At 55.5% G+C, this 51095-nt stretch carries 42 protein-coding genes (1 of these 42 cut by a window edge); 15 read left to right on the top strand and 27 right to left on the bottom strand.

Annotated elements, in window-relative coordinates; all coding sequences use genetic code 11:
• From BM258_RS14580 to uxaC, 9 genes are all read right to left on the bottom strand, one after another.
• On the bottom strand, nucleotides 1-826 hold an 826-nt coding region (locus BM258_RS14580; protein ID WP_455423302.1), incomplete at its 3' end, for a mannitol dehydrogenase family protein.
• Nucleotides 827-884: 58 nt separating this feature from the next.
• Nucleotides 885-2420, bottom strand: coding sequence for a UxaA family hydrolase (locus BM258_RS14575; protein ID WP_090073485.1), 1536 nt, complete (start codon nucleotides 2418-2420; stop codon nucleotides 885-887).
• Nucleotides 2417-3601: a mannonate dehydratase gene (gene uxuA / locus BM258_RS14570; RefSeq protein WP_090073483.1), complete on the bottom strand. Its 1185-nt coding sequence runs from the start codon at nucleotides 3599-3601 to the stop codon at nucleotides 2417-2419. Before uxuA ends, BM258_RS14575 begins: the two co-directional genes overlap by 4 nt.
• A 355-nt stretch (nucleotides 3602-3956) precedes the next feature.
• Nucleotides 3957-4781: a 5-dehydro-4-deoxy-D-glucuronate isomerase gene (kduI, locus tag BM258_RS14565; RefSeq protein WP_090073481.1), complete on the bottom strand. Its 825-nt coding sequence runs from the start codon at nucleotides 4779-4781 to the stop codon at nucleotides 3957-3959.
• Between the two features lie 116 nt (nucleotides 4782-4897).
• Nucleotides 4898-5215, bottom strand: a complete 318-nt coding sequence (locus BM258_RS14560) for a cupin domain-containing protein (RefSeq protein WP_090073479.1) — start codon at nucleotides 5213-5215, stop codon at nucleotides 4898-4900.
• A 9-nt stretch (nucleotides 5216-5224) separates the two neighbouring features.
• Nucleotides 5225-6505, bottom strand: a complete 1281-nt coding sequence (locus BM258_RS14555; RefSeq protein ID WP_090073477.1) for a TRAP transporter large permease — start codon at nucleotides 6503-6505, stop codon at nucleotides 5225-5227.
• Nucleotides 6506-6509: 4 nt separating this feature from the next.
• The gene (locus BM258_RS14550) at nucleotides 6510-6968 is read right to left on the bottom strand and encodes a TRAP transporter small permease (RefSeq protein ID WP_244544707.1); all 459 of its coding nucleotides are present in this window, start codon (nucleotides 6966-6968) and stop codon (nucleotides 6510-6512) included.
• A gap of 118 nt (nucleotides 6969-7086) precedes the next feature.
• Nucleotides 7087-8019 carry a TRAP transporter substrate-binding protein gene (locus tag BM258_RS14545; protein WP_244544712.1) on the bottom strand — a complete coding sequence of 311 codons (933 nt, stop codon included), beginning with the start codon at nucleotides 8017-8019 and terminating at the stop codon, nucleotides 7087-7089.
• A 71-nt stretch (nucleotides 8020-8090) separates the two neighbouring features.
• Nucleotides 8091-9491: a glucuronate isomerase gene (gene uxaC, locus BM258_RS14540; RefSeq protein WP_090073471.1), complete on the bottom strand. Its 1401-nt coding sequence runs from the start codon at nucleotides 9489-9491 to the stop codon at nucleotides 8091-8093.
• A gap of 116 nt (nucleotides 9492-9607) precedes the next feature.
• Here uxaC and BM258_RS14535 point away from each other — a divergent pair, with 116 nt between their 5' ends.
• A complete protein-coding gene (locus BM258_RS14535) occupies nucleotides 9608-10309 on the top strand; it encodes a GntR family transcriptional regulator (RefSeq protein ID WP_090073469.1) in 702 nt (233 codons plus the stop codon).
• 356 nt (nucleotides 10310-10665) lie between these two features.
• On the opposite strand, the gene BM258_RS14530 is transcribed toward BM258_RS14535, so the two are convergent.
• The 6 genes from BM258_RS14530 to BM258_RS14505 form a co-directional block, all read right to left on the bottom strand.
• Entirely contained in the window at nucleotides 10666-11445 is a 780-nt protein-coding gene (locus BM258_RS14530; RefSeq protein ID WP_090073467.1) for a LamB/YcsF family protein, read from the bottom strand.
• Nucleotides 11446-11517: 72 nt separating this feature from the next.
• The gene (locus BM258_RS14525) at nucleotides 11518-12093 is read right to left on the bottom strand and encodes a copper chaperone PCu(A)C (RefSeq protein WP_175528080.1); all 576 of its coding nucleotides are present in this window, start codon (nucleotides 12091-12093) and stop codon (nucleotides 11518-11520) included.
• Between the two features lie 149 nt (nucleotides 12094-12242).
• Nucleotides 12243-13577, bottom strand: coding sequence for an ABC transporter permease (locus BM258_RS14520; RefSeq protein ID WP_090073463.1), 1335 nt, complete (start codon nucleotides 13575-13577; stop codon nucleotides 12243-12245).
• Nucleotides 13570-14256 (bottom strand): ABC transporter ATP-binding protein, encoded by a 687-nt coding sequence (locus tag BM258_RS14515; protein ID WP_090073461.1) that lies wholly within the window; start codon nucleotides 14254-14256, stop codon nucleotides 13570-13572. Before BM258_RS14515 ends, BM258_RS14520 begins: the two co-directional genes overlap by 8 nt.
• 4 nt (nucleotides 14257-14260) lie before the next feature.
• Nucleotides 14261-14707 (bottom strand): twin-arginine translocation signal domain-containing protein, encoded by a 447-nt coding sequence (locus BM258_RS14510; protein ID WP_090073459.1) that lies wholly within the window; start codon nucleotides 14705-14707, stop codon nucleotides 14261-14263.
• Between the two features lie 151 nt (nucleotides 14708-14858).
• Complete coding sequence (locus BM258_RS14505) at nucleotides 14859-16334, bottom strand: alkaline phosphatase (RefSeq protein WP_090073457.1); 1476 nt, start codon at nucleotides 16332-16334, stop codon at nucleotides 14859-14861.
• Here BM258_RS14505 and BM258_RS14500 point away from each other — a divergent pair.
• Nucleotides 16333-16584 carry a hypothetical protein gene (locus BM258_RS14500; RefSeq protein ID WP_090073455.1) on the top strand — a complete coding sequence of 84 codons (252 nt, stop codon included), beginning with the start codon at nucleotides 16333-16335 and terminating at the stop codon, nucleotides 16582-16584. The two genes, BM258_RS14505 and BM258_RS14500, sit on opposite strands and share 2 nt — an antisense overlap.
• Nucleotides 16585-16773: 189 nt before the next feature.
• Nucleotides 16774-18834, top strand: a complete 2061-nt coding sequence (locus tag BM258_RS14495; RefSeq protein WP_090073454.1) for a methyl-accepting chemotaxis protein — start codon at nucleotides 16774-16776, stop codon at nucleotides 18832-18834.
• Between the two features lie 125 nt (nucleotides 18835-18959).
• Here the strand turns inward: BM258_RS14495 and BM258_RS14490 are convergent, their stop codons facing one another.
• Complete coding sequence (locus tag BM258_RS14490) at nucleotides 18960-19964, bottom strand: aldose epimerase family protein (protein WP_090073452.1); 1005 nt, start codon at nucleotides 19962-19964, stop codon at nucleotides 18960-18962.
• Between the two features lie 201 nt (nucleotides 19965-20165).
• The gene (locus BM258_RS14485) at nucleotides 20166-23561 is read right to left on the bottom strand and encodes an acyl-[ACP]--phospholipid O-acyltransferase (protein ID WP_090073450.1); all 3396 of its coding nucleotides are present in this window, start codon (nucleotides 23559-23561) and stop codon (nucleotides 20166-20168) included.
• 609 nt (nucleotides 23562-24170) lie between these two features.
• Here BM258_RS14485 and BM258_RS14480 point away from each other — a divergent pair.
• The 3 genes from BM258_RS14480 to xylA all read left to right on the top strand — a co-directional run bounded on the left by BM258_RS14480 (nucleotide 24171) and on the right by xylA (nucleotide 28342).
• Entirely contained in the window at nucleotides 24171-25409 is a 1239-nt protein-coding gene (locus BM258_RS14480; RefSeq protein WP_090073448.1) for an ROK family transcriptional regulator, read from the top strand.
• A gap of 177 nt (nucleotides 25410-25586) precedes the next feature.
• The gene (xylB, locus tag BM258_RS14475) at nucleotides 25587-27035 is read left to right on the top strand and encodes a xylulokinase (protein WP_090073446.1); all 1449 of its coding nucleotides are present in this window, start codon (nucleotides 25587-25589) and stop codon (nucleotides 27033-27035) included.
• Nucleotides 27035-28342 carry a xylose isomerase gene (gene xylA / locus BM258_RS14470; protein WP_090073444.1) on the top strand — a complete coding sequence of 436 codons (1308 nt, stop codon included), beginning with the start codon at nucleotides 27035-27037 and terminating at the stop codon, nucleotides 28340-28342. Before xylB ends, xylA begins: the two co-directional genes overlap by 1 nt.
• Before the next feature lie 183 nt (nucleotides 28343-28525).
• Here the strand turns inward: xylA and BM258_RS14465 are convergent, their stop codons facing one another.
• From BM258_RS14465 to BM258_RS14425, 9 genes are all read right to left on the bottom strand, one after another.
• Nucleotides 28526-29581 (bottom strand): ABC transporter ATP-binding protein, encoded by a 1056-nt coding sequence (locus tag BM258_RS14465; protein ID WP_090073442.1) that lies wholly within the window; start codon nucleotides 29579-29581, stop codon nucleotides 28526-28528.
• Between the two features lies 1 nt (nucleotide 29582).
• Nucleotides 29583-30842, bottom strand: a complete 1260-nt coding sequence (locus BM258_RS14460) for an MGH1-like glycoside hydrolase domain-containing protein (RefSeq protein ID WP_090073440.1) — start codon at nucleotides 30840-30842, stop codon at nucleotides 29583-29585.
• Between the two features lie 8 nt (nucleotides 30843-30850).
• Entirely contained in the window at nucleotides 30851-32050 is a 1200-nt protein-coding gene (locus BM258_RS14455; protein WP_090073438.1) for a carbohydrate ABC transporter permease, read from the bottom strand.
• On the bottom strand, nucleotides 32047-33336 hold the full coding sequence (locus tag BM258_RS14450; RefSeq protein ID WP_090073436.1) for a carbohydrate ABC transporter permease: 1290 nt from the start codon (nucleotides 33334-33336) through the stop codon (nucleotides 32047-32049). Before BM258_RS14450 ends, BM258_RS14455 begins: the two co-directional genes overlap by 4 nt.
• Before the next feature lie 70 nt (nucleotides 33337-33406).
• Nucleotides 33407-34771: an ABC transporter substrate-binding protein gene (locus BM258_RS14445; protein WP_175528079.1), complete on the bottom strand. Its 1365-nt coding sequence runs from the start codon at nucleotides 34769-34771 to the stop codon at nucleotides 33407-33409.
• Nucleotides 34772-34807: 36 nt separating this feature from the next.
• Complete coding sequence (locus tag BM258_RS14440) at nucleotides 34808-35884, bottom strand: LacI family DNA-binding transcriptional regulator (RefSeq protein WP_090073523.1); 1077 nt, start codon at nucleotides 35882-35884, stop codon at nucleotides 34808-34810.
• Between the two features lie 332 nt (nucleotides 35885-36216).
• Complete coding sequence (locus BM258_RS14435; RefSeq protein ID WP_090073521.1) at nucleotides 36217-39585, bottom strand: error-prone DNA polymerase; 3369 nt, start codon at nucleotides 39583-39585, stop codon at nucleotides 36217-36219.
• A 95-nt stretch (nucleotides 39586-39680) separates the two neighbouring features.
• On the bottom strand, nucleotides 39681-41387 hold the full coding sequence (locus BM258_RS14430; RefSeq protein WP_244544705.1) for a Y-family DNA polymerase: 1707 nt from the start codon (nucleotides 41385-41387) through the stop codon (nucleotides 39681-39683).
• On the bottom strand, nucleotides 41296-41964 hold the full coding sequence (locus tag BM258_RS14425) for an ImuA family protein (protein ID WP_090073431.1): 669 nt from the start codon (nucleotides 41962-41964) through the stop codon (nucleotides 41296-41298). The genes BM258_RS14430 and BM258_RS14425 overlap by 92 nt, the downstream gene beginning before the upstream one ends.
• A 220-nt stretch (nucleotides 41965-42184) precedes the next feature.
• On the opposite strand from BM258_RS14425, the gene BM258_RS24955 reads away from it, so the two are divergent.
• The 3 genes from BM258_RS24955 (at nucleotide 42185) to BM258_RS14415 (ending at nucleotide 44578) form a co-directional block, all read left to right on the top strand.
• Complete coding sequence (locus tag BM258_RS24955; RefSeq protein ID WP_280141774.1) at nucleotides 42185-42319, top strand: hypothetical protein; 135 nt, start codon at nucleotides 42185-42187, stop codon at nucleotides 42317-42319.
• A gap of 463 nt (nucleotides 42320-42782) precedes the next feature.
• On the top strand, nucleotides 42783-44078 hold the full coding sequence (locus tag BM258_RS14420) for a glycerate kinase type-2 family protein (RefSeq protein ID WP_210186755.1): 1296 nt from the start codon (nucleotides 42783-42785) through the stop codon (nucleotides 44076-44078).
• Entirely contained in the window at nucleotides 44075-44578 is a 504-nt protein-coding gene (locus tag BM258_RS14415; protein WP_090073427.1) for a YaiI/YqxD family protein, read from the top strand. Before BM258_RS14420 ends, BM258_RS14415 begins: the two co-directional genes overlap by 4 nt.
• Before the next feature lie 52 nt (nucleotides 44579-44630).
• On the opposite strand, the gene BM258_RS14410 is transcribed toward BM258_RS14415, so the two are convergent.
• Nucleotides 44631-45314 carry an RluA family pseudouridine synthase gene (locus BM258_RS14410; RefSeq protein ID WP_090073519.1) on the bottom strand — a complete coding sequence of 228 codons (684 nt, stop codon included), beginning with the start codon at nucleotides 45312-45314 and terminating at the stop codon, nucleotides 44631-44633.
• Nucleotides 45315-45858: 544 nt separating this feature from the next.
• Here BM258_RS14410 and BM258_RS14405 point away from each other — a divergent pair.
• The 6 genes from BM258_RS14405 to BM258_RS14380 form a co-directional block, all read left to right on the top strand.
• Entirely contained in the window at nucleotides 45859-46119 is a 261-nt protein-coding gene (locus BM258_RS14405) for a DUF4212 domain-containing protein (RefSeq protein WP_090073518.1), read from the top strand.
• Between the two features lie 20 nt (nucleotides 46120-46139).
• Entirely contained in the window at nucleotides 46140-47912 is a 1773-nt protein-coding gene (locus tag BM258_RS14400) for a sodium:solute symporter family protein (RefSeq protein WP_090073426.1), read from the top strand.
• Between the two features lie 118 nt (nucleotides 47913-48030).
• A complete protein-coding gene (locus BM258_RS14395; RefSeq protein WP_090073424.1) occupies nucleotides 48031-49872 on the top strand; it encodes a DUF294 nucleotidyltransferase-like domain-containing protein in 1842 nt (613 codons plus the stop codon).
• 161 nt (nucleotides 49873-50033) lie between these two features.
• Nucleotides 50034-50555, top strand: a complete 522-nt coding sequence (locus BM258_RS14390; protein ID WP_090073422.1) for a hypothetical protein — start codon at nucleotides 50034-50036, stop codon at nucleotides 50553-50555.
• A gap of 39 nt (nucleotides 50556-50594) precedes the next feature.
• Nucleotides 50595-50960, top strand: coding sequence for a response regulator transcription factor (locus BM258_RS14385; RefSeq protein ID WP_090073419.1), 366 nt, complete (start codon nucleotides 50595-50597; stop codon nucleotides 50958-50960).
• Nucleotides 50961-50977: 17 nt separating this feature from the next.
• Nucleotides 50978-51095, top strand: partial view of a 3'-5' exonuclease gene (locus BM258_RS14380; protein ID WP_090073417.1) — the start only. Its footprint extends 2042 nt past the window's final position; the window shows 118 of its 2160 coding nt (coding positions 1-118); it begins with the start codon at nucleotides 50978-50980; its stop codon lies off the right edge, out of view.

Here is a 51095-nt window from a genome sequence, read left to right as displayed (position 1 = left end):
CATTTGGCACGATCACCGTGCCCGCATCCTTCTCCGCCATCGGCAGGCAAAGATCAGGCTTGCCTTCGCGCTGTTCAATGACAAGGAAGTGGAACAGTTCGCCGGTTACCATCAGAGGATCAAGATAGCCCAGTTCCTTCTCGATATCGGCGGCTTCATCACGCGGATAGCCCGGCACGATGCGGTCAACCAGCGTGTTGAAGAAGGCATTCTTGCTTTCCAGCCAGCTCATGAAATCTGCACCCAGATCCCAGTCCTTGGCATGCTGATGCACGCATTTTTCCAGCTCATCGGCATTGTGGTCGATCAACTCGCACGGCAGGAAGTGGAAGCCCGGAGCATCGACGCCGCCGCATGTGTTGAAGCGTTCCAGCAGCAGACGGGTCACCTTGGCCGGATAGGAAGCCGGTGGCGTGTCCGTTGCCTTGCAATCGGCATTGTAAACGATGCCGGCTTCGGTGGTGTTGGAGACCACGGCCACAAAGTCGGTGTTACGAGCCAGCGCCAGAACCTCGTCCCACTGTTTGACAGCATTCAGTTCACGACGAACGGCTGAGATGAGGCGGGCATCAGACACAGCCTCTCCATCCGGGCCAACGCCACGGGAGAGAACCGTGTAAACACCATCGCTGTCATTGAGCGAAATCGGCACACCGCCATCAATCGGGCGGACAATGACGACGCCATAGTCGCTGCCGCAATCTTCGTTCATGCGATCGATTTTCCAATCCATGAAGGCTCTAAGGAAGTTGCCCTCACCAAACTGGATGATCCGTTCTGTCGGACGAGCCCGGCCTGCAAGATTGCTCTCATTCACGCGTTGCATTGAAGTCTTTCCTTTTCATAATCTTTATTCTGTATCCATGGGGTGGAGAGCAGATGCCTTACATCATCGCCCCGATTTGCCATGGTACAAATTCATATTCACCCAGCCCCAGACGCTCGGATTTTGTTTTCTCGCCTGACGCCACCGCGATGATATAGTCGAGCATTTCCGCGCCCTTCTCTTCCAGAGACACGCCTTTTGAGAGGACATCACCACAGTTGACATCCATGTCATCCGGCATGCTTTCGAACAGATGGTCGTTGGTGGCAACCTTGATGGTCGGAGCCGGTTTGGAACCGAAGGCAGAACCGCGACCGGTGGTGAAGACCACCATATGCGCACCACCGGCAATCTGACCGGTTGCACAGGCCGGGTCATAGCCCGGCGTATCCATATAGACGAAGCCCGGCTTGGTCATCTTCTCGGCATAATCATAAACGGCGGTCAGCGGCGTTGAGCCGGACTTGGCTGTCGCACCGAGGGATTTTTCCAGAATGGTGGTCAATCCGCCAGCCTTGTTGCCCGGGCTCGGGTTATTGTCGAGACTGCCATCATTGACATCGACATAATGTTCCCACCATTTGATCTGATTAATCAGTTTGTCGGCAATTTCCTTGCTCTCGGCCCGACGCAGAAGAAGCTGCTCGGCACCATAGATTTCCGGCGTTTCAGAAAGAATGGCCGTAGCCCCCAAGCCAGCCAGCATGTCGGCGGTTTTGCCCAGAGCCGGGTTGGCGGTGATGCCGGAAAAACCATCAGAGCCGCCACACTGCAACGCAATCTTCAACTCGGAAGCCGGGCATGGCTCACGTTTGACCTTATTCACCGCAGGCAACAGCTCACGCACCTTGGCCTTGATGGCTTCGATGGTCTTGCGGGTACCGCCCACTTCCTGAATGGCAAGGCTATGGAACTGTTCCATCACTTCGCCATTGTCGGCATCAAAGCGCGATTTCATACGCGCCATTTCCATCATTTCGCAGCCAAGCCCCACGAACACGGTGGCGCCCACATTGGGATGGGTCGCATAGCCCCAAAGCACACGTTCGAGCACCTCCATGCTCTTTGTGCCACTCATGCCACATCCGGTACTGTGGGTCAGCCCGACAATGCCGTCAACATTCTCATATTCATCGAGAATGCCCGAAGCAATCAGCTCCTGTGTGGCATGTTTGATAACCGTGGCCGAGCAGTTCACCGTTGCCAGCAAGGCGAGGAAATTGCGTGTTCCCACTTCGCCATTCTTGCGGCGATAGCCCATAAAGGTGCGCGGCTCCATGGTCGGTATGGCAGCCTTGGCCTTTTCCAGATCCAGCCCGACCTGATAGTCCTGCCCATGATCGGAAAAGGCAAGATTGTGGGAATGCACATGGTCACCGGCTGCGATATCCTGCGTTGCGCGGCCAATGACCTCGCCAAACTTGATAATCTCTTCGCCCTTCTTGTGATCCTTGCGCGCAAGTTTATGCCCGGGGAAAACATTGCTCGCCAGCGGCGCACCAAGACCCAGCGGATCATCGCCAGCCTTTGCGCCAGCCGGAAGGATCGCAATCGTATCCGCCGGATTGAGAATAATGGGTGCTGATTTACTCATGCAGAAGCCCTTTCATGAATTATACCGGCCATCAGGCCCCGGAGTTCAGCCAAGCCACGCATGCGCCCTATCAGGGGATAGCCCGGATGCGTGTCCCGATGATGATCATCAAGCAGCTCGTGTCCGTGATCTGGCCGGAAAACGATATCGGCATCGGCTCTGCCTTCTTCCTGGCGCCGATTTTCTTCATCAAGGAGATGTGCAACAAGCAGAGCCAAGTCGGTGTCGCCTCCCAGATGTGTGGCTTCCTCAAAGGAGCCGTCGGCAAATTTTCTGACATTGCGCAAATGGGCAAAATGGATCTTGTCGGCAAAGCGCTTTGCAATGGCCGGAACATCATTATCCGGATGCGCGCCAAGAGATCCCGAGCAGAGCGTCAGGCCATTGGCCCGGCTTTCATGCGCGGAGAGAACCCATGCAATGTCCTCTTGAGTGGAAACAATGCGCGGCAAGCCCAGAATATCCCGGGGCGGGTCATCCGGATGCACGGCGAAACTGAGACCGAGATCCTCGGCCGCAGGAATGATTTCATCAAGAAAACGCTTGTAATTGGCCCTCAGGCCATCCCGATCGATACCCGCATAGCCTTTCAAGGCTTCCTTGAGCTGCTTGATGGTGTAGCGATCATAAGCCCCGGGCAAACCGGCCATGACGGACGTCATCAGACGCTCCCGCTTGCTCTCATCAGACAAGGAAAACCAGACACGCCCGCGCTCCAACGCATCTTCGCAATAGTCTGTTTCGGCGCCTTCGCGCTCAAGCATATAGACCTCGAGCGCGGCCATGCGTGCCGCATCAAAGCGCAAACAGCTTCCGCCCCCATCGACAGGCGCCTTAAGGTCGGTGCGCGTCCAGTCCAGAAGGGGCATGAAATTATAACAGATGACCTTCACACCCTCGGCGGCCAGATTGGCCATCGACTGGCGATAGTTGGCAAAAAGTTGAGAGAGGTCCCCCTCTCCTTTCTTGATCCGCTCATGGATCGGCAAGCTTTCCACCACCGGCCAGCGAAATCCGGCCAGCTCGATGCTCTTGCGCATCTTAACGATGCTTTCCCGCGGCCAGACTTCGCCATAAGGGACTTCATAGAGGGCAGATACGATATCTGTGGCTCCAGTTTGCGCAATCTCGGACAAGGAGATGCGATCAAACGAGCCATACCAGCGCCAACCTTCTTTCATTTCAAGTTCCTGACTTAACCAAGGCCACGGCCGCCATCAGGCGGCTTGAAGGATTGAAAGAGCGCACCAAACGCTCCCTGTCGCCACCAAGGGGACAAGAACGCGTGCTTAAAACACTCTCGATTACAGTATCGGCACCACCCTGTTGGCAAACAAACCAGCGCCATAACCTATTGATGGAATTGTCGTTTCCAAACCAAATGGCACAACATGCTTACCATCTGCCCCATTCCGGCGGGAAAGATCTACACAAATGAAAGGCCTGCCGCATGCTTTCACCCAAATGGCTGTCTTTTCATTTGCATGGCGCTGGCCAGCGCACCGGCCAACTCCATTTCTTGAACAGTCCAGCGCTCTAGCGCAGATCTTCCATAGCAATGAAATCCATGTCGGTATAATCGACATTGTCTCCAGCCATCGCCCAGATGAAGGTATAGCTGCCAACGCCCGCACCGGCGTGAATGGACCATGGCGGAGACACAACCACATCTTCATTCTTCAGAACCATGTGACGCGTTTCATTGGGTTCACCCATGAAATGCATCACGCGGGTGCTCTCTTCCATGCCGAAATAGCAATAGGCTTCCATGCGACGATCATGCACGTGGGCTGGCATGGTGTTCCAGACGGAGCCCTGATGCAGCTTGGTGTAACCAAGAATCAGCTGACAGGATTCCATGACCAGCGGATGGATGAACTGATAGATCGTGCGCTCGTTGGAGGTTTCCGGTGCCCCCATATGCACGCTCTTGGCATCCTCGATCTTGATCAGTTTGGCTTCCAGCTCTTTGTGCGCCGGAGCGGAGGTGATGTAGAAACGGCCCTGACCGGCAAAGGTCACCGCGCCTGCCCCTTTGGGCAGATAGAGAACGTCACCATGATCCAGGCTGTAGTCGACGCCTGCGCAGGAAACACTGCCGCTATCCCCGATATTGACGATGCCCATTTCGCGGCGATCCAAAATGCTCGGCGTGCCGCATTCCTTGACCTCATCGAGCAGCAAAGACCCACCATTGGGCACAGCGCCCCCTACGATCATACGATCATAATGGGTATAGGTGAGGCGGATTTCGCCTTCGGAGAAAAGCCCTTCAGACAGAAAATTGTCTCTTAGAGCCTGAGTGTCCATACCCTTTGCATGGTCTGCATTGACGGCATGAACGGTTTTCACTGTAAGCATCAAACTATTCCTTGTTGTCTGGGCAAGGCACCGCAAGAGCGCAAAGCCCGGTCGTTCAAAGGGAAGCCTCTCCGGCAAACCAGGTCATAAAAAGCATGCTGGAGAAGCGATCTCGGTCAGAGAAAGTCGTCCCGGCGCGGGGTGAAACAGTCGATGAGCGTGCCCGGCTCAAGGCAAACACACCCGTGCGTCGCATCAGAAGGGATGACAAAGCTGTCACCAGGCCCGACTTCAAAGCTGTCCTCACCAATTGTGAAACGGAACCGTCCCTCTTTCACAAAGGTGGACTGGACATGGGGATGGTTGTGGAGGGCACCTTCTGCGCCCACCTCTTTGAATTGGAAAGCCACCACCATCAGTTCAGGACTATCCGCAAGCACCTGTCTCGGGGTCGCGGTATCTTCACCAACAACGGGAAATGACTTTACATACATTTTGCTCTCCTAGTGGAACAGGCTTGGTAGCCAGAGAGAAAGGAACGGGACATAGGTCACCAGCATCAACACGCCAAAGGCTGCGCCATAGAATGGCCAGATGGTGCGAATGACTTCCCAGACAGGGATCTTGCCCACCGCACAGCCGACAAACAGAACCGTACCAACCGGAGGTGTACACAGGCCGATACCAAGGTTAAGGATCAGGATCACGCCGAAATGGATCGGATCGACACCAAAGGCAGTGGCAACCGGAAGGAAGATCGGCGTGGTGATGACGATCAGCGGCGACATGTCCATGAAGGTACCCAGCATCAACAGCAGCAGGTTGATCAGCAGCAGAATGACAAGCGGGTTGTCAGAGATATGCTTGAGGGTTTCAACCAAATGGGCAGGAATGCGTAGATAGGCGAGCAGCCAGCCAAACGATGCAGCACAGCCAATCACCAGCAGCACCATTGCCGTGGTACGCACGGCAGATTTGCAGGTTTCAACAAACTCCCTGAAGCCCATGGTGCGATAGGCAAACACGGTGACCAGCACAGCATAAACCGCAGCGATGCACGAACTTTCCGAGGCAGTGAAGATACCGGAGCGGACGCCACCGAAGATGATTGCAATCAGCAGAATGCCCGGGAAGGCATTGATGAACATGCGACCAAGTGCGCCCCAACCGGCAAATGCCTCGGTCGGGTAACCCTTTTTCTTGGCCACAAAATAGGCTGTGATCATCAAACCAAGTGCCAAGAGCAAACCAGGCAGAATGCCTGCGGTAAACAGGTCTGCGATGGACAATTTGCCACCAGCGGAAATGGAATAGATGATGAGGTTATGGGACGGCGGCAACATCAGAGCGATCAAAGCCGCAAGCACGGTCACATTCACACCGTAAGAGACGTCATAGCCGCGTTTCTTCATCTGTGGCACCATGATGCCGCCAATCGCGGTCGCATCAGCTGCAGCTGACCCGGAGATACCACCAAACATCACGGACGCCAGAATATTCACCTGACCAAGACCGCCGCGTATGTGCCCCACCATGCCGCCAGCCAAATCGACCAGCCTTCGCGCAATATCGCCGCGCACCATGATTTCACCGGCAAAGATAAAGAAGGGAATTGCCATCAGCGCGAGCACGGAGACACCGGCAGTCAAACGCTGAAAAACCACGACGGGGGGAATGCCGAGATAGATAATGGTCGCAAAGGATGCGACACCAAGACAAAAAGCAACGGGCGTGCCGATAAGCAGCAACACCACGAAAGAGCCGAAAAGAATCCAGGTTTCCATCCAACTACTCCTCAATTTCCGTTTCGCCGAAGCGAGCAGTCGGAAGACCGGCAGCGCGGCGCGCAAGGCGCTCTAGCGAGAAAAGGACCACCAGAAAACCGCCAACAACAAGCGGCATGTAATCGATCGCACGAGGCAAGCCCAGCGTCGGAATCTTGATATGCCAGCCAGAGTTCATCAATTCTCCACCATACCAGACCATACCGGCACCAAACCCGATCACAACAAGATCGGAGAGCGTGAAGAAAACGGTTTTAACCTTGTCGGGGACAAAAATAAGCAGCACGTCAAAACTGAGGTGATTACCCTCGCGAATACCAACCGCCGCACCAAGAAAGATGAACCACGCCATCAACACGATGGACACCGGCTCGCTCCAGACGATGGAATCATTCAGCACGTAGCGCACGAAAACCTGAGCAGCAGTAAAGGCGGTCATCATGACCAGACCCAGGCTCGCCAACCAAAGTGCTCCAGTGGACAAGCTGCCCATTATGCTGGCTATTGTTTTAAGTTGATTTTGCACTTTATTCTCCGCGAAACAGCTCATGGCGCAAAGCGCCATGAGCCGTCATCAAGAGTTAGTCGGTTGCGCGAATGCGTTTTACGAGGTCTTTGAGTTTGTCAGAGGTGACATGTTTTTCGTAAACAGAATCCATGGCATCCATGAATGGCTGTTTGTCGATTTCGGTAATGACATTCACGCCAGCTTCACGAACTTTTTCCTCGGAAACCTTCTCACGAGCAGCCCAGAGCTCACGCATTTTCGGCGTAGAGTCTTTGGCAGCCTGTTTCACCAGAGCCTGATCTTCAGGGCTCAGTTTGTCCCAGGAGATCTTGGACATCACCAGAACTTCCGGCACGATCAGGTGCTGATCGAGGGTATAGTTCGGAGCCACTTCGAAATGGCCTGAAGATTCAAAGGAAGGCCAGTTATTTTCAGCACCGTCAATCACGCCGGTCTGGATGGAAGAGTAAACTTCACCATAAGCCAGAGGTGTTGCGTTGGCACCCAGAGCAGACATCATGTCGACGAAGATATCGGACTGCATGACGCGGATCTTCATACCTTTGAGATCATCAATGCTCTTGATCGGCTTGACGCTGTTATAGAAGCTGCGCGCGCCGCCATCATAATAGGTCAGACCAATAAAACCCTCAGATTCAAAGCCTTTCAGGATGTCTTCGCCAATCGGGCCATCAACAACGCGGTGCATGTGATCGACGCTCTTGAAGATATAAGGCAGGGAAACCACTTTGGTTTCTTCAACGATGTTGTTGAAAGGACCGGTTGATACGCGGTTCAGATCAATCACACCGAATTTGGTCTGCTCAATTGAATCTTTTTCCTCCCCCAGCTGAGCAGAATGGAAAACTTCAACACAGATGCGGCCGTCAGTACGCTCTTTGAGCAATTCGCCCATGTATTTTACGGCCTCAACAGTCGGATATCCATCAGGATGGGTATCGGAAGACTTGAGGGTAATTTCACAGGCAGATGCAGTTGCGATCATTGCAACGCTGGCAACCAGTGCAGTGGTCAAAGTCTTAAGCATTAGTTTGTTCCTCCATGAAGTAGCTCAATTCAGAGCTGATAGGCTTGCTTCACAAGCCGATAGGTAAGGTCAGCAGCGACCTCAGTAGCCTCGTCCTCACCGAGCCGCCCAGTCGCGACCAGTGTGGCGAGGAATGCACAGTCCACCCGGCGAGCCACATCGTGCCGTGCCGGGATTGAGCAGAATGCTCTTGTGTCATCATTGAAACCGACGGTGTTGTAGAAACCGGCTGTTTCTGTTGTCATCTCCCTAAACCGGCGCATCCCTTCGGGGCTGTCATGGAACCACCATGCAGGCCCGAGGCGAAGAGCCGGATAGACGCCAGCCAAGGGCGCCAACTCACGTGCATAGCTCGTTTCATCAAGCGTGAAGAGAATGATCTTGAGATCCCTCTCCATGCCGACTGCATCAAGCAGAGGCTTGAGCGCATGCACATAATCGGTCCGGGTCGGGATATCGAATCCCTTGTCCAGCCCGAAAGTCTCGAAGACAGGATTGGAATGGTTGCGGTTACTGCCTGGATGTATCTGCAACACCAACCCGTCTTCCAGGCTCATGCGAGCCATTTCGGTCAACATGTGACCACGGAAAGCATCAGCTTCCTCGGCTGAACACTCTCCTTTCAAAGCCTTCTGGAACAAAGCAGCCGCTTCCTCTTGCGGCAGATTTTCCGTGCGGGCGGTCAAATGGCCATGGTCAGATGATGTCGCCCCGAAGTCTTTGAAATATGCGCGACGAATGCGATGGGCTTCAAGATAGCCCTCCCAGTTCGTTGCGTCGACACCGGCGATTTCGCCGAATTTCTCGATATTCTCTATAAAGCCCTTATAATGCGGATCCACGACAGGATCCGGACGATAAGCGGTTACAACGCGGCCCTTCCAGCCGCTTTCCTTGATCGCGCGATGCCATTTCAGGTCATCCAGCGGCGATTCCGTCGTTGCAAGAGCCTCGATATTGAAGCGCTCATACAGGGCGCGAGGCAGAAACTCCGGTTTTTCAAGGCATTCGGCAATATGATCATAAGCGCGATCGGCATTTTCTTCATTTAGCCATTCGGTCCACCCGAACACGTCTTCGAAGGCATGACCAAGCCACATGCGCGACGGGGTCGCACGGAAAAGATAGGCATGTTTGGCAAAAATCCGCCAGATCTTTCGACCATTGGTTTCGGTCCAGCCGCCATCGATGCGCGGCACCCCGACATCCTCAAGCTTCACACCCTGCGAACAAAGCATCCTGAACACATAATGATCAGGGGTGATGAATAATTGGGCTGGGTTTGGAAAACGTTCATTCTTGGCGAACCAGCTCGGGTCCGTATGCCCATGCGGGCTGATGATCGGCAAGGACCGCACACCCTCGTAAAGAGAGCGGGCAATCGAACGGGTTTTATCTTCAATGGGAAAGAGTCTATCTGGATCCAACATGGCGAGCCTCCCTATTGTCGGCTTCAGGGGAAATCTCTAATCTCTGGTCAACTAATATACCAGTTTACCTTGCTTGTAAACTGATATGCCAGTAATATCCGGACACGGAGCATAAAATGACAAAAACAAATATTGACACAGTCCTGTCCCCCTTAAATCGCCTATCAGTCGCCGACTCTGTTTTCGACGAACTGCATAGGCAGATTCTGACTCTCGAACTTCAGCCCGGAGCCAAGATTTCGGAAGCGGATGTAGCCAAGGCTCTCGGCGTTTCCCGCCAACCAGTACGCGATGCCTTTTATCGTCTATCCAAACTCGGCTTTCTGTCCATGCGCCCGCAAGTCGCAACGACAGTTTCGCTGATTTCCAAGAAGTCGGTCCAGCAAGCCCGCTTTATCCGCTGTGCGCTGGAAACCAAAACCGTCATCACGGCATGCGAGAAGCTCTCGCAGGAAGATCTTGAGGCCCTGCGCGATCTTATTGAACAACAAAGGAAAACCGTCGTCGCTCGCGATGCAGAATTGTTCCATGCGCTCGACGATCAGTTCCATAAGGAGATCTGCGACCGCTGCGGCGTGGACTTTGCCTGGCAGCTCATCAAGGATAACAAGGCCCATATGGACCGGGTTCGTTTCCTGTCGCTGACCTTCGCAATTGACACAGCCTTCGCTGCACACAAGCGCATTCTGACCGCCATTGAATCCAATGATCCGGCGGCAGCGTCAAACGAGATAAACAAACATCTGGGCGAGATCTTGCTCATCATGCCGCGCATTCGTGAAGAGCATCCGGATTATTTCGCCACCGACGAAGAATGACGCAATACCCCTACACCTTTTGTAGGACGCAGTTTCCCATAGACTGGCATATCAGTTATCCCACCTCAAGCTCGCCAAGAGCGTTTCAACCCCGCCCAAAACACCACATACTGTGACAATAAGTCATACTTATTCAACAAACTATCCACCGACGATTACATCGAGCATCAGCATATCGTCGAAAGGCAGACCCGATCCGGCCCTCAATCGACGCCCCATCGCACTTCAGAAAAGGCACGAGATGCGTTAAATGCCATATCCTGGCTGCCTAAATAGGATGCACAAACAAAAAGGCAGGGCCTCCGGCCCTGCCCTATCTTTCCAAACATATCTCACGAGACATTCAGGAAGAGCGATTACCCTGCTTTCACTGTATCAACCATTGGCTTGATGTCGACGCCCGCAGCGGTCAAGGCGGCCCTCACCTTGCTGGCCATGGCCACGGCCTTGGCACTGTCCCCATGCACACAGATTGTGTCTATGGCAACGGGAATGCGCTTGCCACTAACGCTCTCAATCTCTCCGGACGTCACGAAGTCCACCATACGTCTTGCTGCTTCATCGGCATCTTCGATCATCGCCCCGGCCTTCTTGCGGGAGACAAGCATACCGTCATCCTCATAGGCTCGATCGGCAAAAATCTCGCGCGCCACGCAGAGCCCTAGGCTTTCGGCTGCCCTTTCCATGGCACTGCCCGGCAACGCAACATAGATCATCTGCGGATCGACGGCCCTCACGGCCCGCGCCGTTGCCAGCGCGAGATCATAATCCACGGCGGCCATATTATTGAGAGCCCCATGAGCCTTGAAGTGACCAACGCGGATACCAAGCGCGGTGGCCATACCTTGAATGGCGCCAATCTGATAGATCATCTGCTTTTCGATATCTTCGGGTCTATCCCCCTGTATCGGCCGACGGCCAAATCCCCAGAGATCATTAAAACCCGGATGAGCTCCCACGCCGACGCCATTCTCCTTTGCCAGCCGCAAGGTTTCGTGCATCACCAGAGCATCGCCCCCGTGAAATCCGCAAGCTACGTTGGCGGAGCTGACGATGGACAGCATCGAAGCATCATCACCAATTTCATAAGCCCCGAAGCTTTCTCCCATATCGGAGTTCAGATCAACAACAGCCATATAAGCACCCTCAATTGATTGATTCTGTTCATTAGGGGCAAAATAACCCCGGCGCTTCCAGCCGTCGATGTCTTATTTGTGAATATGGCCAGCATGGCTGTGATGCATGGCACTCTCTGCTTCGACATTCACAGACACATGCATTTCGCCAACATCAAACAGCAAATGCAGCTCGATCACGTCCCCTTTATGCAAATCCTCATCGATCCGGCCAAGACGCAAGGCAAGAGATTTTGGGGCAAGCACCATTGTCTGGCCCGCCTCGATCGGCATTTGAGGAAGAGGCACATAGACATCCTTTCCATCCTGCATGGTGAAGCCGACCAGTTCAACGGACTGCGCATGATCAAATTCGCCGCCCTTGAACAGGATTGTTTGATCGGACTCGTTCTCAAGCGATACGAAAACCAGCGCATCATCCCCTTTGCTGCTGGCCCGCGTCCAGGCGTGCACTGACCGCATACCATGAAGCTCACTCACATGCTCGCTATGCTCCCCTTCCTCGTGATGATGCTCATCATGTCCGGACTTTTCATGATCTTGGTCATGCCCGGCTTGCTGAGCAGAGGCAGGGTTCATACTGACAGGCAGCATCATCATGGGCGCCGAGAAGGCAAGTAAAAGGGCTAGAACAGTTCGCTTTCCCATTGGGTTCTCCATATAGATAGAAGATAGAAACGATATAACGTTACCTTCGCTAGAAAAATAGAAATCCAAACGAACACGCCAGTCCGATTGGCATAGCTTTTCGGCGGCAATCGTGGGGCAAACCACATCATCACCGCTGCAAAACAACCTTATCCGCGCAAATCTGCCACCACAGGTCTTCGCAGCGCCAGAAAAGCCGGGATCATGGCAAGACAAACCGTCAAACTGACAAAGGCAGCCACCAGATGGAATTCCGGCCAGCTCAGGATCACCTCGACAAGAATATTGGTTCTGGCGCTGACAATGCCAGAAATGACACGTGTCGTCGCGAAGCCCAGAAGGACACCCAAAGCAGAGCCAGCCAGAATGAGTACGGCGGCAAAACTCCAGACAATCGAAAACAGAAAGCGGCGTGGCGCACCAATAGCCCGCAGCAATGCCAACCGGCGTGAGAAGAGCTTGGTCAGAATGACGAGCCCGGTCAAAACACCCGCAGTCACGAGAATCTGGGTCACAACTGCCATCACCGACATCACCTCACGCACATTTCCCAAGACGCTATGGAGCTGAGAAAGAACCGCGCCGGGGAAATAGGCCATGCTGTCCTTGTTGGTGAAGGCATTCTTGAGCGCATAATTTGCCCAAAGCTGTTTGGCATGAACCAGAATGGAGGGCGTTCCGGGGAATGTTGCCGGATCAAATGGAGGGCCAAGCGCAGACGGCTCATCCAACCCGTGGCCGTTGCCAAGGCCATGCACCATCCAGACCGCCTCAACCGGCACCAGAATGGCCTGATCCCACGGACTCCCGGTCTTTTCCATGCGACCGGTCACCACAAATTCTGATCCTTCATGCGCCTCGGCATCGGCGCCATCGCCATGCCCATGCGCCGGGGTAAAGCGATCACCCAGAGACAGCGGCACATTGGCCCCGATCACAGCCTCGGAATAAGTCCCGAACAGAGCGCCCTCTTTAAGCGAACCGCTCAGATGATCAATAAATGTGATTGTCGTGCCCACAACGGGCGCCCCCTTGAAGCTATCGCCAAAGGCAATAGGCGCAGCAAAATCCACCTGCTCGTGTGTCGCAATCCGATGATAAAGCGCGCCATCCAGCAAAGGCATATCGGAGGCTTGCAAATAGACCGTCGCCAACACATTGGTCAATTCACTGCCCGGAGCGGCAACCACCAGATCGAATTTTTCTGCAGCCCGTGCCGTGCCCTTGCGCAAGCCCCGCTCCTGCGCAATGAGCCCGACACCCAGCGCAACGGAAACGGCGATCAGCAACACAAATACGAGATTGGACCAGCGAAATTGCCAGAGCATGGCCTTGACCAGTGCATAGGGACGCATGCCGCGCACCACCACAAAGCCGACGATAAGGCAGGGAAGAATATAGAGAATGAGCAATGCGCCATCTTGCATATCAGGCGAGAGCAGATCCCACCAAGGTGCGATATAGTCATAATAGAAATCAGTCATTGCGCACCTCCCCGACCATGCGTCCATCTTCGATGTCGATGATCCGGTCCATGCGTTCGTGCAAATGATGATCATGGCTGACGGCGATCAGCGTCTTCTTTTCCTGCCGGACAAGAGCAACCAGATCATCAATCAGCTGATCTGCAACCTTGCGATCAAGGCTCGCGGTTGGCTCATCAGCCAGAATGACAGCCGGATCATGGGCCAGCGCTCTGGCAATAGCGACCCGCTGACGCTCACCGCCAGAAAAGCTGGCAATTGTCCGCTGCGTCAGGTCCTTGACATTGAGTTTCTGAAGCGTGCTCTGCGCCCGCTCCAGAAGTGCAGCATGTCTGGAACCATGCAGATAACCGGTAGCAATGGCTGCATTAGAAACGGCATCGAGTTCTTCAAACAGCAGGAAATCCTGAAACACCATACCAACGCTAGAGCGGCGAAATCGGGCCCGAGCCTCTTCGCCCATGGTGGAAAGCTCGGCGTCTCCCCAGCGCACCTGTCCCTGCGCCACATTGGCCAGCCCGGCCAGTGCATAAAGCATGGTTGACTTGCCTGCTCCGGATGGCCCTCTGATCCCAACGGTCTCTCCGGGATGGACCACCAGTTGCTCAACGGTCAATAGCGTGCGCCCGCGCTCGCCCGAGACCAGCAAATCCTGTACAGACAATTCCAGCGAATTCATGCCCTTATACCCGCCGATATTGCGCGTTTTCCAGCCTCACCATGCTGTAGAAGCCGGTTTCCGGATCGGAATAGCCACCCAAATGAAGCCGCCCGTCGACCACGATGCGCTTGTTGAAAGGAATGACATCAACAATCCGGCGCGCATAGATCGCCAGAATATCGTCGGGCCAGTCCGCTTCGGGCTCACAGAAGGGACATACGGCCATTGGCATTTTCGTCAGAACAAAGAATTTTGATTCCGCCTTCAGGGGCGGCGCCATGAAGCCATTTACAGAAATAACCTGCCCTTCATGCTCCTTTGCAAAATCGGAGAATGACAAATCCTTGTTGTACAGCTCACGCATTTTGATGGATTTTGGGGCCGCGAGCGCAGACGGCATCAGCGACAGCCCCAGCAGGCCACCGCCAGCAACAACTGCGGACCCTTTAAGAAGCGCACGACGATCCAATGTAATATTCCTCTCTTTCAAACGACCTGTTGCAAGCCTCCGCCCAAGCAGGAAGCTTGGCATCTTGCCCCTCCCCGATGAGGGGCCAACAGAGCAAACAAAGAGGGGCAGATGCCCCTCTTCTTTTTTGTATGAAGGTACCAACCGGGCCTTATTCTGCCGTTGCAGCCTGAAGCATGACATGGAAGATTTCATTCTGCTCGATGGTTGAATCGAACAGGTGAGACCATGGGCCGCGACCATAAACAGCAACGTCTTCGCCAGAGTGGGATTCAGAAGACAGCGGGATCAGGGACTGCTGAACATAATCGATGTCCGTTGCCTGTTCCTGCGTAACCTCAGGGCGAGATCCGGAGCCGTCTTCACCCAGAATAGAGCCCGGGCCATTGAGGAAGCCAACAACGGTGTAAGGCTTGCCATCCTTGCCCATCAGCGGTTTATCGGAATGTTTGGTGCCAGCCGGATCGATATCGTAGCATAGGCCCAAAACATCAGACCCACGCCCGCAATAGCCGTTAAAGGCAATCGCATGTTCATGGTCAGCGGTGACAACAATCAGGGTTTCCTGCGGATCCGTCATTTCGACGGCCTTGGCAATCGCTTCAGCAAAGGCAACGCCATCCGTGACCGTACGCGCAGCGTTACCGGCATGGTTGGCATGGTCAACACGACCCGCTTCAATGGTCAGGAAGTAGCCATTCTCCGAACCACCCAGAGCCTTGATGCTGGCTTCGGTCATTTCAGCCAGAGAAGGTTCGCCGGTGCGGTCTGCTTCATATTTCATGTGGGAGGATTCAAACAGGCCAAGAACCGGCTTGCTCCAATCGGCAGATGCGAAGGTCTTGTCATCCCAGATATACTGGATGCCTGCAGCTTTGGCTTCTTCAATCAGATTCTTACCATCTGTGCGCTTGCCGCTTTTGCCCTCGTCACCCTTGGTCTCTTTGGTGATGAAGTTGCGACGACCACCGCCCATTGCGATATCGACAGCGCCGGATTTCATCACGTCGATGAGCTGGACGGCAATATCTTTCTGGCCACAGCCTTCCGGCAGATAGGAATCGGCTTCGAAGTTACGATCCGCAGAGTGCGCATAGGCAGAAGCAGGCGTTGCGTGGGTGAGGCGAGCGGTGGAGATGACACCGATCTGTTTACCCATGGCAGAGAAGGTTTCAACAGCGTTGGTAACCGTTGCGCCTTCAACTGCAGAGCAGTCGCCGCGCGCAAGCGTTTCGTCAACACCAAGCACACCGGCCTTGGTCTTTACGCCGGTATGGAAAGCGGTGCCTGTACCGGCAGAATCAGGGGTTTGGGCATTGGTGTTGTAGGTTTTAACCAGCGCAACATGCGGCAGGGCATCCTGCGGTAGAACATGTTCACTGCCCAGCTTGCCAGCCTGCTGACCGGCATAAAGGCGGGTCGCATAGTTGGAGCCGACACCGTTGCCATCTGCAATCAACAGAATGATGTTTTTGGCTTTATTGGTGATGGGCTGAACGGCCATGCGGGCCTTGATGGATGCCTGCGCATCCTTGAACCACTGATTGTCAGCCTGTTTGAAATCAGCCGCAAATGCGACAGACGATGTAAGCAGCAGGGATGCCGCTACAAGGATTGATTTTTTCATGATGAAAACTCCCGATCAAGGTAATGTCCGCAACCTAGGAGTGCTTGATGACACTTATGTAACAAAAGGAGACGAACTTGAACTAAATCAAAAGAAAAAAGAAAGTGCGGAAAATCCATCCGAAACAGTAGTCATCCAGGCAGGAACAGACCTCTTTTACTCCAAATTCAACAAAATTCATTCCTGGAGCGATATTACAATCAGCCCCTCAGAAAGTTATTTCCAGTTGCAAATTTATTCTCCACCCTAAAAGGAAAATACTACCAACAACTTTAGTATTATGAATTTTATCCAATACAGAACACAACGAAGACCGATCTATTCTATTCAATTAATGTAATATTATATTTTGAATAATTAAATGAGAGGGAAACCATAAGAGACGGCGGCTCTCATAAAATACAACCAAGAACATAATAATATCTGAGGGACAAGTTAAATGTTTAACCACTTGAAATCATTGAGCGCAAAAATCGTCGCCACTGTTTTTACTCTGGTTGCTTTGACTTTCGTTGCAGATACTATTCTAACACAATCGATAAGCAGCCGTGTTTATGACAAGACGGAGCAACTGACAGACCAGATGCATGCAGTTGTCGACCAGAAAGACACCCAGATCGAGCAATTGCTTAGCGGGCTTCTGGATTCCAAAGAGCACACACAGGCTTTGAGCCACACCCTCGCCAAGAGCGAACTTTCAGCGCAAAACCAACAGAAGCAGGCCTATCTGGAAGGTACCAGACAAGGCATATCGCTTTCCGTCGCCTCGCTTGTAAGCAACGCCATGATGGCCGGAGAAGCGTCCCTTGCAGAGGAACGCATTGAAGCGATGCTGGAAGACAAGCAGATCGCGGCAATCAATCTCTGGCGCACCGACGGCAATCTTGCCTTCAGGGACAATGTGACCATTGAAGCGGTGAATAGCTATGTCGATGCAGATGTGTTTGAGTCCCGAAAACCGGACCCTGCGGTGTCGATTCCCGCAGAGCGCCGGGCAACCTTCGACAAGGCGCTGGAAACGCTCTCCAACAAGGAGAGTTTTGATTCCACTCTAGAGGATGACGACGGCAACGAGATTCCGGTCACCTATTCCTACTTCATCCTCAAAAACAGTGAAGACTGCCAGAGCTGCCATGATGCTGCCATTCCCAACCGAGGCGTCCTAGAGGTCGCGGTAGACAGCAGCGAACTCATCGCCCTGTTTGAAAAGTCCGATGCGCTCATCAAGGAGATGGATGCGCAAGCGGCTGAAGAAAAGACAGCACTCATCAAGGCAAGCGAGAGCGAGAAGGAAAAGGTCGCCCAGCAAACTGTACGCTACACCGCCGAACTCAACGAATCCAAACAGGCAATCGAGGATACCCGCAAGGAAGCCTCCATGATGAGCATGGGCTCGAAGGTCTTCTTCTTTTTCGTCACGATTCTTCTGCTGATCCTTGCCTTGCGCAAACTGCTGACCACGCCTCTGCGCCGCCTGACCTCAGCAATGCTGCGCCTTGCCCAGAATGATCTCAGCGTAGAGGCAACCCATGCCCACCGCACCGACGAAATTGGCGCCATGAGCAAGGCCATCGGAACGTTCAAGGAAAATGCCATTGAGCGGCAGAAGCTGGAGCGGGAAGCGCAGAATCATATGCACGCTCAGAAAGAACGCCAGCATCAGATCGACGCCCTGTTCCACACATTCCGCACCCGCATTCAGGAGGCCCTGCACACCGTTTCCAACAGCGCCGAGCGCATGCAGCAATCTGCGGCGTCACTCAATCATATATCCTCGGCTACATCAGATCGCGCCCATTCGGTCAATCAGGCCTCAAGCCATTCCTCCGAGAATGTGCAGATGATGGCGGCTGCAAGCACCGAGATGACCTCTTCGATTGAGGAAATCGGGCAGCAGGTAATCCGCACCAACGACTTGGTGATGACCGCCTCTGATGAAGCCGCAGCGACAGACAGGAAAGTCGCAAGCCTCGCCTCAGCTGCCGAAGAGATTGGCGAAGTGGTTTCGCTGATCAAGGATATTTCCGAACAGACCAACCTGCTGGCCCTCAATGCAACCATCGAAGCCGCACGCGCGGGCGAGGCTGGGCGCGGCTTTGCAGTCGTTGCTGCAGAGGTCAAGGAACTGGCCTCCCAAACAGGCAAGGCCACCGAAGACATCGCCAACAGGGTTCAGACGATCCAGTCCTCAACCGGCGATTCTGTCGAGGCCATCCGCTCCATAGCCGCCAAAATGAGCGAGATCAGCCAATATACCACGGCCATCAGCGCCGCCGTGCAGGAGCAGAATGCCTCGACCAACGAGATTTCCCTGAACATCCAGCAGGCCGCTGAAGGAACCAAGGACATCGTGCAGAATATCTCCGAGGTCGCCTCTTCCACCGAAGAGACCAAAAGCTCTGCCGATGAAGTCCAAGCCGCATCAGCCACCGTTGCCAGTGTCGCCACCGACATGCGCGGCATCATTGACGATTTTCTCGAAAAGGTCGCAGCAGCCTAAGCCCTGACGGTCAAATCAGCAGACAAAGAAAAACCGTGCAAGCGATAATCCTGCACGGTTTTCCTGTTTTTCATCTTGCTTAACAGCCCCGAAAATCAGCACGCATCAAAGCGGGGTATCTGCACTCAGCTTTTCTTGAAGATATATTGTGTATGCTGGGAATAGCTCTCGCCCGGCTTCAGAACCGCAGACGGAAAGTCCGGATTATGGATAGCATCTGGCCAGATCTGCGGCTCAAGGCAGAAGCCGCCATGCTTGCCCATGGTGACGCCTTCAAGCCCCGGCATGCCGTCTTTCATATTCACGCCATCATAGGCCTGAACGCCCGGCTCCGTGGTCGTTACATCCATGCTGACACCGGATTTGGGGCTGGAAAGAGTCGCAACCCGACGCAGAGCTCCGCCAGCATCTGCGAGACAATAGTTATTGTCGATCGCGGCAATGCTGGTTGCTCCGCCCACCCGCTTGGTGGTGCGGAAATCAAGGCTTGTGCCTTCCACCGGCAAAAGCTTGCCCGTCGGGATCAGCTCGTCATTGACCTCCAGATACTGCTCGGCATCCACCTGCAGCATATGATCCATGACGGTTGGATCGCCATCAAGATTGAAATAGCTGTGATGAGCCAGATTGCAGAGCGTTGTGGCGTCCGTCGTCGCTGACATGGCCATATCCAGAACGCCCCCTTCCAGAAGGGAATAGACAATCTTGATGGTCAGATTGCCCGGAAAACCCATTTCTCCGTCTGGCAAGGTGGTGGACATATGCACGGCATTCTCTTCCACCTTATCGAAGGTCCAGACCTGAACACCCATACCCTTTTTGCCACCATGCAAGGTATGTTTGCCAAGGAAGTTGGTGTCCAGCTGATAGGTCTTGCCGTCCAGTTCCAGATGCCCATCGCGAATGCGGTTACCCACGCGACCGGCTGTTGCACCGAAATGCGACCCATAGGCGAGATAATCTTCCAACTTTTCAAAGCCACAGACCAGCGGCTTGTCATGCCCATCAAGACGCAGATCCTGAATGACCGTTCCATAAGACAGGATCTTGGCGGTCAGACCACCACCATGAATAGTCGCACGCTGCACCGGCGTACCATCCGGCATGACACCAAATTGTTCAACAGACATAAGTGAGTTCCTCTAACCAGTAAAAACGGCGCAACAACTGTTGGCAAGCACCAGACAGCGCGCCTTTTGAAAATTTAGCGAAAGCCTATCAGACTTCGCGTTTGGAAAATTGCGTCAGAGCAAAGACCGGTAAAATTGCATCCCGCATCCCCACCACTTTAAGCCGCCATATCAATCAAGATGACGCAAGCCCTCTCCGGGCTAGTGACATTTCACCCCTTTGATCTCTTCCACTCGCCTTTGCACCGAAGCCAGATCGACCTTGCCGGTTGCCAGAACCGGCACCTCATCAATAATCAGCTCGGCTGGTACCAAAATGTCTGCCGCCCCATTGGCCTTCGCATGACGGGAGAATTCAAACAGATCTGCATCAGGTTTATTGGTTACCAGAATGATCTTTTCGCCCTTCTTGGCATCGGGCAAGCGCGCCGCCGCCGACAGATAGTCCGGCCAGAGGTCAAAGGCCAACACTTCAACAGCTGCCAGCGACACCTTCTCTCCGGCAATATCGGCAAAGCGTTTTGCCCGCCCGATAATCTTGATATAGCCCTCTTCATCGATGGTGACGATATCGCCGGTATCATGCCATCCATCCGGCGGCGGGATCACCTCTCCGGGTTTATCGGCACTCAAATAACCAACCATGACATTGTCGCCCTTGATGAGCAGCCTCCCGCCTTCCTTAAGGCCCGGCACCGGACTGAGCTTGGTCTGAATGCCGGGCAATGCCTTGCCCACGGTACCGACCTTGTTGAAAATCGGCGTATTGACGGCAATCACCGGCGCGGTTTCTGTCACACCATAGCCTTCCAGCAGCCGCACACCAAAGCGCTGCATGAACAGCTCCCGCGTTGGCGCCTTGACCGCTTCTGCGCCTGAAATGCAATAGCGTACGCTGCGGAAGTCAAACGGATGAGCGGTGCGTGCATAGCCATTAAGGAACGTATCCGTGCCGAAGAACAACGTCGCATTGGTGCCATAAACCAGCTCGGGAATGATCCGATAATGCAGCGGCGAGGGATAGAGATAAACTGGTATCGCATGAATGAGCGGCAAAATCGTACCGACCGTCAAGCCAAAGCAATGGAACATCGGCAAGACGTTAAAGGCCACATCTCCCATATTGAAGTCGATGGCAGCGGCCGCTTGCGCAATATTGGCCAAGAGATTCCGATGGGTCAGAATAACGCCCTTGGGCAAGCCTTCCGAGCCGGAAGTAAACAGAATGAAGGCCGGATCATCGGCCTTGCGCGCAACCAGAGGCTTGGAACGATGCAGCAGGCCTGCCAATTTATCCTTGGTGCCCGTCTTGTCCTTGAGATCATCCACCCAGACAATCTCTACATGCTCACCCAACTTGGCGATCATGTCCTCCATCTTGCCCTGCTCGACAAATGTGCGTGATGTGAGCACAGATTTGAGCTGAGCCGTTTGACAAGACGAGATCATGTTGGCAACGCCCGTCGAGAAATTGAGCATCGCAGGAATCTTGCCTGCCGACATCAGACCAAGGATCACAGCCGCCGTTCCCGTTGCGTTGGGCAGCAGCACCCCAACCCTTTCCTCATCTGCAAAATCGCGCTGGAAATGGGTTCCCAACACGCGAGCAGCCGTCAAAAGGCGCCCATAAGTCATCTGGCCCGCAAACGGATCCTCCAGCGTCACACGCCGCATCCCCACGCCGTGTGCCACCTTGATGACATTTTCAAGCACCGTCATATCCACGTCGGTGGTGCGCAACACAAGTTCAGACATCACCCGCTGCAGCGAAGCACCCGCCGCCATGCGACGTCTGCGCCCCTTGAAACTGGGTGGCACCTGCAGCTTTACCGGTTCAAGGATCGTCACCTTAACCTTGGGGAAGAATTGGCGACGCACATTGCCCGGCTCGATGGCTGTTGAATAGCTGCGCTCCAACCCTTCAATGCGAATAGGCACAACCTTGGAGCCCGTCATCTCTGCGGCCATGGCAGCCACGTCATAAACCTTCATCAAGCCGCCGGTCGCCGAAACGCGCCCTTCAGGAAAGATCACAAGGGAATTGCCACTCTGCAAGGCATCAACCACGGCTTCTGTCGCAACGGGCTGGGAAGGTTCCAGCACAAGATATTTGAAGAAGCGCATGAAGGGATGCATCCACCAGGTCTTTGCCGTTTTTGCATCGATGGCAAAGATCGGCTCTTCCTCGGTGATGGCCATGGCCAGCGGTCCATCCAGAAAGCTCACATGATTGAAGGCAAGAATAGGCGACTTGCCTGCTTTCTCCAGATTTTCGCGCCCCTCCACTTCAAGACGCGAGAATGTGCGAAACAGGATATTGACCAGATCCCACAAGGGGTTGGTCGGCATGTAGCGCACCATCAGCCACGCGACAACGATATTGGCAACGGCCAGAGTGGTAAAGACATGCGACGCGCTAAGCCCCACCGCCTGAAACGCAGCAACAGCAGCACCAGAAAAGACAATGAAACCGGCATTGAGAATATTGGCTCCAGCCACGACCCGCGCCCTATGATCGCGCCGCGCCCAGCTTTGCAAGGCAGTGAAGCTTGGCACCACAAGCAAAGCACCGGAAACCGCAAGCCCGCCTAGATCGATCGCCACGCGGATGGCTGCGGTATGGGTAAAGAAATCGAGCACGCTATCGGCAACAAGGGGTTCGCTGATCTGCGAAAGATTCCACGCCAGCTGCATACAGAAAAAAGCCAGCAGCGCCGCACCAAATGGCGCTGGCAGTAGAACCACGCGCCCGGCACAAAGCCAGGCGGCAATGGCCGACCCGATGGCGACAGATACAGCAAAGACCACCGAATAGATGGTCACCACCAGCGGGCTACCGCCCATGACCTGATCAACGAAACTGGGAACAAGAGCGGTCAGCACAGCGCCCATCATCCAGAACCACGAGATGAATAACGCGGTCGTCCAGAGCCGCTTGTCTTCATGCAATTCCCTGACAAGACGCACCGTGGAGCCCAGAATATTGGCGGACACATGCAAATCGGGGTTGCTGAAGCCCGTCTTTGGAATATGTCGGCTGATCAGCCAGCAGACGAGCGCCAGGATCAGCATCACCGGCGCAAAAACCCTGGAGTCGAGCCCGTCATCGGCCACGAAACCGGCCGCAATAGTGCCCCCTAATATAGCAATAAAGGTTGCCCCTTCCACCCATGCGTTCGCTCCGGGCAAATCCCGCCGTCCCATCAGATCAGGCAAGATGCCATATTTGATGGGCCCGAACAGGGCCGAAATCACCCCGAAAAGAAACAGCGCCAGCATGGACACGGGCACCGAGGCCATGATGATCCCGGCAACGGCCACAAAGGCCGCACCAATCTCGAACAGCTTCAGCCGCTCGGCAAGCCACCCCTTGTCATATTTATCTGCCAGCTCCCCTCCAAGCGCTGACAAGATCAGGAAAGGCAGCATGAAAATGGCACTCGCCAACGTAATCAGAGAAGCGGCTTCGTCCCCCTGCAACTGCACAAGAATAAGAAAGACAAGGGAATAGCGCAGAAAGTTGTCATTGAACGCAGAGAGAAATTGCGTCCAGAACAGAGGCGCAAACCGTTTCGATATCATCAGATGGCGACGCATACAGGCGAGCTTTCTTTTATATTTTTGCCAAGCGAACAAATTGTCATCAGGGCCTGTTTCCACCAACAGGCTTTAAAGACAATCAGGATGAAAAGGGTAGCCCAAACTTTAGGCTAAGCAAACCGGCTCAAGGGAGTGCAAGTGCTCAGCTTGCACAAATCCACATCACAATATGGAGAAAATCCGAATTTGCAAAACAGTAATTGCACAATGCGCAAGCATAACGAGCATGCCGCGCAATCTCGCGCCAACAATCTCGCGCAAGCAATCTCCAGCGCGTTGCTTGAAATGCGCGCGTCATCCATAGCCATGAAATAATGCATACTGAGTCCAAAGGTCAGTTTTCCACTACATTTCTGGATATCCCGCATAATTATGCATAGAACGGATATCACCTCGGGGCACGCCAGAGTATTCTTTACCCCAAGGCAAAGAAGAAACACCGATAGAAAGCAAGCCGTCATAGCACCAACCATTTAATTTGGACTTCAAATTTAAATGACTTATGATGGCTCACAAAGATCCGTTCAAGCGCTGCTTTTGGCATTTTCAAAAAGAGACCAAGGCCAAAAAGCAACCGCCCAAGCAAAACCAGCAAAGTAATCCGCAATGAGAAATTCCATCAAAAAAACGTCACAGATCACTGAGCAGAGGAGTCAGGGGCGGAATCTGGTTTTTTCTCATATACGCAATAACTTTCAGGTTGCCCGCATCGACATCGCCAACGCCACAGGCATGAGTCCGGCCACCGTCACTTCCATCACGGCAGAGCTTATCGCAGCAGGCCTGATTGAAGAGGTGCAAAGAGAGGTCGAACCGGGCCAATCCAAGCGTGGACGCCCCAGAGTGGACCTCAAGCTGCGTGGAGAATCCCACATCGTAGCCGGCATGAAGCTGACCGGCCGCAGCATCAGCGCCGTGGTGCTCGATCTGGAAGGCAAGCAACTGGGCAAGGCCAAAGTTCCCATGCCACGCCCACCCATTGATCGCACGGCCTTGTGCAAGCTTATTCCGCAAGTGGTGGAAACCGTTTCCGCCTCTGCGGGCGTCAAGCCCGAAGATCTTTCCGCAGTCGGCATCGGCCTGCCGGGCACCATTCAAGCCACAGAAGGCTTTGTCGACTGGTGCCCGCTGTTTCAGGAACAGGAATTCAACCTCAAGCAATTGATGGAAGAGATCATGCCCATGCCGGTGTTCGTGGAAAACGACGCCAACGCAGTGGCCATCGCCGAACTCTGGTTCGGATTTGGTCGGGATGTGCCCGATTTTCTGGTCGTCACGATCGAACAGGGGGTCGGACTGGGCATCGTGCTAGACGGAGAGATTTTCCGCGGCACACAAGGCTTTGGCGCAGAATTCGGCCATACCAAAGTGCAGTCGGAAGGAGCACTTTGCCGGTGCGGCCAACGTGGCTGTCTGGAAGCCTATGTCGCCGATTATGCCCTCTTGCGTGAGGCCAATCTCTTCAAGCATTGGGAAGAAGGCACCAGCGAAGAAGACCGTCTCGTCCAACTGTTCGCCGCCGCCAAGGAAGGCGACAGGATGGCCAAGTCCATCTTTGACCGCGCCAGCCGCATGTTCTCCATGGGCCTTGCCAATCTGGTCAATCTGTTTGATCCGGCCATGGTAATCCTCTCCGGTGAACAGATGCAGTTTGACTATCTCTACGCCCAGCAAGTGTTCGACATGGTCCGCTCTTCCACCATTCTCAAAGGGCATCACGAACCGGAAATTCGCATCCACAAGTGGGGCGACATGATGTGGGCAAAAGGCGCGGCAGCCTTTGCTCTGGAGGAGGTTGTCCGCATTTCTCTGGATCAGTTGGGAAGCGCTGAAACGAGCGCCTGAGCGCCAGAAACCACCGCCTAATCTAGATCGCGTTACCGGTAATGATATCATTACCAGTGGATTTGGACGCGCTCATCTTGATTTATTTTACATACTAAAATAATATCTCTCCCAACGAGCAACCCCTCAGATCCAGTCGTATGATCATAAATACGCGTCTCAAGGCGGGAGGAAAAAATGTATTTGGGAATTGACCTGGGCACGTCCGGGGTCAAGGTGGTGATCATGTCTGAAAGTCAGCAGATCATCGCTTCGACAAACCAATCTCTTTCGGTGTCACGCCCTTCTTCAGGCTGGAGTGAACAGGACCCGCAAAGCTGGATTCTGGCTACCGCTGCTGCCTTTGATGATCTGGTTGCATCTCATCCGGAAGCCATCAAGCAGGTACGCGCCATAGGCCTTTCTGGCCAGATGCACGGGGCTACCATGCTGGATTCAACGGACACGCCGATCGCACCATGCATTCTGTGGAATGACACCCGCAGCCACGAAGAAGCTGCAAGGCTTGATGCGACCCCCGGCTTTCGCGAGCTGACAGGCAACATCGTCTTCCCCGGTTTCACCGCGCCGAAACTGGCGTGGATGCAGGCCAACAAGCCCGAGCTTTTCGACCAGATCAAGAAGGTGCTGCTTCCCAAGGATTATCTGCGCCTCTGGCTGACCGGCGACTATGTCTCTGACTATTCCGACAGCGCTGGCACCTCATGGATGGATGTGGGCAAACGGGAATGGTCTTCCGATCTGCTGGCTGCCACCGGTCTGGACAAGTCTCACATGCCAGCCCTTGCAGAAAGCACCGAAAGCACCGGCACCATCCGCAAGGAACTCGTCGAGCGCTGGGGTTTTTCTGCCGAGACTATCGTGGCTGGCGGCGCTGGCGATAATGCAGCCTCCGCGATCGCCACCGGTATTGTCGGCGAAGGTGATGCCTTTATCTCGCTGGGTACCAGTGGCGTAATCTATGCCGCCATTGACAGCTATCGGCCACTGCCTGAAAGCGCCGTGCACACCTTCTGCCATTCCACCGCCAATCACTGGTGTCATATGGCGGTCATTCTGGCCGCAACCGACGCGCTCAACTGGTATGCCAAGCTGGTTGGTTCAGGCGCAGCGGACCTCACCAGGGCCCTCGGCGACGAGGTGACCGCACCCGGATCAGCATTGTTCTTCCCCTATCTTGGTGGAGAGCGCACGCCTCACAATGACGCCAACATTCGTGGCGGCTTCATCGGCCTGTCCCATCCGGATGACCAGGTTGCCCTCACCCGTGCTGTTCTTGAAGGCATCTCTTACGCATTCAAGGATGGCATCAAGGCACTGGAAGCGGCTGGCACCAGCCTGAGCCGACTCATAGCCGTGGGTGGCGGATCATCTTCCGACTATTGGCTGTCACTGCTGGCAACCATTCTGGACAAACAGATCGACCGGCCAACCGCCGGAGATTTTGGCGGAGCCTTCGGCGCCGCTCGCATGGGCCTCGTAGCAGACCAGAAGGGTGATCCTTCGGTTCTGTGTACAATGCCCACTATTGAAAAAAGCTTCTATCCAAACAAGGCCCTGCAGGACAGCTTTGAAAATGTCTATGCCCGTTACGCAGCCGCCTATTCATCCCTGAAGGATCTCTGATCATGACAGACTTTTTCGGTTCCCTGTCCAAAATCAAATATGAAGGCCCTGAAAGCGACAATCCGCTTGCCTTCCACCATTACAATCCCGACGAGATCGTGATGGGCAAAAGCCTCAAAGAGCATCTGCGTTTTGCAATTGCTTACTGGCACAGCTTCGCTTGGGAAGGCGGCGACCCGTTTGGTGGACGTACCTTTGATCGCCCCTGGTTCGGCGATGAAATGTCCAAGGCCAAACTGAAAGCCGACGTGGCATTCGAATTGTTCGATCTTCTGGGCGCTCCTTATTTCTGCTTCCACGATGTGGACGTTCGCCCTGAAGGTAAAAATTTCGCTGAAAGCCTCTCCAACCTCAACGAAATCGTCGACTATTTCGAAGAGAAGATGGAAAGCTCCGAAACCAAGCTGCTTTGGGGCACGGCCAACATGTTCTCCAACCGCCGCTTCATGTCTGGCGCATCCACCAACCCTGATCCGGATGTCTTCGCCTATGCCGCAGCAACAGTCAAAAGCTGCATGGATGCAACCCATCGTCTGGGTGGCCAGAACTATGTGCTCTGGGGCGGCCGTGAAGGCTACGAAACCCTGCTGAACACCGACATCGGCCAGGAACTGGACCATATGGGCCGTTTCCTCAACATGGTCGTGGACTACAAGCACAAGATCGGCTTCAAGGGCACCATTCTGGTGGAACCAAAACCACAGGAACCAAGCAAGCACCAGTATGACTTTGATGCTGCTACCTGCATTGGCTTCTTGCGCAAATATGGTCTGGAAGGCGAGGTCAAACTGAACCTCGAACAGGGCCATGCCATTCTTGCCGGCCACAGCTTTGAACATGAAATCGCCGTTGCCACTGCTGACAACATGCTCGGTTCCATCGACATGAACCGCAACGACTATCAGTCCGGCTGGGATACCGATCAGTTCCCGAACAACACCCCTGAAGTGGCTCTGGCTTACTACCACATCCTCAAATCAGGTGGCTTCACGACCGGCGGCACCAACTTTGACGCCAAACTGCGCCGTCAGTCGCTTGATGCAGAAGATCTGGTTGCCGGTCACATCGGCGGCATGGATATCTGTGCACGTGGCCTCAAAGCTGCTGCAGCCATGCTCGAAGATGGCGGTCTGGAAGCGGCTCTCAAAGAGCGTTATGCCGACTGGGACAAAGACGTCAACAAGGACATGCTGGCAAACGGAACGCTGGAAAGCATTTCCGAGCGCGTTCTCAAAGACGACATCAATCCAGAGCCACGCTCCGGTAAACAAGAAAAACTGGAAAATCTGGTCAACCGGTTCGTTTGATAGAAATCCAGTCCTCCTCCCGAAAACTGAAAACGGAGCGGCCATGCCGCCCCGTTTTTTTCTTGCCCCGTTTGCTCATCTGGCAGTGCGCGCTTTTCAGCTCTTCAACCCTGTCGTTTCAAAAGGGAAAAAAGACCGGAATGCGCAACATTGCAACACCCGCAAACAGCAGAGTGCCCCCCATCATTGGCGCGGCAAAGCCAAGCCTGCCTCATCAAAGAAATGCAGCTTGTCGGGATTGAAAATCAGACCAACCTCATCGCCCGGTTCCACAGCGGCATCACCATCAAGACGCACGCCAATAGCACCGAGCCCGCCACAATCGACCAGCAGATGGGTATCCGAGCCGAGATATTCAACAATATCAACCACGCCGTCGCACTGACCCTCGCCCTTCTCGCCTATCGAAATGGCTTCTGGTCGCACACCGATATGGCTGGCCACGCCGGGCTGGGTTTGCACGCCACCGCGCGCACCTTCCAGCAGGTAATTATCTCCTTGGGTCGTGCAAGGCATGATATTCATCTTCGGTGAGCCGATAAACTGGGCCACAAACAGGTTCCCCGGCCGTTCATAGAGCGTACGGGGTGAGCCGACCTGCTCTATAATACCATCGCGCAACACCACGATACGGTCGGCCAATGTCATGGCTTCCACCTGATCGTGGGTTACATAAATCATCGTCGCCTTCAGCTCCCGATGCAGCTTGGCCAGCTCGTAACGCATTTCCACCCGCAGCGCAGCATCAAGGTTCGATAGGGGTTCGTCAAACATGAAGGCCGTCGGATTGCGCACGATGGACCGGCCGATGGCAACGCGCTGGCGTTGACCGCCGGAAAGCTCTTTGGGCTTGCGGTCCAGATAAGTCTCCAGCTTCAATGCCCGCGCCGCTTCATTGACCTTTTCCTCGATCTCGGCCTTGGGCGTTCCCGCCGTTTTCAGGCCGAAGCCCATATTGTCGCGCACATTCATATGCGGATAAAGCGCATAGGACTGGAACACCATGGCCAACCCGCGAGAGGCTGGTGGGTCGGCGGTGACATTGCGCCCCTCAATCAGAATCTCACCGCGAGAGCACTCCTCCAGTCCCGCGATGGTTCTGAGCAAGGTGGATTTGCCACAGCCCGATGGTCCGACAAAAATGATGAACTCCCCCTCCTCGATGGCCAGATCAACGCCTTTGATGACTTGCAGTTCACCAAACCATTTCTCTACCGCCTTGAGTTCAATCGATGCCATGCTAGAACCTCCCCTTTGCATGCGGGCCCGCCCAGGTCAGCCAGATCGAAGCTGTCCAGGTGAATTTGTCACCGCCCGCCGGTGTCCCGTCGACAGGACTGAAATATTCGTAGAAACCATGCTCGGTAATCAGGTCGCGCGTATCCTTGCGCAAGCGGCCCGCCAGTTGCGTCAAGCCACGTTCATTGAGCCCAATGCCGATCAACGCATTGATGATGCCCCAGACCGGCCCGCGCCAATAGCGCAGATGCTCGAACTTCTCATCGCGCGGATCATAGGATGGCACCCCGAAGGTCACCTTTTGCAGAATGTCCTCCAGATGGGCCTTCATTGTCTCGTTGTCGATGCCCGCATACCAGCAAAGGAATGAGGCCGAGCTGAGCGATCCGGTGAATTCGCCACTCCTGAGGTCAATGCTGTCATAGTAGCCAGCCGGGTTCCAGTGATTGCGCACCCCTTCTTCCAGCTCCGCGATCCAGCCTTCGATCTCCGGTGTCAGATGGTCAAGATCCATCGCGATCTGCAACAGATCTCGGCAGGCCCTCAGGAAGATGAACGTCATTCCCACATCGGCGACACGGAAAGGCGATCCTTCACGGATCTTCTCCTCATCCCAGCCGCTTTCGCGACCGTAATAGAGCATCTTGAGATAACGGTCGTAGTCTTCCTTCTTGGGACGCATGGAAGGATCAACGTGGCTGGTGTCCCGACGGGTATATTCCCCCACCCCTTCGGTGGAAACGGCTGCCATGGCGCTATCCCAATCAACCGCATTGTCGCGGCCGCTTTCCCACGGATGGGTGATGGCCACCATGCCCCGCTCGACCCGGCTTTTCATGAACCAGCGATGCCAACTGACAAGACGCCCGTAAATAAGCTCCATATGCACCCGCCCGTAGCGCTTATCCTGCTCATAAATTGAGCGAATGAGCGTTGCGGCAACAGGAGGCTGCGTAATACCTGACGTATGCGGCACCCGATCCACGCCCCAGACATCCGGTCCGGGGAAGTAGCCATCGGCCCTCTTGTGGAAGATAATGTGCGGCACCATGCCCGTATCCCACTGCCCGGTGAAGAGCGTGTGGATCTCGAACCAGGCCCTTTTGACATCAAAAGAAGAGAAGCCCCATGCAGCAAAGCAGGAATCCCAGTTCCATTGATAAGGATACAGCCCCGCTGTGGGCACCGTGTATCCCCCGCGATCGTTTTGTCGCAGGATCCGGCGCGCTTGCCGGTCCAGTTTGTCGTCTGAGATAGCCATTAATCAAATCATCCTTTAACAGAGCCTGCGGTCAGGCCTTTGGTCATGAAGCGCTCAAGCCCAAGAAACAGCACGAGAATCGGCAATGTAGCAATCACTGCCCCGGCCATCAGATGCTGTCGTGGCACCTCGGAAGAATTGAGCATTGTAACGCCGCGCGTTAGCGTGAATTTGCTCGGATCATCAAGCAGCATGAAGGCGAGCAGGAACTCGTTCCACGCAATCATAAATACATAAAGCGAAACTGATGCCAGAGCGGGAAGCGATAACGGTAATGTGATCTTCCAGATCACACCAAGCCGGGAAAGGCCATCCATCAATCCAGCTTCCTCGATTTCAGCAGGAAGGCCGCGGAAATAGCCCTGCAGCATATAAAGCGAGACCGGAATGGTTGTCACCGGATAGATCAGCAGCAGGCCAAACAGCGAGTTTCGCAACCCGAACATGGAGAAACCCACATAGATCGGCAGTGCCAGAACGATCATCGGCACCATATAGATGAGCAGGATCGAGCGGGACATGACAGCTTGCCCCTTGAAGCGCAACCGCGCCACCGCATAGGCGCCCGGCACGCTGAAGAGCAAAGTCACCGCGACAGTGGCCACAGAAACAAGGAAGGAGGTCAACAAGTAGCTTCCAAAATTATATTGGGTGAATAGCTCCTGATAGGACCGGAAAAGATCCCACCCCTTATCCCATTCAATCGAGAAATCCAGCGGATTGAGCAACAAGGCCTGCTGCCCCTTCACCGACGTCATCAACATTACATAAAAGGGCACGACAACGATGGCGGTGAAGAAGACATAGCCAAAGCCGGTCAGAAACCGCACGATCCCTTCTTCAAACTGGTGCCGCGTGAGCGTGCCCGCAGGCATTCCCTTCGTCATGATGCTCAGCGGAACAGAGAGCCCCAAAACCAGAACCAGCACACCAACGCCCTGCGCAAAGCTTTTTTCAGAGAGGCTTATGCCGAAGGGTTGCATGAAACTGACCCCAAGCACCAACGCAAAGCTGATGAGAATGCCGAGCAAACGACTGGGCACATATAGCGCCACCAGCCCCACGGCAGCCCCTTGCACGATGGCTGCAAGCCAGACCGGATGCACCGGAAGGCCGGTTGAAAAGGCCATAACGATGGTCAGGCACACGATGATGGTAAGGCTCCATAACACACCAACCACGGCGGCGAGCAGATATCCATTTTTCATAGCCCTTCCTCCCTTGAAATGAACCGGAAGAAGAAGAATGAGAAGGCCAGAAGGCACCCGAAGATGACCACAGCAACCGCAGCCCCCGCGCCGATATTGGAAATGGCAAAGGCCTGCTCATACACATTCACGGTTAGCGTACGCGTTCCCGCATTGCCGCCCGTCATCAGGAAGATGTCGTCGAACTTGTTGAACGTCCAGATGAAGCGCAACAGGAACAGCACCGACAGAATGCCCATCAATTGCGGCAAGGAGAGATAGTAGAATTTCTGGAAAGGCGATGCCCCATCCATATCAGCTGCCTCATAGATGTCATGATCAATCGACTGCATCCGCGCCAGAATGAACAGGAAGGACAGCGGAAAATAGCGCCAGATTTCAAACGCCGTCACGGTAAACAAAGCCAGAGGCCGCTGCCCGAAAAAGTTGATCGGCGTCTCTATCAGTCCCATTTGCACCAGCAGCGCATTGAATGAGCCCGAGAATGGATCCAGCAACGTCACCCATGTGAAGGCAACCGCGATAACCGGCGCCACATAGGGGAAGAGAAACAGCCCGCGCAAAATGCCTTGTCCGGTAAAACTCTTGTTGAGCATCAGAGCGGCGAGCATACCAACCACCAACGCTCCGATGGTGCCAACCACGGTGTAGAAGAGCGTCACCCAAAGCACTTCGAGAAATTCACCACTGTCGAAGACAGAGCGGAAATTGTCCCAAGTGAAGGTCAGGTTGAACAGATCAGAACTCGCATCGCCCGTCATGACCGGCTCGGTGTCACGCACATTCACATCGCTATTGATGAAGGGCTCCTGAGCAACCACCTCAATGAGCAGTCTTTCCCGATGACCAGCCTCCCAATCGCCCAGATTGCAAGAGAGCTGCCCTGCGGCGAGCGTGCAGCGCTCATCCAGAGACACCGGTTCAAGGCCAGCAGGCCAGACATCGGACATGGTGACATTGGCAATCGGCTTCTCACGCGAAGAATTTGTCAGACGATATTCAATCGTCACCCTATCCCCCGCAGCGGACACCTTGCCCCGCACCCGCTCATAGACATCGGGCGTCGTGGGTCTGAGGTCGCTCAAACCGATCGGTTTGGCACTGATCCAGAAGATCGCCAACAAGGGGAGAATGATGACCAGAGCCACGCTCAAAAGCGTCGGCGTCAGCAACCCCCAGGCAAGGCGCGCTTCTCTCTTGGCCAGAGGTCCCGATCGTGGAGGGGCGAGCGCAGTGGGCTGGTGCCCTGCTCCCGTAGAACTGTTTGGATAGTCAGTGGTCGACATGAGAAGAGGCTCCGCTTTTCACACCGGGCAACAACAAGTCGCCCGGTGCAAACAGTTTCAAGTCAATACCTTATTGGATTTTCGCCAGTTCCTCGTTCAAAGAGGCAACAGCTTCTTCCGCACCAATGACACCATCGGTGTATTTGCGGACAATCTGGTTAAAGACCTGGGAGTTGATCATTTTCGAAGCCAGAGCCAGTTGCCCTTCCTTGACGCCCCAACGCTGGGCGACATCCAGACCGGCAACGATCTCGCCGATCATCTCGGATGGATAAAGGTCGGCAAGCGGCTTCTTGCGATCAACACCAACCGGCAGCTTGGACCATGCATCAATGAATTTGGTCGGGTTATCCGCATCCCCACGACGAACCGGAAATTTGCCTTCCGGAGCAATGGCAAGGGTCTGTGTGTAGCCCGCATTCATGGAATATTCGACGAACTTTTCAGCCGCTTCGATATCTGCATCAGATGTGATGCCGAAATAGCGGATGTCGCCCCATGCAGCGCCGCCCGGGTTGGATGGTCCGGCGAAATTGGTGACGATACCGGTTTTGGAAGCCAGTTCAGGGCTGGTCGGATCGTCATTGATGGTCGGCGGGGCCGAATCCCTAAGACCAGCCAGTTCGTCAAGAATGAACGGCGACCAGATGATCATCGCAGCCTTGCCAGCAAAATAGAGTTCACGAGACTGTTTCCAAAAGAGTTCCCCTGGAGGAGAAGCCTTGACGATAGCCTTGTAGAAGTCGAGCACTTCCGTTGTCTTTTTAACGTCCAGAGGCTTGAAGCCATCTTTGTCGACAGGAGACACGCCATTGGCCAGGAATACATGCTCGAGAACCTGGCTCATGAAGTTTTCGTCCACCTTTGTCGCGGCCACGAAGCCATACATTTCAGGCGGATTATGCAGGGCCTTGATAGCGGCTTCCACATCAGCATAGGTGTTGGGCGCTTTCAGACCCTTGGCGTCGAACAGATCCTTGCGATAAACGATCATCTGGGTCCAGCCGTCCACCGGCACAGAGGCATAGCCATCTTCGGTTGCCGCCATGGCCAGCGCACCGGGGGCATAGGTGTCTTTGCCCAGATTGTCGATTACGTCTGTTGCAGCATAGGCATCAAGAATGCCCGCTTCTACCCAAGGCAGCGCATATTGAAGCGGATGATAGATGACATCCGGCAGATCGCCAGCAGCATAGGCTGCTGTGGCGCGCGTGCCGAGATCCTTCTCGGTCACCGGGATCACCTCAACCGAAATGCCGGTTTCAGCTTCGAAGTCCTTGGCCATTTCCTGCTGACGTGCCAGACGCGGCGTTTGTTCTTCGGTCGTCCAGAAACGGATGCCTTCGGCCGAAGCCGTCACCATGGTGCATCCAAGAGCAAGCGCTGTCCCAACCATGAGACCGGTCAAGCGTTTGCTGCCTAAAGATAATGTCATTGTCAAACCTCCCAAATTGCAACACTGAAAATAAGTTCAAGCGGATCGAATGACCGGCGGGCCATCCGATGCCCGCGCAATCAAATGCGCCTCCCCCAATTGGCGAAGCGATTCAGGCGCGTCCCCCTGGATACGCCTGATGAGCAGATCGGCGAGGCGTTCCCCCGCTTCCCTGTTATCGACGAAAAAGCTGGTAAGTGGCGGGGATGCATATTCCCCCTCAGCTATACCGTCGTAAGAAATGATCGACAGATCACTGCCAATCATCAGCTGCCTGTCATGGGCAGCCCGATAAACACCCAGCGCGGCGAGATCGACCGCGCAGATAATCGCCGTTGGCCTTTCAGGCAGATCCAGCAGGATCGCCCCCTCCCGAGCACCATCCCTGCGGGTCACAGCATCATGGCGCACCAGACAGTCCTCATAGGGGAGCCCTGCCTTTTTCAAACCTTCGCAATAGCCCTCATAGCGCACCTTGGCATACATGTAGCGCTCCAGCCCGTTGATGAAACCAATGCGCACATGCCCCATGCCAACCAGCCGCAACACCGCCTCCTGCATGGCCTTGGCGGCATCGATGTCATACCAGCCGCACTCCGTATCATCGCCGGTACGCCCGAACATGATGAAGGGAACATGCGCCTTGACCAGATAATGCACCCGAGGATCCTCAATGCGTGTCCGCGGCAGGATAAAGCCATCCACCGTATGCTCGTCGCTCAGGCGCTTGATTGTCGTCAGCACACCCAGCGCGTGGCTCGCGGTAGCCACGGTCAGGGTCCAACTGTCCTGACTGGCCCGCCGGGAAATCCCGTCAATAAAGTCGGCAAGAAACGGCCGGTGCCCGTCATGGCTATCCGCATTGAGCACCATGCCAAGCGACCGCACCAGACCGGTGCGAATGGCCTGCGCGTGAATCATGGGCTTGTAGCCAAGTTCCTGCGCCGTGCGCTGGACTTTCAGACGCGTATGTTCCGCGATATCCGAATAGCCATTCAGCGCCCTGGAAACAGTGCTCTTGGAAATACCCAAGGCATAGGCCACTTCCTTGATGGTCACGCGTGATTTTTTGCTCTGACGCCCCTTGCCGTCATGTTCTTCAGACTTGTGCACGGCATCCTCCCGCGCCAAGTCTGCTTTCCGAAACCGGTTTCGGCAACCTCCAGTATATTCACCTTTTGGCTAACCACCCAAATCGGGCATCTCATTGAAAGAAAAGGACCGAAATCGATTTCACGAAAAGGTTCCGACGCTGCGCCTGCGCAATCCGATTTTGCCAGTTTGCTCAAAAAATTAGCAATTGCCTACGAATTCCCCACCAGCTTTCTTTCGCACCTGCGAAAGGCTCCGGCGCAATCTATCCACCTCTGGGGAAAACAGACTTTTGACCTGCCAAAACCGATATCCGGCACGCATCCGCACACGAAATCCGCACACGAAATCCGCTAGTGAAAATCACGGCTCGGGAATAGTTTCTTGGCCTGCTCGCGGGGGTGTCGGGCCCGCGATGGTACGCGCTCTAGCCCCTTGGCCGGACGCCCCCGTGGCGCCTCATCTGCCTGCGGATTGGTGATGCCGACAGCATCATCAAGCGGATGTCCCAACTCGGAGAGCCGGTGCGACAGATCTTCCACCCGCTCGGCAATCAGATGCACCACAATGCCCTCCTTCTGCAGCGTACCATGCACCCTGAGCAATCGCCCCGTAATCACCGCCCGCCGGAATGCCTTGTAGATCTTGGGCCAAACAACGACGTTGGCAACGCCGGTCTCATCTTCCAGTGTCACGAAAATGACCCCCGACGCAGTACCGGGGCGCTGCCGGGTGATGACCAGACCACAGACGGTCACTCTCTTGAGCGAAGTGACCATCAGATCGCCATGGGTGGTCAGATCCGGCATGGAGGGGCGCAGCAGTTCCATCGGGTGCGCCCGCAGGGACAGGCGCATGGAAACATAATCCTCTACCACCTCTTCCCCCAGATGCATCTGCGGCAAGGAGACCGAGGGCTCATTGATGCACTCGCCATCAATCGGATCGTTGAACAGCGGCAACGGCTTGAGGCCAGACAGGGCCTTGACCTGCCAGAGCGCCTCGCGTCGCCCCATCTCCATGCTGACAAAGGCATCCGCTTCGGCCAGTCGCTCCATCGCCCCGCCTTTAAGGCCTGCCCGCTGCCAGACGCTTTGCGGATCGGGGTAGCCGTTGCCTCTTGCTGCCACGATCCAGTCGGCATCCTCGGCGGAAAAGCCCTTGATCTGGCGAAAGCCGAGCCGGATGGCCAGCGCCCCATCCAGCCGCCGCTCGAGCATATTGTCCCAAGCGCTGTTATTGACGCAAATGGGCCGAATCTCGATGCCATGCTCGCGTGCATCCCGCACAATCTGTGCCGGCGCATAAAATCCCATCGGCTGGGAGTTGAGCAGGGCACAAGCAAAAACCGCAGGGTGATGGCATTTGAGCCATGCCGACACATAGGCCAGCATGGCAAAAGCCGCCGCGTGGCTCTCCGGAAAGCCATATTCACCAAAACCCTCGATCTGCGAAAAGCAGCGCTCGGCAAAATCCTTGTCATAGCCTCGCTCCAGCATGCCACTCACGAACCTCTCCTTGAAGCTGTGAATAGTCCCCATCCGCCGGAAGGTGGCAAGCGAGCGCCGCAGCCGGTCGGCTTCCTCGGGGCTAAAGCCAGCAGCCACCACGGCAATCTGCATTGCCTGTTCCTGAAACAAAGGCACTCCGAGCGTCTTTCCCAGCACCTCTTCCAGCGCCGTGGAGGGGAACCAGACCTTCTCCCGCCCCTGCCGTCGGTTGATATAGGGATGTACCATCCCCCCCTGAATGGGGCCGGGCCGCACGATGGCCACCTCGACCACCAGATCGTAAAAGGTGCGCGGGCGCATGCGGGGTAGAAAGTTCATCTGCGCCCGACTCTCCACCTGAAACACCCCCACCGCATCGGCCACGCACAGCATGTCATAGGTCGCCCCGTCCTCCTGCGGCACCGAGCCGATGCTATGCACAAGCCCCTCATGCTCCCTGAGCAGATCGAAGCTCTTACGGATGCAGGTCAGCATGCCGAGGCTCAGAATATCCACCTTGAGGATGCCCAGCGCATCAATATCATCCTTGTCCCACTCGATGATGGTACGGTCTTCCATCGCAGCATTCTCGATCGGGCAAAGCTCATCCAGCCGCCCGCGCGTAATGATGAAACCGCCCACATGCTGAGAGAGGTGACGCGGGAAACCGATAATTTCAGCGATCAGGCCGATAGTCTGCATCAACCGCCGGTCACTCGGATCAAGCCCCAGCTCGCGCATCCGCTTCATGTCCACCCCATCGGTCGACCAGCCCCAGATCTGGCCGGAAAGTGCCGCCGTCACATCCTGCGACAGGCCCATCACCTTGCCCACCTCGCGAATGGCCGAGCGTGTACGGAAATGGATCACCGTGGCGCAAAGGCCAGCACGGTGACGGCCATAGCGCTCATAGATATGCTGGATCACCTCTTCGCGCCGCTCATGCTCGAAATCCACATCGATATCAGGCGGCTCGCCACGATGCTCAGAGACAAAGCGCTCGAACACCATGGTGATGGTTTCCGGCGCCACATCGGTAATCCCGAGAGCAAAACAGAGGATCGAGTTGGCCGCAGAGCCGCGCCCCTGACAAAGGATATCCTTGCTGCGCGCAAAAGCCACGATGTCATGCACGGTGAGGAAATAGGCAGCGAACCCGAGCTTACCGACAAGCGCCAGTTCCTTATCGGCCAAAGAACGGGATTTCTCCGGCACCCCTTGCGGATAGCGCCGGGCAAGCCCCTCATTGGTCAGCCGCTCAAGCCGCGCCTGCGGACTTTCCTCACCCGCCACCTCATCGGGATATTGATAGCTCAACTCATCAAGGATGAAGCTACAGCGCATGGCAATCTCAGTGGCGCGCCGGATCGCCGCCGGATGGCGCCGATAAAGCCGCACCATATCCGCCGCTCCCTTGAGCCTCCGCTCAGCATTGGGCAGAGCGCGGGAGCCGATATCATCAATGGTGATATGTTCGCGCAAGCAGGTCAGCACATCGGCCAACTGCCGCCGCCGCCCGTGATGCATAAGCACATCCCCCACCGCCACCATGGGAGCAGCCAACTTGTAGGCAAGGGCAGAACAGGCATCAAACCAGGCCTGATCCGACCCATTATAGGCAGGCGCGGCCCCCAGAAAAACACGTCCGGGGAACTGGGCCACCGCCCGCCTGATCTGCGGCTCGACATCGGGGTATTCCAGCCCTGCCTGCGGCAGAGCAATCAGCATCATCCCCGATCCGGCTTCCAGCAGGTCGGCAAAATGAAGAAGGCATTCCCCCTTCTCGGCCCGCCGCTTGCCAAGGGTCAACAGCCGCGTCAGCCGCTGATAGGCAGCCCGATCTGTGGGCAGCGCCACCCAATCAAGGGAGCTGTCGGTAAGCACCAGACGCGCCCCGGTAATAAGGCGCGGCAGCTTGACCACCCCAGCAGCCGATAGCTCAGCAGTTCCCTCGGCGTCCAGTGGTTGACGGCTGGACGGATCGATCCGCTGGCTAGAGCGCAGCTTGATCGCCTCCAACTGCTTGTCGGCTTGCTCCTCGATCTGGCGTTTCAACTCCTTGAGTGCGGAAAAAGCCCGCACCACACCAGCCAGAGAATTCCGGTCTGTGATGGCAATCGCCTCCAACCCAAGCTCGGCTGCGCGAATGACCAACTCTTCAGGATGAGACGCCCCCATAAGGAAGGTAAAATTGGACGCGACACACAGTTCCGCATAAGCGGTCGGCCGCATCGTGGCCAACTGCTCGGGCGACACGGCACCGGAATTCGGCGTCGGCCCCTTTGCAGGTGGCGTGGCCGCGCCTTGTGCGCGGGTGGGATTACTCGTCATGCAAATTCACCCTGCACGAACCAACTGGAAAGATGGGTCAAACGGTTTTGTGGCGTATGGAACAGCCAGAGACGCCAACCCTGCCGCGTCTCCACCCACCAATAGTCCCGAATGCCAGACCGCCATGCAGGATCCTCCCACCACCATTCCGGCGCAATCCGTTCCGGCCCGCGCGCATAGGCCACGGACAGCTGCATCCGTCGCCAACGAAAATGTGCTGGCGGCTCACGGCGCACAGGATCAGGCTCCGAGGATAAAGGCAGCACGATGGGCTCAGGCGGAAACAGCCGCACAGGGCGCGGTGAGCGGGGACCGCTGGCCTCTTCGTTCTGCGTCCCCTCTTTGCGGGCGTCCCGATCAGCCCCCTTTTTTCCTCCAAGCCCCGGCCAGGCGGCAACCGCTTTGGTCCATGCAGCAGGTTGCAAAGAAAAACTACGCTCTGGAATATGGCTGTCGGCAGGAACAAAGCGCAGGATATTCTCTAGCCCTATGCGACTACCAAGCCGGGAGACCAGATCATCTAGCGCGTGATCTTCGCCCCTTGATGCGGCTTCCCTGTCCGCCTCACGGCCCCCATTGCTCAACACCACGCTCGTCATCTGGTCATCGGCCATGGGTTCTACAACAGTGGCTTCCAGCCGCATCATGTCGATCCCGAAACCGGCATCCACCTCGCCCACGCTGCGTTCGAACAGAGGCAGAATCCGCGCCGCTTCCCGCATCGGACGCGCCAGCCGCAATTCCACCTGACTGGCCTCCATATCCATGCGCCGCATGGTCAGTTGCAACACCCGCGCTCCGGCGCCCTGCCGGTCCAGCTTGTTGCAAAGCCGGTCCAGCAGTTTGGCCGCCACCGCCATGACATCATCGGCCAGCCCGATCGGTTCGGGCAGGCTCATCCGCACCCCGTAATGGGGCGCCTCGGACAGAGGAGAGATGGCCTCCTCCCTGTGCCCCAGCGCCTGATCCAACCGCATCAAGGGCTCCAACCCGAAGCGGCGGGTCACCGTCGCCCGTGGCAGGGCATAAAGCGCCTCGATGGTGCGCACCCCAAGCCGCATCAGCCCCGTGCAGACCTTTTCTTCCAGCCGCAAGGCAGCAACCGGCAAATGCCCGATAGCAGCAAGTGCCTTGCCCGAAAGAGCCAGCCGCACCGCAAGGCCGGAAGATCTTTTCTCATGCGCCGCCGTGCTGGCCTCCGTCTCAACATGTCCAGAACCGGAAGCATCCCCCCGGGCCTCATCGGGCATCCAGCCGCCATAATGGGCCAGCGCCCAAGCCGCACCGCGCGTATCCGCAAGCCCCTGCTGCACGGAAATTCCGCCTCGCGCCAAACGCTCCTCGATGACCTCCAGCAGCGCCAGTTCGCCACCAAACAGATGAGTGGAGCCCGTCACATCCAGCAACAGGCCGTCGTCGCCATCCAACCCAACCCAGGGGCAGAAGCGTCCGGCCCAACGCGCCAGCAATTGCAGGAAATGCGCGTCCGCCTCACGATCTGCCGGCATGGTCTGCAAGGACGGGCACAGGGCCCGGGCATCTGCCAGCCCCATACCGCGCTGAAGCCCTTCCCGCTCGGCGCTCTCATTCAGGCAATAAAGCCGCTCGGCATTACTCTGCTGCAACGTGAGGGCAAAAGGAGTCGTCCCCACCGCGCGCCGCAGAATGCGGTCGCTCGCCAGCCTCGGAAACCACAATGACACGACGCGTCTCTGCATCCCAAACAAGATCCCAACACCCTAATGTTCCTGATTTGTTCTTTATAAGCTGCCAACGCTGAAGAGTCGAGTCGGGAGTCTGAAGCGACTGCATAGCCACCTGATTTTGCCGGAATTTCGGGGAGAAGAGCGGTGTACAATGCCAGCGACTTTCCGCCGCATTATTGCCCATCCCCTCGCCGATCATCAAAATGCCCGTAGCCTTGCCTTCCTCTGCGGCCAATTGCAGGCGTCGCCCCGCCGTGAAGGTGAGATCACGCGGCACCTCAGCCACCACTGTCGAAACAGCGCCAGACCGCAAAGCTTCTTCGGCAGCGGCCAACATGGCTTTTTGATCAGACACCCGCACCAGCAGCACATGGCGCGGATCACAAAACAGCGCCAATCCATCCGGATTGAGCCCCTCCGCCCGCCACTCTTCAACCAGCCACATGGCTGGCCGCTTATCCATTCGCACCCCAACCCCGCAAGCAATCGCGGCAAAGACAGCGGCGCCCTGTCCGGTCACCTCATGCGCTCGTCCCCCTCTTAGAGGAAAGGCTTCATCAAACCGCTCATACATGTCTCACTCCGAAAAAGAACATAACAGGAACATATCACGTTTTTTGTCCCTTGTCAGCGCCCTTCGACATCACATATTTGCATCATCAAATTTGAAGATATGCATATGGTGCATAAATGAGTCGCAAACTTGTCTCTTCAAAATCTGCAGAAAACCGCCAAAATATGCATCAAGACGCCGTACGATACGAACCACACATGATGACGAGAAAGTGGAACCCATGTCCGAAAAAAGCCTCAACCCCTTTTCCCTCGCCCTGAAGATTTTCCAGAATCTTGGATCCTCAGAGCCGCGCGTTCATCCAAACCCGCGCGAATGGGACGCCATGACCTTCTACGACCACAGAGACAACTAAAATACGTAAAAATATCTAAGAAAATCCGCAATTTAGGGCCTAGTCATGCAGTCCCATCAAGGCTGGTAGGCGATAAAACCTCTTTTGCGCATAAGACGAAAGTCTTAAACTGTCCCTTGTAAGTGAGCCAACGAAGCCTCTGCAAAGAGGCGAGGTCATTTGCGACGGGGACCCCCTCTAGTCTCATGCTGCCTCCTCCCCGATTTTGCATGAGATTCGACCCCCGCCCAAGTGGCAATCATGCCCTGTCCCAGATCCGTCTGGGACAGGGCATCTTTTTTGTGCCAACACTCCTTTCGCCTTCCCCGAGACATGCAACAAGACAGCCCTGAAAGACGATCCTTGAAAGAAAGGACCTGCTTTTTCACAAGCCCTCTGCTTGCATGCCCTCAACAAGGAGACATGACTGGTCCTTTTCCCGCCGCACCACTATAGTCATACCAAACAAACGCGGGAGGCGATGGTGACAGACACCGGAAATGACATCGAACAATTGCGCGATCTGGCAACAGCCCTGTTTGAGGCAGGCGTTGCGGCGGCAGATCCACGTCTGGCTCTGGAAAAGACATTCGAACAAACCCCTCTGGTTCCCCTGCAAGAAGGGCGATATCTGATCATTGCCCTTGGCAAAGCGGCGGGCGCCATGGCGCAAACATGCCTCAAGGCCCTGCCAGCGGACACTGCCTATGAATGTCTTGTCATCACCAACTACGAAAATGACGCCCCCATTGAGGGAGCAACCTGCTATGCGGCAGCCCATCCGGTTCCCGATGAAAACGGCCTGAAAGCGGGCAAGGCCATCATGGATCTGCTGGCAACGACCACCCCTGAAGACCGCGTCATCGTATTGATCAGTGGCGGCGGCTCAGCTCTCCTACCTGCGCCGCTCCCAGGCCTCAACCTTGACGATAAAATCGCTATCAACAAGTTGCTGCTCGCAAATGGCTACAATATTCAGGAAATGAATCTGGTTCGCCAAAACCTGTCTTTGCTCAAAGGCGGCGGCCTCAGCCAATTGGCAGCGCCTGCCCCTGTTCAGAGCTATATTCTCTCCGACGTGGTCGGTGATGATCTCAGCGTCATAGCCTCGGGCCCGACCAATCCGCCGCTTGGCAGCAAGAAAGACGCTCTGGCCCTGTTTGAAGCCAAGGGCCTTGTGGATCAGTTGCCCCCATCAGTCAAAGCCGCACTGGAGGCAGACGGAGGAGAGGCGGAGATCGATTTCTCCAATACGACCAACCTGCTCATAGGCTCCAACCGGCTCAGTCTTGATGCCATATTGGAGTCCCTGCCCATGGGCTGGCGCGGTCTCATTCTGGACGACCTGCTCGAAGGCGACGTGGAAGAGATCGCCCCCCAGTTGCTCGAAGCCGCCAGAAACGCGCCCGAAGAGCAGAAGACTGTCTATATCTGGGGCGGCGAAACCACTGTCACCCTGAAGGGCGATGGCAAGGGCGGACGCAATCAGGAACTGGCCCTGCGCTTTGCAGCCGCCAATGAAGCCAACCCGATTGAAGGGGACTGGGTGTTCTTGTCCGGCGGCACCGATGGACGCGATGGACCAACAGACAGCGCCGGAGGGCTGGTGGATGCCGAAACCCTCCACCGCATTCGCCAGACCGGCGAAAGACCACAGGCGCTTCTGGCCAACAATGACAGCTACAAGGCCCTTGAACTTGCCGGTGATCACCTGATGATCGGCGCCACGGGCACCAACGTCGCAGATATTCAGATCTGTCTGGTGGACAAAGACAAATGAGTGAAGAACAATCGGAGCAAGCAACCTCCCGACCGGTCGAAATTCTGGTCGACGCCGATGCTTGCCCCGTCAAGGAAGAGGTCTACAAGGTAGCCGAGCGCCATGGCGTTCCGGTTACGCTTGTGGCCAACCAGTTCATGCGCCTGCCGCGCAAAGACGAATGGGCGGTGCCCATCTCTTTCGTCAAGGTGGAGGATGGACCGGATGTGGCCGACGACCATATCGCCGACATTGCCCACCCGAAGGCGGTGGTGGTCACAGCCGACATTCTGCTCGCCCAACGCTGCATAACAAAGGGCGCCAGCGTCATCGGCACCACCGGCAAGCCTTTTACGGAAAATTCCATCGGCTCGGCAGTCGCCATGCGCAACCTGATGGCGGATTTACGTGAGACCAGCGACATCGGCGGCGGTCCGCCCCCCTTCTCCAAGGCCGATCGCTCACGCTTTCTTTCAAGTCTGCATGAAACACTGGAACAGTTGAAACGGCGTAGCGCCTGAATGCCCCGAACCGCTTGGCTAACCAAACGGCCAGACTTAACAGACGACTTCGCTAGCCAAACGGACAAGGGCTGATGAAATCCATCCATTCCCCCTTGTCTGGATGAATGAAACGTAGCGTTTCGGCATGCAGCATCAGCCTGTCTGCAGCGTCCAAGGCCTCGCCTTGGGCATAGAAGCGATCCCCCATGATGACATGCCCCAGACTGAGCATATGAACGCGCAGCTGATGGGAACGCCCCGTGTGGGGGAACAGCCGCACCAGCGTGCTGACCGCATCGCGGTCGATCACCTGCCAGTCGGTCACCGCCTTCTTGCCATGCTCGAAGGACACCATCTGCTTGGGCCGGTTCGGCCAATCGCAGATCAACGGCAGATCCACCGTGCCCCGATCCTCGGCCATTGCGCCCCAGACCCGCGCCACATAGCTCTTCTCGACCTTGCGCTTTTCAAATTGCCGTCCCAGATTGCGATGGCAGTCATCAGTGCGCGCCAGCACCATGATGCCTGAGGTATCCATATCCAGCCGGTGAACGATTCGCGTATCGCCAAAATGCTGTCGCGCACGGTAATCCAGACAGTCCCAATGCTCTTCAGCCTTGCCCGGCACACTCAACAGGCCCGATGGCTTGTTGATGATCACAAAATGCGCGTCCTCATAGAGCACTTCGAGATAGGGCTCCGTGGGCGGGCTGTAATTGACCAGAGGCGGGGTCAGGCTGGGCGGATGTGACATGGCTCTCATATGCATGAGCGCGGCGGCAAGGTCAATCACCTAACGGCTCGCCCCCCTTTCAAGAGCCCAACAACCGCATTTGAAAAGACGGGATTTCCCGCCCAAAACCAGCCCGTAGCACACCAAACAGCAATCGATACCGCAGCGCAACAAAGTCCGCTCACGCGGCTTCGCGCATGCAAAACAAAGCTTCAAAATTAGACTTTCCTATAAATAAAACTAAAGTAAAAAGACCAGTCAAAACCACCCAACCGACCCAACACTTCAGTATAAATCCCTTTTACACATCAAGAGACTAAAGGATAAAGGAATTATACGAAACATCAATTGAATTACCCCACCCTCTCATTTTAGATCACAGCAAGGATAGATGCCTATATTCAGGTTATCTGTGTCTTACAACTCACAGGGTCTTGTCATAAGTCGGAATAAAAAATGTCGCGGTGCAGCTGAGGAACTCTACCGAAACAGACATAGCCGTCCAAAACAGACCTTTCAGAATGGAACATGAGCCGCAGAGCGGTTCAGCACCATGGGGGGAAATATGACCGAGAATACTGACTCCGGACATGCCTATTGGAAAGCCAACCTGAATCTGATCGCGATCTGCCTTGTCATTTGGTTCGTCGCATCCTTCGGGTTTGGTCTGCTTCTTCGTCCTGCCCTATCCGGCATCGCTGTCGGTGGATCCGACCTGGGATTCTGGTTCGCCCAGCAGGGCTCTATTTGGGTCTTTTTGGGACTCATCTTCTTCTATGCGATCCGCATGAACGCGATCGACAAGAAATTCGGCGTTGAAGAATAAGGAACGCGAGAGGCTAGACTATGGATCTTCAAACTCTTACCTACATCGTTGTGGGCGCGTCCTTTGCGCTTTACATCGGGATTGCCTTCTGGGCACGCGCCGGATCGACCGGTGAATTCTATGCCGCCGGTCGCGGCGTCCATCCGGTTGCCAACGGCATGGCAACGGCGGCTGACTGGATGTCGGCTGCATCCTTCATCTCCATGGCGGGTCTGATTGCCTTCAACGGCTATGGCGCATCGGTGTTCCTGATGGGCTGGACCGGCGGTTATGTGCTTCTCGCCATGCTTCTGGCGCCTTACCTGCGCAAATTCGGCAAATTCACCGTTCCGGAATTCATTGGTGACCGCTTCTATTCTTCCACCGCACGCATCGTGGCCGTGGCCTGCCTCATCATCTGCTCGATCACCTATGTTATCGGCCAGATGAAGGGCGTTGGCGTTGCTTTCTCCCGCTTCCTCGAAGTGGATGCATCCACCGGCTTGCTGATCGGTACCGCAATCGTGTTTCTTTATGCGGTTCAGGGCGGCATGAAGGGCATCACCTACACCCAGATCGCCCAATATTGCGTTCTGATCCTTGCCTACACCATTCCGGCAATCTTCATCTCCATGGAACTGACCGGCAGCTTCCTGCCGCAGGTTGGCCTGTTCTCCGACCATGTTTCCGGCACCCCGCTGCTCACCAAGCTTGATCAGGTGGTTACCGACCTCGGATTTGGCGAATATACCGCCTTTACATCCAACCCGCTCAACATGTTCATGTATACCATGTCCCTGATGATCGGCACCGCAGGCCTGCCCCACGTGATCATCCGCTTCTTCACCGTGCCGAAGGTCTCCGACGCACGCTGGACCGCAGGCTGGTCTCTGGTCTTCATCGCGATCCTCTACACCACCGCTCCTGGCGTTGGCGCCATGGCTCGCCTCAATCTGATGGACACCATCCAGACCGGCACCATTGGTGCGGAAGACGGCAACCTGCAATATGAAAACCGTCCAGACTGGTTCAAGAATTGGGAAACCACCGGTCTTCTGAAATTCGAAGACAAGAACGGCGACGGCCGCATCCAGTATTACAATGACAAATCCGCAGACTTCCAAGCGAAAGCTGACGAATTTGGCTGGAAAGGCAACGAGTTGTTCGTAGACCGTGACATCATGGTTCTGGCCAACCCGGAAATCGCCAAACTGCCAAACTGGGTGATTGCACTGGTCGCAGCCGGTGGTCTTGCCGCCGCGCTCTCCACTGCTGCCGGTCTGTTGATGGCCATTTCGTCAGCCGTTTCCCATGACCTGATGAAGGGCACCTTCACACCAAACATCACCGAGAAGCAGGAACTGCTCTATGCCCGTGTCGCCATGGCCGTTGCAATCGTGATTGCCGCCTATCTCGGCCTCAATCCTCCGGGCTTCGCCGCTCAGGTTGTGGCTCTGGCCTTCGGTCTGGCAGCCTCATCGATCTTCCCGGCTCTGATGATGGGGATTTTCTCCAAACGGGTAAACTCCAAGGGCGCCATCTTCGGCATGCTGGCCGGCATCCTGTCGACCCTGCTCTACATCTTCATGTATAAGGGCTGGTTCTTCATTCCGGGCACCAACATGCTGGCGAACACCACGGAGAATCATTTCCTTGGCATCGCACCAGAAGCGTTCGGCACCATTGGAGCGATCATCAACTTCGCAGTTGCCTATGTGGTCTCCTCCATGTCCGCAGAACCTCCCAAGGAGATTCAGGAACTGGTCGAAAGCATCCGCGTGCCAAAAGGCGCAGGCGCTGCAATTGATCACTAAAGGCTCTGGCTGCGAGGATCTCTTAAGAGTCCTCGCGACCTGAAACAAGACAATTCGAGAGATCCCGCCGCACATCGCGGCGGGATTTTTGTCCGCAAATCAGCCGGAGACAGGAAACATGAGCCTACCGGATTTTGCAGAATTCGCCAGCCACAGGCATCCGTTTGATCTCATCGAGATGAGCCGTCTTGCAGTGCTTGCCCGAAACACTCTCAAAATCGAGGTTGCCAAGGGGGAGACCATTTTGTCCGTTGGCCAGAAGGTGGAAGGGCTCTATCTCATCCAGTCTGGCGAAGTGGATCTTATTACCCCTGAGGATACACTGCTTCTGCATCTCACGGTGGGCAACTGCTTTGGCGAGCGCGCCATGCTGAGCGATGGCCATGCCCCTAACCGCGCCGTTGCCAATCAGGATTGCACCCTGTTTGTCATCCCCAAATCTGAATTTCTCGACCTGACGGAGACCCTGCCGTCTTTTCACGCCTTTTTCGATAGCTCCCTCATCAAACGCGCAGCAGCCGCAGGACAGAGCGATTCGACCACCGATCTCATCTCGATCACCATCGGCGCGTTGATGACCCCCGATCCGATCACCATCGGTCCGGACATGCCGGTCACGGAAGCTGCACAGTTGATGCGAGCCAAGAATATCTCCTGTCTGCTGATCACCCAAGAGGATCGCCTGATCGGCATCCTGACCACAGGCGACATGGCTCATCGGGTCGTTGCCGCTGGCCTTGGGCTCGACACACCCGTGCGCGCCGTCATGACAGCCGATCCCTTTACGCTGGGGCCTGACGCTCTGGGCTTTGACGCCCTCCTCTCCATGATGGAACGCACCCACACCCATCTGCCCGTTGTGGCAGACGGCAAGCTGGTCGGCATCCTGACCAACACCAATCTGGTGCACCGTCAGGCTGTCTCCGCGCCCTTCCTCATTCGCGACCTGCAACGGCAGAATGATTTTGAAAGCCTTGCGACCATCGTCGCCAAGGTGCCGCAAATGCTGGCCCAGCTCGTAGGCTCCGGCGTAGATGCCCATAATATCGGCCGCATCGTCACCAATGTTACCGACAGTCTGACCCGGCGTCTCGTGCAATTGGCTGAAGAAAAATTCGGCCCCGCTCCCGTGCCCTATCTCTGGCTGGCCTGTGGCTCGCAAGGACGACAGGAGCAGACCGGCGTCTCCGATCAGGACAATTGCCTCATTCTGGATGAGGGCTTTATCGAGGCCGAACATGGTGCCTATTTTGAACAGTTTGCCCGCTTCGTCTCCGATGGGCTTGATGCGGCAGGTTTCTACTATTGCCCCGGCGAGATGATGGCCACCAATCACCGCTGGCGGCAGCCCGTCTCCGTCTGGCGCGGTTATTTCGACAAATGGATCGACCGCCCCGACCCCATGGCCCAGATGCTGGCCAGTGTCATGTTTGATTTACGTCCCATCACGGGCAATGAAAGCCTCTTTGCTGGCCTTTATCAGGAAACGCTGGAGAAGGCGAAGAAGAACAGCATATTCAGGGCGCACATGATCTCCAATTCGCTGGGACATACCCCTCCGCTCAGCTTCTTTCGTGGCTTTGCGCTGATCCGCAAGGGCGAGCATAAGGACACCGTTGACCTCAAGCTCAATGGTGTCGTACCCATCGTCGATCTCGCCCGCGCCTATGCCCTGCAAGGAGCAATCACGGCAGCCAACACCCGCGAGCGTCTCATTCAGGCAAGAGATCAGGGCACCATCAGCCAGGAAGGCGCACTGGGACTGATCGATGCCTATGACCTGATCGCCACCATACGGCTGGAACATCAGGCCCGTCAGATCCGCGAGGGCAAGACACCGGACAATTTCCTCGCTCCCGCGAGCCTCAGTGAACTGGAACGCAACCATCTCAAGGATGCTTTCATCATAATCAAGACCCAGCAATCCGCCCTTGGTCACGCGCAGGGTGCCAACATCTAGCCTGCCCCATACCGGCGTCTAAGCCATTGGGTGGCCTACGAAATGCTGCCTTATCACAGGGCTGTATTCCGTGTCACAAGAAAGCATGGACAGGAATGCCCGCCGCCCTGACGTCAGCGACGCAGCCCCCTTCAAGTTCAACCCGCAAGGAGCCCTTCTGTATGTTGTTCATTTTGCTTGGAACCTTCATAGCTGGCATCGGCGCAGCGGGGGCAGCCGTCGTCGTCTATAAATTCATCCTGCGCCGCCCGCGCCCCAAGGGGGCTATTCCCATTTCCGCTGGTGTCGCCATGATCCTTCTGCAGATCGTGCTCGACTATGGCTGGTATTCCCGCGCAACTGCGGATTTCGGCGATGATGTCGTGGTGCTGCGAACCGCCGAGGGCACAAGTCTGCTGCAGCCTCTCTCCTACATCATCCCCCGCACGGACCGCTTCCTTGCCTTGAACAAGGCCAGCATGAGAAGCAACGACAATCTGCCCGGTATCAAGCTGGCGGAATTGTTTCAGGCAGAAAAGGATGGCCCGACAACCTCTATCTGGCAGTTGATCGATTGTCCGGGCAAGCGCCGCGCCGATTGGACCCACACCATGCCACCAACCATGCAAGACCTCGAGGGGCAAGCCAAATGGTACGAGCTTGAAGAGAGTGATCCGCTGTTTGACGCCGCCTGTGAGAACTAGGACAGAAACACCATAAAGGAGGGATCTGGGAGGAGCATCATGACGAAATCGATATTGGTGGTGGATGATGAACCAACCATGGCCTTTGCGCTTGAGCAGCTCATGAAGGCTGAAGGCTATCAGGTGACAACCGCCAGCAGCGGCCAAAGCGCTCTGGACTGTGCCCGCAAGGACCACCCGAACCTCATCCTGCTCGATAGCTCCCTGCCAGACAGGGATGGTTATGACATCTGCCAGACCATCCGCAAGGATGGAGCGAACGAAGATGTCACCATCATCATGATGAACACATCCAGCCGACCAATCGAGCTGGAAAAGGGGCGGGCCTGCGGCGCGAACGGTGCCCTGACCAAACCTTTCTCGCTCGCCACGGCGGCAAAGACCATCAAAGACTATCTGACATAGGCAAGAAACCGGCAACCATGGCACCACCGACAAACAAATTGGAACGACTGAGCCTGAGGCTTCGCATCTTCTTGTTTTTCGCGCTGATTGCCGCAAGCGCCTTAGTCATCATCGCAGCCAGTCTCTATTTTGCTC

The organism is Cohaesibacter marisflavi (assembly GCF_900115225.1).
Taxonomy (GTDB): Bacteria; Pseudomonadota; Alphaproteobacteria; order Rhizobiales; family Cohaesibacteraceae; genus Cohaesibacter; species Cohaesibacter marisflavi.
This window is presented reverse-complemented; position numbering and strand designations above follow the sequence as displayed.

Bases quoted from the DNA above. Each gene is read 5' to 3' on its own strand.
- BM258_RS14575 (WP_090073485.1), bottom strand. From the start codon at position 2,420: ATGAGTAAATCAGCACCCATTATTCTCAATCCGGCGGATACGATTGCG.
- uxuA (WP_090073483.1), bottom strand. From the start codon at position 3,601: ATGAAAGAAGGTTGGCGCTGGTATGGCTCGTTTGATCGCATCTCCTTG.
- kduI (WP_090073481.1), bottom strand. From the start codon at position 4,781: ATGCTTACAGTGAAAACCGTTCATGCCGTCAATGCAGACCATGCAAAG.
- BM258_RS14560 (WP_090073479.1), bottom strand. From the start codon at position 5,215: ATGTATGTAAAGTCATTTCCCGTTGTTGGTGAAGATACCGCGACCCCG.
- BM258_RS14555 (WP_090073477.1), bottom strand. From the start codon at position 6,505: ATGGAAACCTGGATTCTTTTCGGCTCTTTCGTGGTGTTGCTGCTTATC.
- BM258_RS14545 (WP_244544712.1), bottom strand. From the start codon at position 8,019: ATGATCGCAACTGCATCTGCCTGTGAAATTACCCTCAAGTCTTCCGAT.
- uxaC (WP_090073471.1), bottom strand. From the start codon at position 9,491: ATGTTGGATCCAGATAGACTCTTTCCCATTGAAGATAAAACCCGTTCG.
- BM258_RS14535 (WP_090073469.1), top strand. From the start codon at position 9,608: ATGACAAAAACAAATATTGACACAGTCCTGTCCCCCTTAAATCGCCTA.
- BM258_RS14530 (WP_090073467.1), bottom strand. From the start codon at position 11,445: ATGGCTGTTGTTGATCTGAACTCCGATATGGGAGAAAGCTTCGGGGCT.
- BM258_RS14525 (WP_175528080.1), bottom strand. From the start codon at position 12,093: ATGGGAAAGCGAACTGTTCTAGCCCTTTTACTTGCCTTCTCGGCGCCC.
- BM258_RS14520 (WP_090073463.1), bottom strand. From the start codon at position 13,577: ATGACTGATTTCTATTATGACTATATCGCACCTTGGTGGGATCTGCTC.
- BM258_RS14515 (WP_090073461.1), bottom strand. From the start codon at position 14,256: ATGAATTCGCTGGAATTGTCTGTACAGGATTTGCTGGTCTCGGGCGAG.
- BM258_RS14500 (WP_090073455.1), top strand. From the start codon at position 16,333: ATGATGAAAACTCCCGATCAAGGTAATGTCCGCAACCTAGGAGTGCTT.
- BM258_RS14505 (WP_090073457.1), bottom strand. From the start codon at position 16,334: ATGAAAAAATCAATCCTTGTAGCGGCATCCCTGCTGCTTACATCGTCT.
- BM258_RS14495 (WP_090073454.1), top strand. From the start codon at position 16,774: ATGTTTAACCACTTGAAATCATTGAGCGCAAAAATCGTCGCCACTGTT.
- BM258_RS14490 (WP_090073452.1), bottom strand. From the start codon at position 19,964: ATGTCTGTTGAACAATTTGGTGTCATGCCGGATGGTACGCCGGTGCAG.
- BM258_RS14485 (WP_090073450.1), bottom strand. From the start codon at position 23,561: ATGCGTCGCCATCTGATGATATCGAAACGGTTTGCGCCTCTGTTCTGG.
- BM258_RS14480 (WP_090073448.1), top strand. From the start codon at position 24,171: ATGAGAAATTCCATCAAAAAAACGTCACAGATCACTGAGCAGAGGAGT.
- xylB (WP_090073446.1), top strand. From the start codon at position 25,587: ATGTATTTGGGAATTGACCTGGGCACGTCCGGGGTCAAGGTGGTGATC.
- BM258_RS14465 (WP_090073442.1), bottom strand. From the start codon at position 29,581: ATGGCATCGATTGAACTCAAGGCGGTAGAGAAATGGTTTGGTGAACTG.
- BM258_RS14460 (WP_090073440.1), bottom strand. From the start codon at position 30,842: ATGGCTATCTCAGACGACAAACTGGACCGGCAAGCGCGCCGGATCCTG.
- BM258_RS14455 (WP_090073438.1), bottom strand. From the start codon at position 32,050: ATGAAAAATGGATATCTGCTCGCCGCCGTGGTTGGTGTGTTATGGAGC.
- BM258_RS14450 (WP_090073436.1), bottom strand. From the start codon at position 33,336: ATGTCGACCACTGACTATCCAAACAGTTCTACGGGAGCAGGGCACCAG.
- BM258_RS14445 (WP_175528079.1), bottom strand. From the start codon at position 34,771: ATGACATTATCTTTAGGCAGCAAACGCTTGACCGGTCTCATGGTTGGG.
- BM258_RS14435 (WP_090073521.1), bottom strand. From the start codon at position 39,585: ATGCGGCCGACCGCTTATGCGGAACTGTGTGTCGCGTCCAATTTTACC.
- BM258_RS14425 (WP_090073431.1), bottom strand. From the start codon at position 41,964: ATGTATGAGCGGTTTGATGAAGCCTTTCCTCTAAGAGGGGGACGAGCG.
- BM258_RS24955 (WP_280141774.1), top strand. From the start codon at position 42,185: ATGTCCGAAAAAAGCCTCAACCCCTTTTCCCTCGCCCTGAAGATTTTC.
- BM258_RS14415 (WP_090073427.1), top strand. From the start codon at position 44,075: ATGAGTGAAGAACAATCGGAGCAAGCAACCTCCCGACCGGTCGAAATT.
- BM258_RS14410 (WP_090073519.1), bottom strand. From the start codon at position 45,314: ATGTCACATCCGCCCAGCCTGACCCCGCCTCTGGTCAATTACAGCCCG.
- BM258_RS14405 (WP_090073518.1), top strand. From the start codon at position 45,859: ATGACCGAGAATACTGACTCCGGACATGCCTATTGGAAAGCCAACCTG.
- BM258_RS14400 (WP_090073426.1), top strand. From the start codon at position 46,140: ATGGATCTTCAAACTCTTACCTACATCGTTGTGGGCGCGTCCTTTGCG.
- BM258_RS14395 (WP_090073424.1), top strand. From the start codon at position 48,031: ATGAGCCTACCGGATTTTGCAGAATTCGCCAGCCACAGGCATCCGTTT.
- BM258_RS14390 (WP_090073422.1), top strand. From the start codon at position 50,034: ATGTTGTTCATTTTGCTTGGAACCTTCATAGCTGGCATCGGCGCAGCG.
- BM258_RS14385 (WP_090073419.1), top strand. From the start codon at position 50,595: ATGACGAAATCGATATTGGTGGTGGATGATGAACCAACCATGGCCTTT.